This is a genomic window from Nocardia mikamii NBRC 108933 (assembly GCF_001613505.1).
Classification (GTDB): domain Bacteria; phylum Actinomycetota; class Actinomycetes; order Mycobacteriales; family Mycobacteriaceae; genus Nocardia; species Nocardia mikamii.
Genome location: NZ_BDCM01000006.1, coordinates 1 through 57671, shown reverse-complemented (window position 1 = coordinate 57671; position 57671 = coordinate 1). Strand labels below are relative to the sequence as shown.

At 65.5% G+C, this 57671-nt stretch carries 39 protein-coding genes and 1 tRNA gene (1 of these 40 running past the window's edge); 9 read left to right on the top strand and 31 right to left on the bottom strand.

Annotated features, from left to right (window positions below; genetic code table 11):
- On the top strand, positions 1 to 1264 hold the final stretch of the coding sequence (locus NMI01S_RS07060; RefSeq protein WP_062995192.1) for a type I restriction endonuclease subunit R. 1862 nt of this gene lie to the left of the window's left edge; the window shows 1264 of its 3126 coding nt (coding positions 1863-3126); its start codon lies off the left edge, out of view; it ends in the stop codon at positions 1262 to 1264.
- 738 nt (positions 1265 to 2002) lie between these two features.
- Here the strand turns inward: NMI01S_RS07060 and NMI01S_RS36235 are convergent.
- The 17 genes from NMI01S_RS36235 to NMI01S_RS06970 form a co-directional block, all read right to left on the bottom strand.
- The gene (locus NMI01S_RS36235) at positions 2003 to 3880 is read right to left on the bottom strand and encodes an AAA family ATPase (protein WP_281186675.1); all 1878 of its coding nucleotides are present in this window, start codon (positions 3878 to 3880) and stop codon (positions 2003 to 2005) included.
- The gene (gene mobF, locus NMI01S_RS36230; protein ID WP_062995190.1) at positions 3768 to 6104 is read right to left on the bottom strand and encodes a MobF family relaxase; all 2337 of its coding nucleotides are present in this window, start codon (positions 6102 to 6104) and stop codon (positions 3768 to 3770) included. The genes NMI01S_RS36235 and mobF overlap by 113 nt, the downstream gene beginning before the upstream one ends.
- A gap of 908 nt (positions 6105 to 7012) precedes the next feature.
- Positions 7013 to 7153 (bottom strand): IS3 family transposase, encoded by a 141-nt coding sequence (locus NMI01S_RS34715; protein WP_245716751.1) that lies wholly within the window; start codon positions 7151 to 7153, stop codon positions 7013 to 7015.
- The gene (locus NMI01S_RS07040) at positions 7144 to 7869 is read right to left on the bottom strand and encodes an IS3 family transposase (RefSeq protein WP_245716786.1); all 726 of its coding nucleotides are present in this window, start codon (positions 7867 to 7869) and stop codon (positions 7144 to 7146) included. The genes NMI01S_RS34715 and NMI01S_RS07040 overlap by 10 nt, the downstream gene beginning before the upstream one ends.
- The gene (locus NMI01S_RS07035) at positions 7869 to 8300 is read right to left on the bottom strand and encodes a transposase (protein WP_245716750.1); all 432 of its coding nucleotides are present in this window, start codon (positions 8298 to 8300) and stop codon (positions 7869 to 7871) included. Before NMI01S_RS07035 ends, NMI01S_RS07040 begins: the two co-directional genes overlap by 1 nt.
- Before the next feature lie 196 nt (positions 8301 to 8496).
- Entirely contained in the window at positions 8497 to 9525 is a 1029-nt protein-coding gene (locus NMI01S_RS34710; RefSeq protein WP_157126069.1) for a hypothetical protein, read from the bottom strand.
- An 884-nt stretch (positions 9526 to 10409) separates the two neighbouring features.
- Positions 10410 to 11243 carry a phospholipase D-like domain-containing protein gene (locus NMI01S_RS07025; protein WP_157126068.1) on the bottom strand — a complete coding sequence of 278 codons (834 nt, stop codon included), beginning with the start codon at positions 11241 to 11243 and terminating at the stop codon, positions 10410 to 10412.
- Positions 11240 to 13060 (bottom strand): hypothetical protein, encoded by a 1821-nt coding sequence (locus NMI01S_RS34705; protein ID WP_157126067.1) that lies wholly within the window; start codon positions 13058 to 13060, stop codon positions 11240 to 11242. The genes NMI01S_RS07025 and NMI01S_RS34705 overlap by 4 nt, the downstream gene beginning before the upstream one ends.
- Positions 13061 to 13073: 13 nt before the next feature.
- Positions 13074 to 16529 (bottom strand): DEAD/DEAH box helicase family protein, encoded by a 3456-nt coding sequence (locus tag NMI01S_RS07010; protein ID WP_084512597.1) that lies wholly within the window; start codon positions 16527 to 16529, stop codon positions 13074 to 13076.
- 148 nt (positions 16530 to 16677) lie between these two features.
- Positions 16678 to 19056, bottom strand: a complete 2379-nt coding sequence (locus tag NMI01S_RS07000) for a DISARM anti-phage system protein DrmE domain-containing protein (RefSeq protein ID WP_157126066.1) — start codon at positions 19054 to 19056, stop codon at positions 16678 to 16680.
- A gap of 139 nt (positions 19057 to 19195) precedes the next feature.
- Positions 19196 to 21397, bottom strand: coding sequence for an MBL fold metallo-hydrolase (locus NMI01S_RS06995; protein WP_062995181.1), 2202 nt, complete (start codon positions 21395 to 21397; stop codon positions 19196 to 19198).
- A complete protein-coding gene (locus tag NMI01S_RS06990) occupies positions 21394 to 27666 on the bottom strand; it encodes a hypothetical protein (RefSeq protein ID WP_157126065.1) in 6273 nt (2090 codons plus the stop codon). Before NMI01S_RS06990 ends, NMI01S_RS06995 begins: the two co-directional genes overlap by 4 nt.
- 571 nt (positions 27667 to 28237) lie before the next feature.
- Positions 28238 to 28381 carry a hypothetical protein gene (locus NMI01S_RS34700; RefSeq protein ID WP_157126064.1) on the bottom strand — a complete coding sequence of 48 codons (144 nt, stop codon included), beginning with the start codon at positions 28379 to 28381 and terminating at the stop codon, positions 28238 to 28240.
- 1287 nt (positions 28382 to 29668) lie between these two features.
- Complete coding sequence (locus NMI01S_RS06985; RefSeq protein WP_062995179.1) at positions 29669 to 30463, bottom strand: DUF2637 domain-containing protein; 795 nt, start codon at positions 30461 to 30463, stop codon at positions 29669 to 29671.
- A gap of 50 nt (positions 30464 to 30513) precedes the next feature.
- Positions 30514 to 31551 carry a tyrosine-type recombinase/integrase gene (locus NMI01S_RS06980; RefSeq protein WP_062995543.1) on the bottom strand — a complete coding sequence of 346 codons (1038 nt, stop codon included), beginning with the start codon at positions 31549 to 31551 and terminating at the stop codon, positions 30514 to 30516.
- Positions 31552 to 31556: 5 nt separating this feature from the next.
- Positions 31557 to 32027 carry a hypothetical protein gene (locus tag NMI01S_RS06975; RefSeq protein WP_157126063.1) on the bottom strand — a complete coding sequence of 157 codons (471 nt, stop codon included), beginning with the start codon at positions 32025 to 32027 and terminating at the stop codon, positions 31557 to 31559.
- Between the two features lie 122 nt (positions 32028 to 32149).
- Positions 32150 to 32231, bottom strand: a tRNA-Leu gene (locus NMI01S_RS06970).
- Positions 32232 to 32613: 382 nt separating this feature from the next.
- Here NMI01S_RS06970 and NMI01S_RS06965 point away from each other — a divergent pair.
- Positions 32614 to 41973, top strand: coding sequence for a type I polyketide synthase (locus NMI01S_RS06965; protein WP_062995177.1), 9360 nt, complete (start codon positions 32614 to 32616; stop codon positions 41971 to 41973).
- Between the two features lie 86 nt (positions 41974 to 42059).
- Complete coding sequence (acpS, locus tag NMI01S_RS06960) at positions 42060 to 42485, top strand: holo-ACP synthase AcpS (protein ID WP_030517926.1); 426 nt, start codon at positions 42060 to 42062, stop codon at positions 42483 to 42485.
- Between the two features lie 144 nt (positions 42486 to 42629).
- Here the strand turns inward: acpS and NMI01S_RS06955 are convergent, their stop codons facing one another.
- A complete protein-coding gene (locus NMI01S_RS06955) occupies positions 42630 to 43259 on the bottom strand; it encodes a TetR/AcrR family transcriptional regulator (protein WP_228533674.1) in 630 nt (209 codons plus the stop codon).
- A 328-nt stretch (positions 43260 to 43587) separates the two neighbouring features.
- Between NMI01S_RS06955 and NMI01S_RS06950 the strand changes: the two genes are divergently transcribed.
- On the top strand, positions 43588 to 44865 hold the full coding sequence (locus NMI01S_RS06950) for a DUF7159 family protein (protein WP_157126062.1): 1278 nt from the start codon (positions 43588 to 43590) through the stop codon (positions 44863 to 44865).
- 73 nt (positions 44866 to 44938) lie between these two features.
- On the opposite strand, the gene bcp is transcribed toward NMI01S_RS06950, so the two are convergent.
- On the bottom strand, positions 44939 to 45412 hold the full coding sequence (gene bcp / locus NMI01S_RS06945) for a thioredoxin-dependent thiol peroxidase (RefSeq protein WP_062995175.1): 474 nt from the start codon (positions 45410 to 45412) through the stop codon (positions 44939 to 44941).
- 99 nt (positions 45413 to 45511) lie between these two features.
- Here bcp and NMI01S_RS06940 point away from each other — a divergent pair, with 99 nt between their 5' ends.
- Positions 45512 to 45736 (top strand): DUF3618 domain-containing protein, encoded by a 225-nt coding sequence (locus NMI01S_RS06940; RefSeq protein ID WP_062995174.1) that lies wholly within the window; start codon positions 45512 to 45514, stop codon positions 45734 to 45736.
- A 78-nt stretch (positions 45737 to 45814) separates the two neighbouring features.
- Here the strand turns inward: NMI01S_RS06940 and NMI01S_RS06935 are convergent, their stop codons facing one another.
- Positions 45815 to 46129 carry an excalibur calcium-binding domain-containing protein gene (locus NMI01S_RS06935; protein ID WP_062995173.1) on the bottom strand — a complete coding sequence of 105 codons (315 nt, stop codon included), beginning with the start codon at positions 46127 to 46129 and terminating at the stop codon, positions 45815 to 45817.
- Between the two features lie 127 nt (positions 46130 to 46256).
- The gene (locus tag NMI01S_RS06930; protein WP_062995172.1) at positions 46257 to 47234 is read right to left on the bottom strand and encodes a pirin family protein; all 978 of its coding nucleotides are present in this window, start codon (positions 47232 to 47234) and stop codon (positions 46257 to 46259) included.
- 59 nt (positions 47235 to 47293) lie between these two features.
- On the opposite strand from NMI01S_RS06930, the gene NMI01S_RS06925 reads away from it, so the two are divergent.
- Complete coding sequence (locus NMI01S_RS06925; protein ID WP_062995171.1) at positions 47294 to 47785, top strand: MarR family winged helix-turn-helix transcriptional regulator; 492 nt, start codon at positions 47294 to 47296, stop codon at positions 47783 to 47785.
- Between the two features lie 90 nt (positions 47786 to 47875).
- Here NMI01S_RS06925 and NMI01S_RS06920 read toward each other — a convergent pair whose 3' ends face one another.
- From NMI01S_RS06920 to NMI01S_RS06910, 3 genes are all read right to left on the bottom strand, one after another.
- A complete protein-coding gene (locus NMI01S_RS06920) occupies positions 47876 to 48916 on the bottom strand; it encodes a crotonase/enoyl-CoA hydratase family protein (protein ID WP_062995170.1) in 1041 nt (346 codons plus the stop codon).
- 131 nt (positions 48917 to 49047) lie between these two features.
- Positions 49048 to 49386 carry a hypothetical protein gene (locus tag NMI01S_RS06915; protein ID WP_062995169.1) on the bottom strand — a complete coding sequence of 113 codons (339 nt, stop codon included), beginning with the start codon at positions 49384 to 49386 and terminating at the stop codon, positions 49048 to 49050.
- Positions 49387 to 49447: 61 nt separating this feature from the next.
- On the bottom strand, positions 49448 to 49672 hold the full coding sequence (locus NMI01S_RS06910; RefSeq protein WP_062995168.1) for a DUF6221 family protein: 225 nt from the start codon (positions 49670 to 49672) through the stop codon (positions 49448 to 49450).
- A 290-nt stretch (positions 49673 to 49962) separates the two neighbouring features.
- Here NMI01S_RS06910 and NMI01S_RS06905 point away from each other — a divergent pair, with 290 nt between their 5' ends.
- Genes NMI01S_RS06905 through NMI01S_RS06895 form a run of 3 tightly spaced genes read left to right on the top strand, consistent with a single transcriptional unit; the run spans position 49963 to position 52215 of the window.
- Positions 49963 to 50904: an alpha/beta hydrolase gene (locus tag NMI01S_RS06905; protein WP_218020934.1), complete on the top strand. Its 942-nt coding sequence runs from the start codon at positions 49963 to 49965 to the stop codon at positions 50902 to 50904.
- A gap of 33 nt (positions 50905 to 50937) precedes the next feature.
- A complete protein-coding gene (locus tag NMI01S_RS06900) occupies positions 50938 to 51393 on the top strand; it encodes a GbsR/MarR family transcriptional regulator (RefSeq protein WP_062995167.1) in 456 nt (151 codons plus the stop codon).
- A gap of 9 nt (positions 51394 to 51402) precedes the next feature.
- Positions 51403 to 52215 carry a class I SAM-dependent methyltransferase gene (locus tag NMI01S_RS06895; protein WP_062995166.1) on the top strand — a complete coding sequence of 271 codons (813 nt, stop codon included), beginning with the start codon at positions 51403 to 51405 and terminating at the stop codon, positions 52213 to 52215.
- 148 nt (positions 52216 to 52363) lie between these two features.
- On the opposite strand, the gene NMI01S_RS06890 is transcribed toward NMI01S_RS06895, so the two are convergent.
- The 7 genes from NMI01S_RS06890 to NMI01S_RS35280 all read right to left on the bottom strand — a co-directional run.
- Positions 52364 to 53551 (bottom strand): NAD(P)/FAD-dependent oxidoreductase, encoded by a 1188-nt coding sequence (locus NMI01S_RS06890; RefSeq protein ID WP_062995165.1) that lies wholly within the window; start codon positions 53549 to 53551, stop codon positions 52364 to 52366.
- Positions 53552 to 53633: 82 nt separating this feature from the next.
- The gene (gene sigJ / locus NMI01S_RS06885; protein ID WP_084512785.1) at positions 53634 to 54575 is read right to left on the bottom strand and encodes an RNA polymerase sigma factor SigJ; all 942 of its coding nucleotides are present in this window, start codon (positions 54573 to 54575) and stop codon (positions 53634 to 53636) included.
- Positions 54576 to 55357: 782 nt separating this feature from the next.
- On the bottom strand, positions 55358 to 55648 hold the full coding sequence (locus NMI01S_RS06880) for a hypothetical protein (RefSeq protein WP_062995163.1): 291 nt from the start codon (positions 55646 to 55648) through the stop codon (positions 55358 to 55360).
- 169 nt (positions 55649 to 55817) lie between these two features.
- Positions 55818 to 56087 carry a hypothetical protein gene (locus tag NMI01S_RS06875; protein WP_157126061.1) on the bottom strand — a complete coding sequence of 90 codons (270 nt, stop codon included), beginning with the start codon at positions 56085 to 56087 and terminating at the stop codon, positions 55818 to 55820.
- 330 nt (positions 56088 to 56417) lie between these two features.
- Entirely contained in the window at positions 56418 to 56663 is a 246-nt protein-coding gene (locus tag NMI01S_RS36635) for a hypothetical protein (RefSeq protein ID WP_501193595.1), read from the bottom strand.
- A 168-nt stretch (positions 56664 to 56831) separates the two neighbouring features.
- Positions 56832 to 57245, bottom strand: coding sequence for a hypothetical protein (locus NMI01S_RS06870; RefSeq protein ID WP_062995161.1), 414 nt, complete (start codon positions 57243 to 57245; stop codon positions 56832 to 56834).
- Positions 57246 to 57335: 90 nt separating this feature from the next.
- Positions 57336 to 57671: hypothetical protein (locus tag NMI01S_RS35280; protein WP_167669877.1), on the bottom strand; the 336-nt coding region annotated here is incomplete at its 5' end.

The following is a 57671-nucleotide window of genomic DNA, read 5'->3' as shown; positions in this document are numbered from 1 at the left end:
CAAACGCGCAACCATGGACAACTCCTACACCTACCGCACCCTGGTCGCGTTCTCCGGCTCGGTGACGATGGCCGACGACGAGGAATGGTTGGCCGAGTGGGGTCCTCGGGCGGGTAGGGATGACGAGTTCACCGAGGCCAACATGAACCCCGGCGCCGGCACGGATCTGGCTGCGGCATTCAAGGGCACCTCGTACTCGATCATGCTGGTGGCCAACAAGTTCCAGACCGGCTTCGACCAGCCGCTGCTGACAGCGATGTATATCGACAAGAAACTGTCCGGGGTGACAGCGGTGCAGACGTTGTCGCGACTGAACCGCACCCACCGCACTGCGGGCGGGGAGCGGAAACGTAAGACGTTCGTCATCGACTTCGCCAACAAGGCCGACGACATCCGAAAATCGTTCGAGCCCTACTTCACCAACGCCACCCTCGAAACCGAAACCGACCCGTACGTGGTCGTTCACCTGGTCGACAAGCTTGCCCAGGCCGGGATCTACACCACCGCAGAGGTGCAGGATGTCGCGGCGATGTGGGTGGGCCGCAAGGGCAACAGTGCGTTGTCCGCCGGAATCAGCCCGGCCAAGAACGAGTTCGGGCGCCGGTACGCGGCGGCGAAAGAGGCAGACGACACGCTCACGCTCAACACTCTCGACCTGTTCCGCAAGGACGTCTCCACCTACGTGCGGCTCTACGACTTCATGAGCCAGATCGTCAACTACGCCGACCCGTACATGGAGATGCTGTCGATCTTCCTGCGACTGCTGGAGAAGGTCATCGCCGAATCTTCGTGGGCCGCACCGGTCGACCTGTCGGATGTGGTGCTGGTCGGGGTCAGGCACACCAAGGCCTCCGCGGTGGACATCTCGCTGACCGGTGAGGGTCAGCTAAAGGGCATCAGTGCCGCTGGCTCTGGCACGAAGAAGGAGCCGAAATATGTTGCGCTGCAGGTCGTCATCGACCGGATGAACGACCTGTTCGGTGCTGAGTCGTTTACCGCGTCGCAGGTGCGTGAGTTCGTGCAGGGACTGGTGGAGCGGTTGCTGGCGTATCCGGACCTGGTGAAGCAGACGAGAGTGAACTCCAAGAAGCAGTTCATGGAGTCACAGGACTTCCAGGCGGCGGTCAGCGAGGCGGTGATCGACAACCAGGACGCCCACAACACGATGGCGGACTACTTCTTCAGCGACGGGCCCGGAATCAACGGGGTGATCATGGCGCTCGCGGATGCGTTCTACGAGGCGGCCACCGATCAGCTGTCATAAGGGTGAAGCAGGCATGATCCTGGCACAGCCAGGTTTGTGACTGAGGTTCCTCCGCTTAGCCGGAAAGCGAATGATCGGGTTCCGGCTGGAACCCATTGATGGGTAACCGGCTTCGAACTGACCCGGTGATCGCCAGCTTAGTTTCTTCTGGATGCGCGGGGTGTTTACCAGCCGTCGACTTAGGCGAACAGTGCGTTCTCGGCCTCTTCGTGGGTCCGCCACGCGTGGGAAACCACCGCGACTTCGGAGTTGGTCCTTTTTGCCTGTACGGGCATCGACCGCGATGACTGCGTGCGTTCGGGGTTTGCCGTCCGGTGAACGCGGCAGACAGACGAGGGCAGCTCTTTTGCGTGCGGGCGGAAGATGTTTTGCTTTCGTGATTGATCAGGCCGGCGCCGCATCGTGTCGTCGGTTCTGCGGCGGTCATGGCGGCTGAACTACGTGCGCTTATCGGGCGCGCTCGAAACGCTCGGGCCGATCTGTTGGTCGGGCCGCTGGCAGCTGCGGCGTCGATCGGCTTGCATGGGTTTGCGTGTTCGACCGAGACAGCGTGATGGTCGAGATGATGAGTGCGGAGCTTACGGTAACGCGCTTTCCGAAATCGCTTCCTAAGACGACGCTTTCAGAGCGATGCACGACATTGCGACACACCGGTCTGCGGCAGTCAGCGTCTTCGCTCGTATCGCTGCCGAGGACGAAGAGAATCAGCGGGGTGTCGCCGATTGACGACGTAGGGCTCTAGAGACCGAGATCGTAGCCAGCGTCGGTGTCCGGTCCCGCGTGGTCGAGAAGCTCTGGCTCGAAACCATCGAGTTCGACGCCCTCTGGTTGGGCGATATCGATAGCGTCTTGGGTCGCTTGAGCCTGTGGTGACGGTTCGGTGGTCGTTTCTGCGTGGGTTTCGTTGCTCGGCGCGGCGGGTGGCTCGGTGAGGTCGAGCCGGTGCCAGAGGGCGGCGGCGGGCATGTCGTCGGGGAGTGGGCGTTGGTTGGCCGCGGTGGTGAGGAGGGTTTCGATGTCGTGGCCGGCATTGGCGGCGGTGTCGAGGTGTTGGGCGAGGACCGGCCACCAGGGGTCGGTGGTGAGTCGGATGTCGATGCGTTTGGCGAGTGGCGCCCAGGTGTGGGTGGCGGTGTGCAGGTCGCCAAGGGTATCGATGATGCGGGTGTCGAGATGCTGTTGGTGGTGGCGTTCGACTGCCGGGTAGCGGCGGGGTCCGGTGGGACGGAGGTCGGTGTCGGGGACGTGGTGGGCGGCTCGCCATATCGCGAGTTGTGCTGTGAGGTCGCGGTTTTCGAGCAACGGGTGCGCCCATTTGGGTGCCGTCGCGGGGGTCCATGCCGGGGTATCGGCGTGAATCTGATGGATCAGTGTGGTGATGATGCGGGCCCGGGCGTGAAGCTGTTGGGTTGCCTCGTCGTCGGGGAGTTCGGCGGGGATCGCGCTGGTCCAGGGCAGTGGCCCGGTGCTGGTGGAGTGGGTTCCGGTGGTGTCGAGACGCCAGTCGAGGACGGCGGCCGGGTCATGTGCGGTGTCGAGCTCTCGCGCGTTTGCGACTTGTCGGAGTGCGCGGATCGGGTCGTGTCCGGTGATGGCGAGGGTGGCGAGATGTTGGCGCAGGACGGGGTAGGCGGGGGCGTCGGCGAGGCCGGGCAACAGCTGTTCTGCGGCCTGATCGAGTCGGTCCAGGACTTCTTCGCCGAGGGTATTTTCGACGGCCAGGCCGATCGCGTCGTGATAGGTGTCGATGGCCCGGCCGAGTCGTTTGTGCGGGTTGAGGGTGTCGCGGAGGTCGGCGTGGGCGCTGGTGTGGGTGGCGTCGCGGGCGAGGATGCGATGTAGGACTTCGGTGCTGGTGCGGGGAAGCACGGCGGGTTCGGCCCAGTCGGAGTGTTCGTTGGCGTCGATGGTGGTGGGGATGTAGGCGTGGTTGGCGTGGATGCCGCGGGTCATGGCGACGTAGAACTGGTTGCGTGATTCGTTGCCGGTGAGTGCGGTGTGGCAGGTGTCGACGGTGATGCCTTGGGTGGAGTCGATGGTCATCGCGTAGCCGAGGCGGACGTGTTCGGCGACGTAGTCGGCGGGTAGCACGGTGGTGGCGCCGGATTGGCGGCCGGTGCGTAGGTGGGTGGCAGTGAGGCTGCCGTCGGGGTTGACGGTGTCGATGGTCCATCGGTATCCGTTGCGGACCCAGTCGCTGTCGCCGAGACGCAGGCGCGGGTTGTTGCGTCGGGTGCAGATGACATCTCCGGCCGATGCGTACTGCCCGTCGGCGACAACGACTTCCGGACCGCGTGGTGCAAGGGTGCGGGTGAGGCGGTCGGTGCGGGCGCGGGTGTTGAGTTCGGTGACGAGGTCGTGGGTGGGGGCGAGCATGAGGGTGTCTCGTCCGGTGTGGTGGTCGGCGAACCATGCCATGTAGGTCTTGTCCGTGATGGCGGCCGGGGTGCCGGAGTGGATGCGCTGGTGGTCGAGGTAATAGCCGAGACCGGCGGGGTCGCCGTCACGGAGGGCGAGGCTTGCCGCTGCTTCGTGGGGGTCGGCGAAGCGGACGACGTCGCTCATGGTGACCGTGTGGGTGGCGGTGAGGTCGGTGGCGGTGCCGCCGGGGTCGATGGAGGGCAGTTGTGCGGGTGTCGCCGAGGCAGCGAATGGCGGCGTCGCGGTGGGTGAGGAATTCGAACAGACGCAGCCGTTTGTCGTCGCCGAGTTTGACGTGCTCGTCGACGACGACCAGTGTGCGCGCGTCGACTTGGTGCAGCCATGCCGGTAGGTGTGGCGGGTAGGTGGAGTCGGTGATCGGCTGTCGGGTGGCTGTGTGTTGGTCGAGAATGTGCAGGAGGCGGTCGACGGTTTCGACTCGGATACCGGTGGTTTCAGCGAGCACCGCGGCCGCGGCGGCGGTGGGGGCGAGGCCGAGAACGGTGCCGCCGGAGGCGTGCCAGGCGTGGACGAGCACGCGCATGGCAGTGGTCTTTCCGGTGCCGGCGGGCGCGTTCGCGACCGCGATCCGTAAGGGCGAGCATGCGAATTCGGTGACGACCGCGACTTGTCCGGGGTTCAAAGGCTTGCCGAAGTTGGCGGGATCGGTGTTGTAGGAGTCGAGCGCCGAGGCGACCACATCGGCGGGGAGAGTGCGTGCGCCGGGTTGTACCGAGAGGTCGACGAGGCGTTGTTCGGTGCCGAGCCGGCGCGCGGAAGTGTAGGTCTGAGTGCCAGGAACGGTGTAGACACTGGTCCCGTCGCGACGCTGAAAGCCCGTCCGCGGATGCTGGAGAACAGCTTCGGCGGTGACGTCCGGATCGCCGCGGGCGAGCGATCTTGTTGGCGAGAGTGCTTCGCGGACTACGGTGTCCACCACGTTCGGCCACTGGGTCGGGTGGCGGTGGCCGCGGGTTCGGCGTTCGGCTTCCGCGCGAATGTGGTGGTGTTGCCACACCGAACGTTGCCCGGAAACGACGGCGACAACCTCGTCGGCCGTGCGAGAAATCCACGCCCCATCGACTGTCGGGCGAGAGTGTTCGCTGCGATTGAGCGCCGAAGTGACAGTGGCTTCGACTGCCTTCGGCCCGCCCAGCAGTGCCGCGGCTTCGCTGTGCCAGTCGTGGCGTTGTTCGGCGTAGGAGCGGGAGAGATGTTTGGCGGGGCGAGTTTCCAGGGTGGCGCGCTCGGCGAGAGCGAACAGTTCTTTCGGTGTCGGTTCGCGCCCGAGCTGTTGTTGGAACGACACCGCGAGCGAATCGAGCCGGTGGGTGATGGCGGCGTCGCGGCGTGACCAGTGGCGGATCAATTCGGCTGGTATGCCGGTGATTTCGCGGATGGGTCGTTTGGTGGGTGTGGGTGCGGGGCGTTCGGTGAATTGGATGCCGAGGCTGATTTCGAGGTGGTGTTCGAGGCGAGTGTTGTAGATCTCGCTGACCACGACGAGGTTGCGATAGAAGTGGGTCGCATCCAGGGTCCGCCATTTCCCGTCGAGGGTGCATACCCGGTTGGCGATGAGCATATGGGTATGCAGATCGGGGTCACCGGAGCGTGATTCGCGGTGGGTGAACCGTGCGGCGATGAGGCCTTCGACGTCGACTTGCCGCACACCGCGAGTGCCCAAACGGGTGTAGGTGGCGTTGTTTTCCAGCCAGGCGATGGCGTCGTCGACGGCGGCGTTGTGGGCGGCGTGGATGGCGTCGGCGATGGGTTTGGGGGCGATGGCCCACAGTGCGGAGACGCTTTTGACGGGGGAGAAGGTGATGTCGAACCCGGCCACCGCTGCCGATTGGGGCCGCGAGATGCGTGCGACAAACCCGGAGAGTTCGCGATCGTCGAGCGGTGCGCGGTCGTAGTTTTCGACGAACATGGCAGTGGCGATCTCAGTCCGGATCCGAGCGCGAATGTCTTCATCGATCGCGGCGTTTGCGTCGAGACCCCGGGAGAGGTTGTGCTCTCTGTATGCCTGGGCGCATCGGATGCGGAAGGTGTTGTCGCCGTGGCGTGCCGGGAAGGCCTTCCCGAGTCGGCTGACCTGTTTGGCCGCGTGGACCGCTTCTTTGGGTTTGGCGCCTTTCGCGATCGCTTCGGTGACGATCTCGTATTCGATGGCGGTCGCGTTGGGGTGTCGGCCGAGGCCGAACAACGAACGCATTTGGTCCTCGGTGACCTGTTTGCCGGCTGAAATACCGAGGGCGGCAAGGCCGGTGCCGTGCCAGGTGCCTGGGGCTTCGCCGCGGGTGGAGTAGTAGTTGGCCAGGCTGGAATTGCCCAGGTCGGTGGCATCGGCGGCGGCTACCTGGCGTTGGTAGTACAGGTAGCTGGTGCCGGCGAGGATCTTGTGCAGCGTCGCTGTCACGTATCCATCAGACACCCAACAGTATTCGGATCGCGAGGGCCGGAAGGGAGGTAGTTTGTATCAATTCTCGCCGTTTCGCCACGTCGTAAGGAAATTCTCAGCCGGAGTGCAGGAGGTCTGCATGTGGTGAGTGGATATGGGGTGAGGGATTAGGGGAGTAGGGCTGTGGGGGTTATGTGTATGAGTGGAATGTGGGTGTGTGAATGTGTGCGGTGTGATGATGTGGTGAGTTGGTGATGGGGAGAGTGATGGTGGGGGTTGCGGGGGCGATTGCCATGGGGCTCTCGCTTTGATATCGATCCCGGATCGCCGGCTCAAAGCGTCCTGTGCTCAACCTCAGAGCGACGTACCGGTCTGGATCGGTCCTTGCTCGTTCTGGCGTTGCTGCGCCCCCTCATGCCCAGATTGGAGATCCTCATGTCCAAGTCCAGCCCTATGGACCGCGAGGCTGCCGACCGTATCAGCGCGGCAGCCGACCGAACGCGATCCCACTTCCGACACTACGCAGTCAGGGTTCTGACCAAACGCGCAGACGCGGCTGCCGGCCGCAACAAACATGATGATTAAGACGACGATTACGAGTAATAACCATCGGCTTTCACGAGGAACGTTGACGATCGAAACGAGATCCGGTTGTCCGAAGTCGAGGTGAATGCGCGCGCTGTGAGGACTTGAGCCCCCAACCCGCGTTACGGGTTCGGGGTTTTCCCGCGTTCATGGTCAATCACCGGTAGTCCTTGCATCATCTGTTGACCAGCGAACCGTACGCGTTCGAACGCAACCCCCAGCTGATGGAGCAATGATCAAAACCGGTGGATGAAGGTGTCGGCTGCCAGGAGGCTGGTAGGCGATGACCTGACCCCGTGATTTCGGTCCGGGTGATCTGGCCCCCGGTTGTCGGTCCGGACTTACGAGAGTTGAGGGCTTGGTTGGATGTCGAACCACAGCGTCTCATACTCGCTGGGGCTGAGGTGGCCGAGGTAGGAGTGCCGGCGTTCGGTGTTGTAGAAGTTGTCGATCCAGTCGGCCATCGCGAGCGTCAATTCCAAAGTCGTCGGCCACTTTCTGGTATTGAGTAGTTCAGTCTGCATGCGCCCCCAAACGATTCCATCGCTGCATTATCGAAACAATCGCCGACTGTTCCGAAGGACGGCAGGAGACGGTGCCGTCGCAGGTTCTCACCGAACGACCACGACGTAAATTGCGTTCCGTGATCGGCATGTAGTATCAGGCCGCTGTTGGTGGTGCGTTCTGCCATCGCCATGTTGACCGCGTTGTTCACCAGGACGGTGTCGGCAATGGTGGAGAATGCTCGCCCGACGATCTTCTTGCTGAAGCAGTCCAAAATGGCGCAGCAATAGACTTTTCCGTCTCTCGCAGGGTGTTCGGTGATGTCGGTGCACCACAACTGGTTGGGGCGAGCAGCGGTGAAGGACCGGTTCACCAGATCCGCGGGAGTGCTCACCCCGAGCATCGGGTGACCGCGACGCTTGCGTCTGGGCAGGCCGAACAGCCCGTGCTCAGCCATGATCGAGGCGACCAACTTGTGGTTGACGATCATCTCGCACTCGGCCAGCAACGCGGCCTTGATCCGGCGTTTGCCGTAGGTGCCCCGCGACTGGGCATGAATCCGGGATATCTCGTCCGCGACCACGATCCTGCGAATCGTTCTGGTGGACAACGGCTGCCGCCGCTGCCGGAGAAATGTGGATCTATGGACACCGGCAATACGGCAGGCGGACCGCCCTGAATGTCCGAGTGCGATCAGCCCTTCGACGACCGCGATCCGTCTTTTGGGGACACCACCGCCTGCGCATCGAACAATTCGCAGGCGTCGCGGGTGAGTTTCAATTCGACCTCCAACGCAGCGATCCGTTTCTTCGCCGAGGCCAATTCATCCGCTTCCACGCTCGGGACGCCTTCTCGGACACCCACATCGATGAGGACCTGCGCCTTCCAACGGAACAAGGTAGCGGGCGAGATCCCTGTCTCGGCCGCGATCTCGGCGACGGGCTCGCCGGCTCGCAGGCGAGCGCACACCTGTCGACGCATAGCCGGCGGAAAGGATTTCGGCATCGTGACCTCCTGCGGGTCAGTCTGCCTCAACTCTCGCAACCACGGCCTCCTCAGCGGGGACCAGATCAGCTGGACCGAATCGTGGGGTCCCGTCAGCGACACGAAGGTACCCCCGGTCATCCACAGGTTTTGATCATTGCTCACTATCCAGACCTAGGCCAAACTCGCCGACACTCCCGCCGCCGAACTCGCGACCATCCATATCGCCTGAGCATCAACGGATTTCACGGAATCTGCGCCAGAGCCACTATGTGAGCGAAAACCGGCTCAACCTGGGGATTTCCGTGAACGCCGACAGTTCGCGGGGGTCGCTTTTTCACGTTGTGGCCTTGCCCCTTGTTACAAATGGGTGTGTGACAACGGTGCGCTGCAGATTCTCGCGCCATTGCCCCACGAGGCTGCCGATCTGCAGAGCGATCTTTCCCACCGTGCGGCAGAAATCGTCCTCCTCTGTTCGTATCTGCGGACCGAGGGCGGCGAACTTTTCCAAGGGGCGATCGGACGCGACCACGAGGTCAAGTATCAGGTCGAGATTGCAGGCGCGGCGGTTCACCTTCGCGTGGTCGACATCGTTCTCGGCGTGGACGACCTGGAAGCCGATTGCCGTGAACCCGGCAGCTTGTAGTGCGCTGAAGAGCGCCACCCACGCTGCTGGGTCGCGGTTCGCGTAGGAAAGAACGAGGTGACCATCGGGTTTCAAGGCCCTTCGCATTTCGCGGAAAGCTTGGGTAAGAGTGATCTCGTAGGTGTCTGTATCGATGGTGTCTGCGGATACGACTGCCTCGCCATTGACCCGCGAGGCGTCCAAACCAGCCCATGCTCGGAAGATTTCAGACAGTTCACCATACTTCACATCATCGTGATACGGCGGATCTGTGCACACCAGGTCGATTGAGTTGCTCGCGGCAAGGAGCCTTGTACTCGACCCAACGACAACTCTGACATCAATGGTGCGGGATCCGTTGGAACGCCGCTGTCCAGCGGGTAGCGGCCCGACCACAGAGGGAGTACGTCCGAGGCGTTCTGCATACCAGTTGCCTGCTTTTGCGAGATGGGCCAACCGGCGTCCGACAGTACCTCGCCCAGACTGCGGAGCACCCCACACATTCGGTTCTGCGGACAGGGTAGTGACGTTGTAGCGATGATTGGCCATTGCCTCGTACGCCTTGAGATAGCGGGCGTCCCACCGGGACAGGTAGCCAGCCATTTCGACCGAACCGAGTACTGCCGCATGAAGTGCGGAAGCGACAGCTTCGTCCCCAGCGGCGGCGGCGTCGATTGTGTCGACGAGTGCGTTGACTACCGCATGCTGGCGGCGTGGCATGACGTGGTCCCAACGTGTCATGCCGTAACGGCGGAGCACAGTGGTCTCAGTGCCGCCCTTTGCAATTGATGGGAGGCAGGGCTGGAGCGGCCACGAAGTGTCTGCGGCCGCGACGAGTTCATGCTTGCTCGGAGGTCCGAACTCGCGGCGGCCGGAGGCGGTGCGCTCGACAAGGACCGGCATCCAGCGCATTTCTCCAGCCTCCCAAATTCGGCCTGAGTATCCGCATTGGCAATGGAACCTACGGCCCGTGGTGTACCTCGCGCCCGGGTCGATGGCCCGCTTGCAGGTCCGGCACCGGGTGCACCGGTCTGCCGGGCCGAACTGGAGGTGACCGGACGGACATGCAAGCCAGCCGACCCTCCCGCCCAGGTCGACGCGTTCAATGAGACTTACGATTCCTGATGGAAAGAGCCGTACGGCATAGTCGCACTTCGGGCAGGCAACCACCGCGACTCTGAGAGTATGCGCCACTATCGCCGGCCCCCCGTCCTCGAATGATGTGGAATATGCGGTCTTGAGAAGATGCGCTACCGCTGCCCGGAGCCGACTGGCCGCTGGCTCCAGTCGATCGGCTGCAGGGAGTGAGAGCATCGTAGTGAGGTTTTGGGCAGCCCACGGATTGATATCTTGGGCATAGACGCGGTGACCGCGCATCAAGGCGGCCAAGGCGATGACACCGCCACCTGTGAACGGATCGGCGACGACGAGTCGACCTGGTTGGTCGATATTGGCGGCGTCGATGAGTGCTCCGGTCACGGCCTCGGTGCGCCGGGCCCACCATCGGTAGGTTGTGAGGGGCGGTAGCACATTCTGCCGAGACCGGGCTTCGGCACGGGCCCTGGTGTTGACGTCGGCCACGTCGAGGTGGCGGAGCACACTGCGCCGAGCATCGGTTGAAGCCATTACCGATTTCTACTATGCCGGACGTCAGTTGTCTGAACAGTCGGGTGGGCAGGCGGTGTATTCGTGAAATGGCCGGCCGCTTCGAGCTCACCGAGGAACTTGACGAACCGCTCCGCTTGACCTGCAGTCAACTCGACGCCTGCCTCGATATGACCACGGAGTCCCCAAGATGTCAGATTTGCGCTGCCGAGGTAGCCCATCCGGCGGTCGGCGATCACGAACTTGGCATGCAACATGGTGCGTGAGGGGCCGGTGAACCAGCGTAGAGAAACCGGCCCTGTGCGGGCGAGACGATTGAGGTGGCGGTACAGCGTTGCTTCGTGAAGCTCCTCGATGGGACTGTTCGCGTAGATTAGCGCGGCGACGGCGCGGACCTCCAGTGCCGGAATCAGTACCTCATCGAGACGTTCGAAGCCGCCGTGGTTCCAGAAGGCGCCTCCCAGATGCAGGGTGCTGGTCGCACGGCGAATGACGTCGAGTACCAGGCTGTCAAGGCGTTCAGCATCGCCTATCGACACAGTCTCCGCTGGCGCGGAGAGTACGAGCCGCTGCTCATTCGGCGACTCCAAATCGGGCAGCGTACTGGCTGCCAGCACCTCGCTGACGATCACCAGTTCGGCTGCCCGGTAGGGCACGGGGAAGCCGTTGGCGGTAACCACCCCGGTGCGGACCAGTTCGTGGCGCACGGTGTACCCGATGTCGCCGGTATCCCTCGGGAGTGCCTGTAATCCGCTGTCGAGTATCCGAGCCGCGAGACGAGTGGCATCCCCGCGGCTGCCAACCAAACTGGCGAGCAATTCGGCAAGGGGCACCAGGTCGACAATCCCGGTCATCGCGCCGCAGCTCGTTGCCGCGTCCACAACCAGAAGCGGCGCAGTAACTTACGGTCGAGTTCGGCGTTCCATACTCTGCATCCGTACGACATGTACAGGCAACGGTCGCAGGCGGCATGGGGTCGTAAAGTCGACGTCTGCGAGCACAACGGATCATTATCACAGTGGTCGATCCCATCGGCGGCTCGCTCGAGCCACGGTCCGATACGGCGGCGTTGCACAGTGTCGAATGCTCCGAGAGTGAAGTCGGCATACGACACTACGTAGATGGCCGAAGTCAGTGCATTGGGGACGATCCATTCGGCGAGGCTCGACTCGCCGAAGCCAGCTTGGCCGTCATCCAGCGCACGTAGCAACGCATGCGAAGCGGAGTGCACCAGGCGGCGGATAACGCGGGCGCTACCGTCTTCACTATCGCGGTCGGCCAGGATCTCGGCGATTTTCAGCTTCGCGTCACGCAGTGTGGCCGGACTCGTGCCTGCCCACAGGCCGGCGTGCTGCAAGAAGCCGAGCATCGCTTGCGCGTCGAAGGTGATTAGCAATGCCTCTGTGTTCGCAGGTACGGCGAAGATCGGGGTCTTGTTGCCGTACTGACGTAACGCTGCGTAAGTCCGCAGATGTGCCTGACCGGGCTCTCGGGAAGCTCGGCTAAATCCGTAGCTGGCGGTCACGATCGGGAAGCTCTGAGTGACGGAGATGTCCTGGATGCCGAGCCCTCTGATTGCCTTGGAAACCGCGGATGCTGTCGCGACCGCCACTGTTCCGGAGGCGTCCGCCACGACATCGGCGAAGCTCCGGCGGTCGGTGATGATGTTGCGGTCGAACAGCCCCGCACGCTCTACCATCGACCGTTCACCGGCCATCGCTATCACGTCGGTGTTGACACCGGCCACGATTGCGGGTGTTCCGATATCGGCCGGTGCCTGCAGCACGCGGATAGCATCGATGGTGCGCTCATCGACACCATTTTGCCGCAGTTTGGCCTCGGTCTCGGCCCATTGCTCCGCCGACATGCGCGGGCCGGTGGCGGGCTGGTCCAGCTCGGCGAGGGATGCGGCTAGGTTTTCCTGGTCTCCTAGCCAGGAGGCCAGTGCGACGACCCCGCGGCTGCTATTGCGTTGAAGATTGTCGTATGTCTGGTTCGAGGAGATGTTGAGGATGGTGAGGCCATGGGGATACCAAAGACGTTGATCGCGCGCCGTGTAGCCCTGCCGGTAAGGCTGTTTGTTTCCGTCGGCGTATTGGCCACAGTCGCATGGGGTAAAGCGGGTGTTCCGGGTACTACCGCAAGTGTGGCACCGCCACGATGAGGCCCGGAATGAACCGAGATCCTCCAGGTATATATTCGCCGGGCTGTTGCAAGTCGCGCAGGTTGGCGAATGGAGAGGCTCCATGGTTCCGCAATTATGGGCTGTGAGGTATCGGAGCTGTCGCATCTTCGAGTGGCAGTGCCGACACCGGAGTCGACCGGTCTCTTTGGTATCGGCAATGAGTTTGTCCTGGCGCCACCAGCGCCGGACTCGACCGCATGCGGAGTTCACGCATTCGAAGGTGAGCGGGAAGACGTCCCAGACCACCTCTTCGGGTCTGATAAAAACGAATTCGTCACGATTCGTCTGTGGGTTCGGAAGACCTATCTGGTCGCGATGCCAACGGCTGATTTCGCCTGTCAACTCGTCCAGCAAGACCGTCTGGTTGATTTCACCGCTTACCCGGCGTCCGTCGATGCGTTGGACACGCGCATAGAAGCCGTCATCGTGAGCAAAAACTGCACCGGGTAGGTAACGGTAAAGAACCTGGGTGGTCGAGCGCTTCATCGTCGGATCCTCATCAGGCGGTTATGCGGGAAATGACCTGTTGGGCCTGGTTGCCTCCGCGGAATTCGGCTGGCTGTTCCACATCACGGAGGCTGGTCATGGCGGGCCCGGTGAACAGCTCGGTGAGCCATTCAGACTGCCACTGGTGGACACGTGGAAGTTCGATCTCGCGCCAGCGGCGCTGGGCGTCGTCTACGAGCCGTTGCTCGTCCGCATGCATGACGACGTCCGGGACCGGGCAGCGATAGGCTTTTGCAATACGCTCGGAAATGTGAGGTAGGAGGTCCGCAGCTCTGGCGTTCCACCATTCACGAAACCGGTTTGTCTTGCCGATATTTTCTATTGTCCCCCAGCTGGGATCTCGGGTCTCGTCCCACAACAGAGCGCAGACGATGCCCGGTAGGGTCCGCTCGATTGCCCGGCTCGCGAACCGGTTGACAGGAACCGGTTCGACCATCCGTTCCAGGGCTGCGTGGGTGGTGAGGAAGCTCTGATACATCGATGTCTCGCGACGGTTGTTCCGGTCGAAGATATCGATAACGAGCCCCACATGCTGTCGGCCGGCTCTAGCGGTTGCCTGGATGTAATGAGCGTAGGTGGGCGGCATCCCGGCGAGGATCTCGAAGTTCAACCGGTCGAGGTCCACACCATGGGACACGACAGAGGTGCCCACGATGCCGCGGATACGCTCTGCTCGACTTGCAGCTGGATCGGATGCCTCGATCTCTGCGATGATCGCGGCGAGCTCGCCCAATGATGACTCGCCGGTGAGGTACTCGGACCGCACTCGATCAGCACCGGAGCTGATAAGGCGTTCCGACAAACGGTTGAGGTCGTCGATGATGTTTGCCCCGTGCGCTTTGGAGTTTACGTAGGCGAGCGCGAGCTCGTATGTGAACAGCATCGATCTCGCATCGGCAGTGGTAAGCGTTATTCCAGCGTCGGCCATCACGGTGAGCAGCGGAGCTGGGTCGTCCGTGAGACGGTGGATGTGTTCGACAAGGCGGACAGTCACCTCGCCAGCGAGATCGACTTTGATGGTGCCACCGCCCGAGGGCAAAACCCCGAGATAGATACGGCGAACATTATTAGTCACCGTCGTATAGAAGGAACGGTCCAGAGTGCCTCCACCGGTGGGGAACATACGGGGTCGGCGGCCGTATACTTGGGAAAGCTGGTCCTCGAACTGCTCGATGGTGGCGGTGGCGGCGATCACCTTGGAGGGTTCGTTCTTTGCACCACGCGCGAGCTCAGCCAGCAAGGTGTGGTAGTGCGCGGCAAATACTCCGAGTTCTTCTCGGACGAGATGTAGCTCGTCTTGGATCCACAAAGCCGGTGTTGGATCCTTGAAACCGGTTGGCGCCGTGTGCGTCGACGGTGAGGTCGAACAGTTCTCGGCAATACATTTCTGGTGTGTGTACCAGCCGTGCTGTGGGCACCGCGCGCGAGGGCCGTGGTTGATAGCGGTCAACTGGCCATTGCGGGAGAATGCACACACCTTGTCGACGGTCGAAACGATGACCGAAGACTGGTAGCGGGTGGTCTCATCGTCACTAGCGTGGACCGACAGCACATGCTTGCAGGCACGGCATACGTGTAATAGGCGCTGATCAGTAAGGTCGCAGTCCAGTCCGACGCTGTTGTCGCTCCCGCAGGCGGGACAAGCGCCCACGAGTCGTTTCTTGTCCCGCTCCGGCTGGGACTTTCTCGCAAAGTCCGCCAGACCGGGCCACCAACCGTGGATGTCGGGGTACGCCAAGCGATTCGGGGTATTGCCCGCACCGACGAAGTAGCCGAGTGTGAACGGGTCTCCAGGGAGGTTCTGTGCAGTACGTACGATTTCCGCGTGATGCAGTATCGCATTGACGCGGGAAAGTTGTTGTACCGACAACATTCGCAGCGGGAACAGCAACCATGCGCTGGTACCTCGTTCTTTGCCGCGAAAGCGGTCATAGAACAGAGCAATGACGATCAGGCCGAGATATGCCTCGGTCTTGCCGCCACCCGTGGGAAACCAGAGGACGTCAACCGCGTCGAGCTCCTTACGTAGGCGCGGGTCGGCAGGTTTTTCGCGGCCGACCAGGGCCGCGAGTTCGGACACTATAAAGACCAGCTGGAATAGTCGCCATCGCGCGGTCGAGCCGCGGGCCGCTGCGAACGAATCGTTGGCTAGCTCGAAGGCGCGGGCAAGGTGGGGGTCGGTACGTAAAAGGTCCAATCCGAGCTCGAAACGTTCGACTTCGGCCTCGAACTGCGTTTGGAGGACTTGAATCTGATGCTGCTCGTCGATGGTCTGAGCCGCGCTGAAGTCCCAGCCGCGGTGGAAGCTTCGCATCTCCGTGCTCAGCGAACGCAACGCGGCAGCCCAATTGCCGACGAGATTCCCGAACGAAATGTCCGTCGGGTCAGCTGAACTGGTTTGGTGCTGGGTGTGGATCGGGAGAGTGTCGGCAATCAGCACATTCGGCTTGTCTCCCGCCCGAGCGACGCAACCACGGCCCCGGCCGACAACTGTTGCGCGGGAGGCGTAGCGGCAGTCATCGTTGGCAAACCCGAGTCGACGAGGTCGCAACTCGGGCGCGTCGACGGTGACCGAGAGGGTGGTGTCGTAGATGGCCAAGTCTTGCAACCCGCGTGCCTCGATCGCCAATGCGTTGGTAATCGAGACCGATACCGCAGTGTCACCGTCCACGGTGGGCATTGTCGAGACGGTCACGCGGGGTATCGGAGCGATTGGCGTCCAGCGTGGATCACGGCGCGAGTCGACTGCCTGACGGAATGCCGTCTCAGTGCCCATGACCGCGGCCACCGGCAGGGTCTGGTTTTTCGTCAGCTTCCGAAGCGCGGCATTACCGGCGTAGTGGTTGGTCACCGCAGTCTGTGCATCGGCTGCCAAGGGACAGCCCCCAGGTAGTTCGCTGCTGATGCGTGTGTACTCGTCCCCGGTCACGGGGATGGACATGGACAGGCTGACGCGACGTTGATCGCGGTACCAGGTCGGGTTGAGCGTGACCGTGGGGCGGTGACGGGAGTTGTTCGGAGCCGAAGCGGTCAACCGCGCAGCTTCCTCTGACAAGTCGGTGAAGGCCGGTAAGAGTTGCTGGTAAATGGCGTAGCCGACATCGATGGTGAGATCGACGGTGACCGGAGTTCCCTTCACCACGAAATCCAACCCGATCACTCCGCGGTTTTCGACCGGGGGCGTGGTGGCTGGAGACTTGGCGCCGCCACCTCCGTCGACGTTGAGATTGGCCAAAGGTGCGATCGTGGCGCTGAGTACTCCGATGCGTACTCGCTGCTCAGGTGACCAGGGGAAAGGGTGCTCGCCACCGGACCGGTCGGTCAGCGCGTCCACCAGTTCCGCAAGGACATGATGGACGAGGATCTCCTCGGCCCGATTCTGCCGATCTCGGTCGATGCCAGCAGGCGGGATCGAGGTACCGGTGTCGTGCGGAGTGACTACGGTCATGTTGTCCTCGAAGAGTATGTGGTTGAACCCCAGTCGACATCTCTGTCAGCGACCGAACCCCCGTGAGTTGAGAAAGGCTGTCTTCGGTTGTGCGCCAAGGGGTTCGGCACAGAGAGTTTACGCTTTTGCGCCGCTGGCCAGCGGCGGTTCACTGGATCCGCCCTGATAGGCCGCCGGGTACGTCCGTGGGCCTGCCCACACGGATGACCGTGACGACGAGGAACTCGTCCAAGAGCTCATCGGCCCCGTCACCAATGAGGCGGCGGAGCTTTCTCACGGCATCATCGGCGCGGCCCGAGGCCAGTGCTTTTACGAAATAGCCAAGCGAGCGGTGCAGGGTGCGGAGCCGTCCGGCAACGAGGTGTAGCAGCCACTGGTCAGGAGCGGTTTGCTGTGCGGCTCGAAACACAGCAACGATATCCGCGGGTACCCGAGGTGCGATGGTGCGGCCGCTAGCCCACATAGCCAGCTCGCCTGGTGCTTGCGCGCCCGCATCGCGAACCGCCGCTATTGCCGCCTGCTGTGTGGAATGCATTTCCAATACTGTGCGGGCGGCCCGGCGGAATTGCCCGAGTATTGCGTCGAACGAAGCGACATCGTCGTTGGTGTGGCTGAGTGCTACCAGACGAGCGTGAAGCGAATCCGTGCCGTCACCGGCTGGAACGATAATCGCATCGCCCGGTCGGACGTCACGCACAGGCAGGTAGCGCTGGTCGTCGGTAACCACTAGCACGGGCGTGGCCAAGTCGCCGAACTGGTCCGTCTCGTTACGCACCCACCAGGTTCGTCCGTTGTCCAGCAATATTGGTACACAGTTGGTGGTGGTAGCGGGACTGCGCCCGTCGCCAGGTGCCGCGCCGACGAGCGATGGAGAGTCGATTGCACTACTGGCGCTGTCGAGCACATCGAGGATCGATAGTTGAGGTAGATGCAGTTCGGGTGGGGGGTCGGGCGGCGTGCTGTCGATTCCAGTGGCCGATTGTGGGCCGACGACAGGGGGTGGCTCGGGTACACCGAGCGCCCGGAATGTGTTAAGTCGCCATGCATTGGTGATGTCGTTCCAACGACCCAACTGGTGACGCAGGGCAGCGTCTTCGACAGCGTATGCAAGAAGCCATGTTTCGTGGGCTTCACCACTGAAGAGCAGTGAGAAATGCCACGGTGGAGGCTTTCCGGTAAGAATCTGGATATCGGCGTGCCCGGGCGGATAGCGCTTGGCGAACGTGTCGACCTCGACCTTCGCGCCGACACGCGCCCACAGTGCGACCTGCGCGTTGGTCCGATTCTTGCTGCTGAGCGATTGGGTCGTGGCCACGGCCGCTGCCTTACTGTGACATCGGATCAGGATCCGGTCACAGCCGACCCGCTCGGCGCGAGCGAGTAGCTCCCAGAGGGGGCCGAGCTTCGGATTTGTCTCTTCGAGATGCCGCCACAACGTTTCCACAGCGACCTTGAGTTCGCCCCACCGTGCGACCCCCCACGCGTGCCATGGCCCGGGGCCCGTGAATGTCAGTCCGTTGAGCACGCCTAGCAGGGTGCTGGGGCCCTCGCCGGGGCGGACCGCCAGGGCACAGGCGCTGCGGTAGTCGTGCACCGCGGCTGCCAGGCGGGTACCCGAATGGAGCAGCTCGGTCGGGTAATTGAGCGCTGGCGGCATGGGCCCGTTGGGCCGAGTCGCCAAACAGGCGAAAGCACGGGCGATCGCAGCGTTAATCTCGGTGTCGCCGGCACGGTAGATGCTGAGTGGTGGCTGCTTCTCGTGCCACAACATCCACATACTCGACAGCGGACTGGGTTCGGGCTTCTGCCTATTGAGTTCATAGACCAGCGTATTTACCTCCGCATCGGTAACCGGGAGAACTAGCGGTGCGGACCCGGTCGCGGTCACGGCTTTCACGAGGGACTCGTCGCCGATATCGCCGACAACAACTGTCAAAACAGCTGAGTGGTTCGATGCCCACGTGAGCAACCGCGCTCGGCTGTCCGCGTTGGTGATCGAAGCTGCATCGAGAATGACGAGCGGTGGGTTACATTGCGGCAGTACAGGATTGCCGACCCGAGTATTGAAATAAACGAGGGAGCTGTCTGCCGGGCGGAGCGTATTGCCGACCACTGGAGCGAGTTTTCCAAGACCGGTAAGCCGCTGAGCCGATAGCGGATTGTCTCGGTCCAGCGCCATATTTCGGTAATTGCGTATCCTGAGTTGCTGCAGCTGCGCGGTCAAGTCGACATCGAGTGCGGCAAGCACAACCGGCCCGGCAACCAATGGTTGCTGCAACCGCAGCAAGTGCATACAGACTGCGAGCGTCAGCGCGATCCTGTGGTGGGCACGCGGTAGTTGCACGACCGCCACGCTGCGGGGCATCCGGTCGATCAGATGACGACTGAACGCAACCAGCAACTGGTCGACCGGGGATACAGGTACAGCGATCCCGCTGTCGACAAAGGTGCTGAATGCAAGGCCATCCAATCCGGGATCCGTTGTCCCGGGCAGCAATACGCTGATCAGGGATGCATCTTCGGTCATCCGGGAGCCTTTCATGCCGAGAGAAAATCAGTGTGCCTGACCTTCGTCGACCGAGATCTCGATAGCGTGACTGGCGGCACATCGGTGTTGATTCCCTTATCTATCCTCCAATGCGGTAGGCATCGGTGGTGGGAACTCCTCAACCGGCGAACTGCCAGTGCCGGGTGGGGGCAACATGGAATCCACGGCGGGTGAGGTTGTCTGCGAAGTCTCGTTGTTTGGACGCAATCCCATGCACCAACATCACCTCTCGCGCACCGACTTCGGTGATGATGGAGGACAGACCACGCCGGTCGGCGTGGGCCGACAGCCCGAACTTCGCGACTCGCGCGTTCACCGCGAGTTCCTCCCGGTCAAGTACGAACATGGCCCGGCTGTTGGTCTTCGCCAGTTCGAGCAGCTCGAACCCAGGAGATTCCTCATCCTGGTAGCCCGCGAGCAGAAGTGCCGCGTCCGGATCTGGGAGGATCGAGCGTGCCCAGGTGACGGCGGGACCTGCCGTCAACATCCCCGATGTGGTTACAACGACCCCACGCCGGAATGTGCGCAAAAGCTGATCACGCTCGCCCGGCTGCACCGCGGACACCTGTTCGCCGTATATCTTCAGCGGTCGTGCGGTTTTGGCGGTCTGCTCCTCGTAGATCTTCGCTATGTCCTTGGCCATCCCATCGATGAGAACCGGCACATCTGGCAGTCGGTGACGCAGCGTCAACGCGACCTCCTGTGCCCTCCCGAGCGCGAAGGCCGGCACGAGCACCCGCCCACCGTTTGCGGGGTCACCGACGGTCTCGGACACAATCCGGACGAACTTTTCTACTTCGGCCTCGCGGTTGGAGCTCTGCGGCCCGCAATACGTCGACTCGATGACCAGGAGATCCGACCCATGTGCCATATCCGGTACGACCAGGCCAGGAACACTGATCTGCGCCAGGTCGGACACGTCCCCGGTGACCGTGACCCGGTTCGGGCCGGCAGACACCACCACACCGGCAGCGCCAAGAATATGACCGGCCGGGAATAGCGTGATCGTGACTCCGGCAGCGATCTCGACAACCCGGCCGCACTGCACCTCCCGGATGCGGCGCTGCGCAGCATAGACCTGCACATCCCCGTACGGCGGCTCGGCCAGCGGTTCGTCACTCCCCACATGACTGCCACGCGCGCGGTCGAACACCCGCACCGAATCGCTCCACATCGTCGGAAGGATCGCCGCGGTCTCTGGGGTGCAGATCACCGGCACAGTCGGGTAATTCGCTATCAGTGCCGGTACGTACCCGGCGTGGTCGTTATGTGCGTGCGTGATGACGATCGCGGCGATTGGCCCGGCAAGGGCCACGTCGATGTGTTCGGGTCCGGCTTGATCGATGCGCTTGTTGGCATGCATCCCGGCGTCTATGAGAATCCGGACGTCGCCGACGGTCACCAGCATGCAGGAGCCACCGATATCGGTCCCCCCGCCGAGCGGCGTCAACGCTATCTCGCGCGGCTCACCGACCCACACCGATTCCTCCGGGGCGGGCGGTTCAAGCAAGGCGTTCAGCACTGACAACAGCACGTCCGGCGATACATCGGCCCGCGTCAGTGCTGCGGCAACTATCGGGTCAGCCAGGGGCGCTGCCTCCGATGTCCGAGTATCGACGGCGGCTTCACGCTCCCGCGGATCGACGTCGATGTCTTCCACCGGAATCTCGGTCGGGGGCGGGAGCATCGCAGCCTTCAGTACTGCCGCCGCCGCCAGCACATCCGTTGCCAGTTCCGCCACGTGGGCATGTTCGGCGGCCAGTTTGGCTCGCAGTCCCTCGATGACTGCCAGCGACTCGTCTCGATCCTCTTTGGCGGTTTCGAGCTCCCGGCGCAATTGGTCCGCCTCGGCACGGGCGTAGTCGCGCTGTACTCTCGCTCGGTCGCGGGCCGTACGGATCTCGGTCAGGCGTTGTTCGTAACGTTCCAGCCGACGCGCCGTCGCCGGACTGCGCTCGTCTGCAACAGACGACTGCTCGCCGTTGCTCCCGGCCTTCGCGGAGAGCCGGGACCGACCACGACGTGCCCGGATCGCCCGCGGATCACGTAGCACTGCCGCTGCGGCTGCACTATCCGTGGCACTGTCGCTCAGCAGCGCCACTAGATGCGGGTGCGTTTCACTCAACTCGTCGCGATAGGTCTGCGCAAGCTCGGCTCGCAACGTAGGCACCCTCGCCACGAGCTCTAGCAGGCTGGCCCGATTGACCTGGGCAAATGCCCGAGGCTCGATCTGCTGCTCGGCATAGACTGGCGACTTCAGGGCGGCATGGGCCGCGTCGAGAACAATCGCTTCGAGCAGCTGCGGTGCGGTCAGGCTCATTCGTGTGCACGCTTGGTCGCGGCGACCATGACGGGTTCGAGCCTGAACCGTCTATCTTCGCCTAGGCCGGTGAGGACACCCAGCGCACGTAGCACCTCGATGACGTCGGCTGTGCTTCTGTATCCGGCAGCGGCTATCGCGGCCGGGGTGAGCGCATTGGATTCGTCGTCGTCCTCGCCGCGCAGCGCGAGGTATTCCGCGAGCGTATCGAGATCGGTCGGGTCGTCCGCGCAATTCTGCACGAGGAAATCCCATGCCTGGCTCAGCGTGGTGTCGCTGCGTACTCCGGATGCCTCGACCAGCTCCCGGCAACGCACGGAGTCCCGTAAGTGAGTTCGGGTCTCGCGCAGTGGGTCCGAACGCAGTCCTGCGCCATGCTTGGTCAGATCCTCTGCGATCTTGTTCAACAGGATAGGCCAGCCGCCCGTCACCGCCAGCAATTCGTCGCGTGCCGCATTGTCCTGGAATGGCAAGGGCGTTTCGGTCAGCCACAGCCGCAGGTCTACGCGGTCGTACCGGCGCAACTCGGTCAATCCTGAGGAGATATCAGCCTCCCGAGCTGCGACCGGCCACATCGGTGCCTGCGCCGGTCCGGATACCAGTACGATCCCGATCGTTCCACCGGAGTGGGTAGCGATCAGCTCTCGTGCCTGCTTCCACGTCGACGATGCGACATCCAGAGAAGCGGTCCTCAAGTTTACGAGCACAATCACATGTCGCCCGGCGGCCCTGTATGTTCCCTGCTGACATGTCTTGGCGAGGGTCGCCGGGCTCGCTTCCCGCATGTGGCTCTCGCGATGGCCTGAAACCGCGCGATTGTTCTCGTCCTGTAGCGTCCTCAGACAGCGTTCGATGGTCAGAGCCGACGAGCCGATGATGCAACGGACCTGGTTTCGGGTCGCGAGCAGATCAGCGATCTGTTGTGAGGTCAACGGCCCTCGGGTCGGGCCGCCGCTGAACTCCGGCCGCATCATGCTGCCGTCGAAGCTTTCGGGCAGTTCGATCGACTCGGCCTGATCGAGGACCGCTTCGACCTCCTCCCTGGCACCCAGCAGATCAAGCACGTTCGGGGTCCGGAGCCGGTATCCATTGGTCGCGTAGGACAGCACACCGAGATCGACACATTCATCCAGCAGCGCCCGAAACTCGCCGGCGCGAACGTCTTCGGCGGAAAACCCGGTCGGCCACCAGGTCTCGCATTCATTGCGCAGCTCGCTCGGTGTCATTGTCGCGTCGATGCCGCTGGCGTGAGCGTGGAGTGCAACGCTGTAGGCGATAATTTTGTAACGCGGATCGAGGTCGAGCGTCCAATCGAACCTCTTGCGGAACGATCTACGCAGACCCGCGTCGGCCCACACCTGTTCGATATCGTCGGTGTACACGGTTTGCGGGGGCGCGTCGTCGGGCATCACCGCAGCCTGCAGACTACGCAGCAAGTGTGCGGCGAATAGCTGGATAAGGGCGGGCTGGTTATTCGCGAGCGCGAGAACCCGCGCGGCATGGTCGGTGTCATCGAAGTGATAGCCCAGCGCACGCAAAGGAGTGGTGAGCAGGTCGTAGGCCGCTTGCGGGGCGAGGGGGCCGACGCAGACGGGTTCCCCGAAGTGCGCCAGCGGATGATTCGCGAGGCGATCGAATCGGGCGGTTTGGTGCAGACCGGCGAATACCACCTTCACTGCGCGCCCGGTCCGCTCCATCAATTCCTTGAAGTGGGTCACATGCGTGAACCGTCCGTTCACCGCTTCCGCATCGCCGTCCAGGAATTTGTCGGACTCGTCCAGTAGCAGGAGTAGCTGCCGTCCCGGACGAGCCGAGATCCACTCCGTAATGTGCTTGGTGAGTGCACTGGCAACATCACCCGCTGGGATATCCGGTGGCACGATATCCCGCCTGGCCAGCAGCGGCCACAACGTTGTCCACACCGCCTCGACCGACACCGCTCGGCCGATCTTGAAGATCGATTCGTAGATCGCGATCCGGTCGTACTCGTCATCGAACTGGCGAGCTGCCTGCAACAGCAACGCCGACTTACCGAGCTGCCGACCGCCGTACACGATGCAGGGGCCCATCATGTCTATGATCTTGGCGCGCTCCTCATTTCGGCCGTAGAACATCTCCTGTCGGATACTCGCACCGGGGATGTCGGGGGCGAACGGCGAGGATACGGTGAATGGCAAGAGGACCGACATAGTGATCTCACGACTCGGTTCCGGCTGGCACGAGAGGTACGCGAACGCGGGGTCATCGACCACGATCGTCGTTGGCAGCCGCCGGTCGCTACGGAACAGGCGAGCCAGCTCGCGACGTGCGCCGGAATCGAGCGTGCCGAAGTAGAACACCACGACGGATTGATCATTCGGTTCGTCGCGCAGCATCTCCACGAGTTCACCGGGTGTCGGACCGCGCCAGATCCCGAGCAGACGCAACGAGTCGCCTGACGGACTCATCGCAGACCCGAATGCTGGCAGCAGGGCTTTGCCGGACGTGGGTCGCACACTGTGCAAATCCAGCCACCGACCACGGCGGCCGGAATGCCCACGCCGCGTAGGCGGGGTGGTCGCCTTGTCGAATTCGAACCCGACCTGCCCGAGAATCGACTTCACGTTACCGATCCGCGCCTCGAACGACCGGGCCTGCGCGAGTTGTAACCACTGGTCGATCCGGACCGCGGCGGTCGTTCCGCGACCGACCTGACCCAGCTCGACCTCCGCGCAGGTCAGTATGTCGGCGAGCTCACCGGCAGGCAGGTCGCCGGTCGATATGCCCGCGTTTAGTGCACTGCTCAGTTGTGTGAGTATTGGGTGGCCGCCAGTCTCGATCCCGGGGCGGGTGGCAGCGAATCTATCTGGGAACGCCCCGAGGAAAAGGGACAGGTGGTCCGTGGCGTCGTGCTGGGTGGGCAGCTGACCGCCCGAGCGGATCGTGACCTCATACTCTGCCGCAGTGGTCAAGTCACCTTTGTCGATGCATTGCTGGATCCTGTCGGCCGTGTCCGTGGGCATCCCGGCGGTATCCAGCGCGGTGCGGGCCGCTGCGATCGCGGACTTCACTGCCTCGGCTCGATCGATCTCTATTTTGCCGAGGCCGTCGAGCACGACATTGAAGTCGCTGCGGGTGCCGCGGTGCGGCGCCTGATAGGCGCGTGCGCGAGTTGTTAGGTCGGTCCATGTGTCCGCGCTCAACCGCCCGAACAACCGGTCGGAGTCGATACGAGCCGCGAGCGCGGCGGCGTTCTGGTCGACCTCGGCGATGGAGGCGTCGATTGCCTCCTCGCGCGCCGTCGACAACTTCTGCGCAAGCCGCGGATTGTGCGGCCGCAGCGTTTCGATGAGCAGCTGGGTACCCAGTTGGTCGTGTCGTTCGGCGCGCGCGTTGAATGCCGCGATCCAGCCGTTGTCTCCGGCCTGCAGAGCGTCGAACGCGGTCTGTATGTCTGTCACTTCGGGCGGACGGCGCGGCGCGATCGATGGGAGGAGTTCGACAGCCGGGGCCAGAGTCAGCAGGCCGCCGAGGGTCCGAGCGGATGGGGTCTCGGGACCGTGGACCACCTCGGTGCCCATGAGCAGATCCAGGGCATTGTTCAGCAGTTTCAGCCCCGCGTCGGTCGCAGCATCACGGGCCACGTCCCCACTGTCGCGCAGCTCTGCTAGTTCGGACAGCGCTGATTCCCGGACCGCGTCCACCTTGGCCTTCAATTCCGCTATCGGATCGGTCATCCACGCCCCACTGCCGGATGACAACATTCTCTCTGTTGCGGTAACCCATCGGGCCAGTAGTTCAGTCACGTCACTCGCCCAGTCGAGCAGCTTGGCCCGTGCGTGGGCTTCGATCCTTTTCGCGTTCCGCTTGCGGCCTCGAGTATGCGCGGCCGCCCAGTCCAGAGCTTGCTCGAGATTGCGAGGCGTGCGTAGCTCGGCAACCCGGGTTCGGACGAATTGCAGGTCCTCCGGCGACGGTGCTTGGGAGGCAACAATATTGAGAGGTGCGCCGAGGTAACCGTCTTCGGGTGCCATCCAGGATTGCCACAGTTCTGTTGCCGGGCCGTACTTGATAGTGCGATTCGGCGCATTCCTGAGCTTGTCGGCTGCCTCCCGGGCGAAGGCGTGATACTCCGACTCGGCTTCGGATGCTTCGATCACCGCGTTGGCGTTACGAGGAGTCAGGTACACCCCGGCGTAGATGGCGGCTTGTAGCAGTTCTGTCAGCTTGCCGACGGCGTCGCCGGAACGCACGACGCTTGTGGCGGACTCGCGCAGCGGATCTGACGCACCCGCGATAGGGGAGAGCAAGCCCGCGCGTACCGACGCCCCATACACGAGCATCTGCAAACCGGGATTGTCCCTGAGGTCGCTTGGTTGGAGGTCCGCGATTGTCGAGGCGAATTCGGCAGCATTGGATCCGGCGGAAGTACTCATTGCGGCGGCGAGCGCGGCGAGCCGGTGGGCGGCTCGGATCGAGGTATCGGCATTTTCCGCGACCGTGAGCCAATACGCCAGGGCCAGTTCACCTGAACGGAGCAGCGCGCAGTACAGCGAGATTGAGTTCGGGGTCTCCGGGCCGACCGTGGCAGGCTCCGGGGGCGGGACCGCTCGAGCCCGCGGCGCGCGCTGGGGCGAACTCGATACCGGGACAACGAGGTCCAGCTCAGCGAGAATATCCTCGAGCGCTGACTCGGCCTGCTGTCCATAGTCGGCCCCAGCCGTGTCGGCTGCTGCGGTGCTGTCGCTGGCAGGCTCGTCGTGGGCCGCAGCGGTGTCGTTACCCGCGGCACTGTCGTCGTGCGGGGCCGCATTGGTGTGGGGTGGTGGCGTGTACGCGTCGGGCGACTCGGCGGAAGCCCTGGGCGCAGTCGTATCACCCAGGACGAATGCGTCGGGGACATTCACGAACGAAAGCAATGGAATCGCGGCAGGTAGTGCGGCTCGGACCACAGGGGCGAGTTCGTGAGCACGCTCAAGGTCCCGGCCGGCTAGTTCGATGAGCTCCAGCAACGCCAGGAGAGCGCGGATAGTCTCCGCATCGCTGTCGATGGTCACTTCACCGGCCAGAGCCCGAATCTGTGCGATGTCATCGGCAAGAAACTCTTGCCCGGCCAATGCCATAAGACGCCGAACTTGTTCGACCCGCTCAGCGGCAGCGTCCGCGTCGGCTACCGCGTGCTGCGCTTGCTGTAGGGCCGCCTGCGCCGTGCCCAGGTCTGCGACCGGTTCGTCGGCGACAGCTGAGGCGGCGGACAGCACCATGCGCAGATTCCCGGAAAACTCTGCGATTCTTGCTATGTCCTTCGTGTCGGCCGGGACTCCGGCCGCGATCGCATCAGCCAGGGCGGGGAGGACCACAGAGGCGATCGCCTGCCGCTCATGCTCCAGTCGGTCACCTGCAGCAATGCACTCTGCCAGCAGTGTCGGGTTCTTCCCGGTACGAAGTTCTCGGGCCGTTTCGGCCGACAGATGTTCGGTCAGCTCGGCCACCGTGGACTTGTAGGTACCTGCCGTAGCTCCACTGAATATCCCGTTTGTCTCCGGTACACCCGTTTCCTCGTCGTTGATGTCGAGAGCCTTCGGATCATCCGTATCGTCGAAATCGCCGATCTCAGAGAGGATCTCGGCAAGCGTCTCCAAGGGGGTAGGCACTTCCGGCAATATTGGACACCGCTTCCGAACCATTTGCCATACCTGCTGGACCGCATCGGTTTGCACAGAGCCCCAGAACGGAGGCGGGTCCGCGAGCAACCAGGCGAGGGCGGCTGTATCGCCGACGTGCCCGCTCACCACCATCGACGACCAGGCCGCCGCCCGCACCGCCGGTGTGGATCCGAAATCCTCGATATCGAACATGTCGGCGTTGTGCCAACTCTGGTTCAGCGAGCCGAACGCCTCTGTCAGCTCGTCGGGGTCGGCCCTGAGAATGGTGGCGAGCTGATGTTCGGTCAGTGCGCTGATCGTGGCGGTCGCCTTGACCGATCCGTGGAGGCAGTCGTGCAGGATATGTGCCGCCCGCTCTTCGTCAGCACGGGCAAGTCTGGTCTGTACGGCCACGGCCATTGCGGCCGGCGGCGCGCCGGTGCGAAGCTTAAGAGTCCTATGCAGGAAGCCGGTGTAGGGATGATCAAGCTTCGGGAATTCTGCAATGAGGTCGGCTCGTCCGAGGGCGCCGGCTGCCGATTTCGCGATCCTTGCTCGTCGTAGAATCTGGCACTCGCCCGCAGTAAGCCTTGTGCGATCGGTGGAATGATGCTGGTCGGTATGGGATTCGGTGTACTGGCTCAAGACGCCCCCTCGTTCGCAAAATGACCCACAACCCCTGCCCTCGAGCGCGTGTCGTGCTGGCTCGGTCCAGCCGGACGACGTGCTTCCGATGGCCTATCTCTATCATGTCGCAGTGAGACTCTCCGGTGTTGCGAGTCTAAAGAAGTCTGAGGGTAACTGCAGGTAGAACTATGTGACCGCACTGTCGCTGGGCCGAACGGCGCCTTTGGGTAAGCGTTGCTGACCGATGCGGATCAGCGCCTGACTCATCGACAGCGCCAGAGCGCGGCCTGCTGTGGCTCCTGAGCCGTGTCCCCCTCGACGATTTCGGTGACGCTCCCGGTCTCCCGTCTCGTCGACCTAGGCGTACACCAGTTGCCATCCCATGCCAGGAATTTAGCAAATCGAAACGAGCACTGTCGATTTCGTGTGTTACGAGGCAAATGGTCGGTTTGTGGCCCGCGTCGGTCAATGGATGCTGGCCCGTCCTGCCATCTTCCAGGTGAAGGCCGGGACCAGCTGTTGTTCGACGAATGTATCGAGCAAGTTTCCGCAACACCGGCACCTCGCTGGACTTGCCGGCGACACCGATCTAGTTCATGATCACGCCGGTAGCCTGGCAGATCCCCGACAGCAGATGTGTCAGGTGACCTGCAGTGTCGCGGGTGCCCTCAAGTGTCTTGCCGTCGAATGAGATCACCGTCAGGCTACCGATAACCTTGGCGGGCAGCCACATCCATGCCCCTGGGTCGCGTCGAGGTCGTCGGCGTCCACGCGTTGCAGCACGCGGCGGATCGTTTTCTCGCTCGGTGCCGACGCGGTGACTCCGAGGCGGCCCAGCACGGTCGGCGGCCGACTCACCGGTCGCTGTGAATCACCGTGATCCGGCCGCGGTGGCCGCAAGCGCGAGCAACAGGATCACCGCCAACCGCCAGGGGAACCTCCGGTCCCGACGTTTCCGGGGATCGGGCACCCGCGCCAGCACCTGCAAGCAAACTATGCGGAATCACCGCGGCTGCGCCGTCGTCCGTCGGCATCCCGACCGGATCGGTGCCCGGTTCGACACGAGCGGCAACAGCAGGCGATGATGACAACGCGAGCACGGCAACAGCTTTCGGCGATCAGGTGTGGTAACCACGATCATCACGGGGTCGTTGCCGAGGCAGTGATGTCTGGGCGCCGTTGGGTTTCGAGTCGGCGATCTCGGGCCGACTGCCGAGCAGCGCATGTGGGCGCACTACGTGACCGCGCGATCGAACGGACCCACACCGACCGGAGCGGAGCTGGACCGGAGCGCGGGCACAAACAACCACGGCCGCAGAGCCCTACGACGGTGGAAGGCAGCGGGCAGATAGACGGCGATGTTCCAAGGAAACTTGAAGATCCGCCGACCGCGGTCAGCGGGGGATCGGCGTGAGGTCGGGAACCGTCGCTCTGAGGGGAGTTCCTAATGGGCACATGGTCTTCGGTGGTCACGCACGCGGCGGAAGGCGTGGCGGTAAGTGTGCCCGTGGTATCGATTCTCATTGCGGTCTACGCGGGCCTGGCAGTAGCGGTAGCCCTGTCCCACCCGGATTGGCGCCGGAGGCGCGACGCTCGCGCGGTCCTCGAGCACCTCACCGAACTACGTCCGAGAAGACGCCGCGGATCGGAATCCCCTACCAACCGATCGTCAAAAATCCTGACCATGTCCGGCGCCCGAGTGACCGAAGAATGTGTGCGGAAGAGTGTCAAGGTCGATCGCATCGGCAAGATCGGCGCCACCAGCACCCGGCCTGAAGACCAAAGCCACCGGCGCGCTGCGCTTACAGAAACAACAACGAGACGACGGCAACACCGAGACTGCCTACGAGACGGACGAGACCAAAACTGCGATCGAACCGATCATGCGTCTCTCATCTGTCCCGACCGGGTCTCACCCGGCCGATTGCCGAGCAGCGCATGTGGACGCACTACCGGTGGAGCTAAGGGAATCGAGCCCGTGACCTTCTCGTCGGCGGGCGGGCTTGTGGCCGATCGAAGATCATGTCGTGGGTGGGTCGAGCGCCTGGGCTCGGGTGAGAATTCTGCTGATGGTCGATCGGCTGCGATGCGTTCGCTCGGCGATCTCGCTGGCTTTTAGTCCTTCGGCGTAATGCAACGCCAGGATGTGTGCGACCTCGTCAGGGTCTCGACGGCGGGCGGGATCACGTGCGCAGATGATCGCCGCGATTTCGCTCCATGAAGTTGTGCCCGCAACGGTCCCTTCCGTCGTGCGCACGGCGACATCGTCGACCGGGGTGCCCGACGATTCCGGCAATGCGTCAAGAACTGTCGTCGGTCCGGCGGACGCTGTGGCTTCTGTTGTGGCGCTGGTGTCATGGGGTGGTTGTGTGATCGAGATGAGGGCGACGGTGGCTTGGGTCATCGAGCCTTCGATGATCAGCGGCCACAGCCATGCCTGATTGTGTGGGATGCCGGCCAGTTCGGCGAGGGACCGCAACGCGGTGAACGACAGCCAGAACGCGCCCGCCGCGATGAGGACGGTCAGCACGACCGCGAGCCGGTGAGCGGCGGTGCTGCGCACCTGCTTTCGCTGCAGCACGGTGACACCGTGCACAGCGGTCAGCAACGCGATCGGTGGCACTACCGCGACCGCACCGGCGATCGGCGGAGCCGGTGCGTGGAGCACGGCGTGCACAGCGTTGCCGGTCACGCTCACCGTCGCTGAGGCGACGAGCACGCACCAGAAGAAGGCGTGCGCACGGTCGGGACCGTGCGCACGGTCCCGACCGCTCAAGGACGCGTGCGTGCGCACGACGGTGTCGGGTGCGGACATGTGGTGTGGTCCTTCGGGCGAGCGGGGATCCGGTGTGCAGGCGACAGTGTTCATGTGGCCGTGGCTCCTCCGGCTGTGGCCAACGGATGCGGCTCGCCGGTGAGTACGGCGAGGGCGGCGGCGACTTCGAGGAGGTTGGCTTTGACGTAGGTGGCCGTGGTGCCCGCGGTCTTGCCGTGGTGGCCGGCGTAGGCGCGGGCCACGGCGTAGCCGAAGGTGCGCTCCACCCACGTCAGGGTGGTATGGCGAAGCCAGTGCATGGTCACGCCTTGCACGGCCACCCACGGCAGCTCTTCGCCGATGCGTGCCCAGATGTGGTCGTAGCGCCGCGAGGTAATGGGTGTGCCGTTGCGGTAGCGCAGCAGCTGCCCCGACACTGGCGCGTTGCGAGCGGCGGCGTGCGCGCGCAGATGGCGCATGAGTGTGGGGGAGACCGGCTGCCAGCGGTCGGTGCCGTCTTTCTCCCGCAGCCACACCAGGCATTGGTCGGCGTCGAGGTCGTGCGGTCGCAGAGCCAGCGCGCCGCTGCGCCGGCACGCGGTCTCGATGTGCAGGCGCAGGATCAGCGAGTCCAGCTCTGCGTCGTTGCCGGTCTCGGCGGCCACCGCGCAGATCTCGGCCAGTTGCCCGGACGGAATCGCGTAGCGGTGTGAGGGTTTTCGTGTGGGCTTGGCGACCTTGCGGGCGGGGTTGTCGCTGGGGCGGATCCAGCCTGTGCTCTCGGCGTAGCGGTACACGCAGCGCACCGCGCTGACGAAATGCTCGACCGCGCTGCCTCCGCCGCGTGAGGCCCGGTTGGCGCGGGCGCGCTGTTGGACGGCGCGGGCCATGGTCTCGAGGTCGGCTTGGGTCGGCTCGTCGAGGCGCCGTGTCGCCCACTGTGTTTCCAGCCGCCGCAGATGCGCGTCGTAGGTGCGCATCGTGCCGGGACGCAGCGTGGCCCGCACCTGCGGGACCACCTCGGCGAAGGTCGGGACGAGCGCGGTGGTGCCGACGAGATCGGCGGGGCTGATCCCCATCTGCGCCAGCAGGATCCGCGCGGCCGCGACCGCCTCGGCCGACGCCGCGGGTGTTGTGTTGGTGGTCATCGGTGTCATCGCTCCAGCAGTGCCAGGCCGGGAGCGAACACCGTCTCCATCGCGGCCGGCGCGACGATCGCCAAGCGCCCGCGGGTGCGTCTGCCGAGAAGGAGGGCGCGGTCGCCGATGACCAGCTGCACGCGGCGCCGTTGCCGTAGCGGGATATGAATGGTCCCGTCGCGCATCAGGATCGGGCCCTCGGGGTCGGGGGAGGCGACGAGGATTCCGTGCTCGGCGCAGCGCAGAGCCAGCCGGTCGCCGGTGTCCCAGCCCAGCGCGGCGAAGACCTTGCGATCCACGACCCGCCCGCCTCGCCCGACCGTGGACATCCCGACGAGGTCGGCGTCCGGTGCGGGAACAGGCAGCGGGGCAAGCGAATGCGGGCCGTGGATCAGTTGCTGCAGCGGGGTCTGCGGTGGGATCACCGGTGCGATCACGCGCGCCACCCCCGCACGCCGCGGGGCAAGGAGGTCCAACGAACGCACGTAAATATCGCATTCGTGCTACCAAAGTGGTCGAGTCACAGACTGTTGTCACTGGTCGTCCTTCGTGGTTGAGTGCGCTCAGACACGCGGACGCCGAATGTGTCACCAGTGACACGAAATCGTGCGCGAGGGGGGACTTGAACCCCCACGTCCGAGGACACTGGAACCTAAATCCAGCGCGTCTGCCAATTCCGCCACTCGCGCGTGATGGTACGACCGTCCAAACTCTACCGGCCCGGAGGCGGATCACGAAGCCGTGCGGGGTGTCGTGTACCCACGGGTAACACGAACTGGGATTATAACGATTTGGCAACTCTCAATATGAGGAACCCTCAACTTTCTGACTTCCAAGTAACCCTGCCACCTGGGGGTTCAAACATGAGGGAGGGTCATGTTTGCAGGTGTTCTTGTACGCACGTACCGAAATACTCGACGGTAGGAGTGTGGGGGCCAGGGAAACGTGAGGCTTTCCTCATGATTTTGTGCGAACCTGGGGCTTCGTCAGGTCCTCAGGGGTGAGGGACGCCTGTGCACGCAAGAGCGGGCCCCGCGGGGTGAGCCGCCACGAGAAGGAAGTCGATACGTCTTGACGATCAACGAACGCACCGGGACCGGAACGAACGCGAAGGTCGTTGGGGGAGTTTCGGATACGGGTATCAAGTCGTCGCTGCTGGATCGCCTGCTCGGTGGTGAGAAGTACGCGCTGGCCTTCGGGGGGCAGGGTGCGCAGTGGCTGCGGGAGCTCGAGGAGATCGGCCGCGACAGCGCGCTCGAGCCCGAGCTGACCGCGCTCGTGCGCGAGGCGGACGCGCGGCTGGAACCGGTGGCGGCGCAGCTGCTGGTGGTCCGGCCCGTCGGCTTCGACCCCGTCGCGTGGATGCTCGAGGACGAGCTTGCCGACGGCGAGGAAGGGGAGGAGTCGGCGGCGCCGTCCGCGCAGGCGCTGCGCTCCGCCGCGGTGTCCATGCCGGGCGTCTTCCTCGCGCAGGTCGCCGCGCTGCGGGCGCTGCGGCTGCAGGGGCTCGATCCTGCCGAGCACGCGCCGACCGGCATCATCGGTCACTCCCAGGGCCTGCTGGCCGCCGAGGCCGCGAGCGCGCAGGGTGCGCGCGACGCGGAACTGCTCGCGCTGGCCCAGTTGATCGGCGCCGCGGCCACATTGGTGGCGCGTCGCCGCGGTCTCATCCCGGTCGGCGACAAATCGCCGATGGTCGCGGTGTCCAACGTGGACCCCGACGAGCTGCGCGCGGTCGTCGCCGAGGTCTCGGAGGGCGTGGATCCGAATGTCGCCGCGGTGGTGTCGATTCGCAACGGCCGCCGGCGCGCGGTCCTGTCCGGCACCGTGGCGCAACTGGAGCGGGTGCGGCAGCGCTGCGCCGAGATCCACGCCGAACAGAGCCGCGATCGCGATGCCAAGAAGCGCGGTGGCGCGGTGTTCGCCCCGGTCTTCGAGGACGTTCAGGTCGAGGTCGCGTTCCATCACCCCGCGCTGACCGAGACCGTCGAGCTGGTGTCGACGTGGGCCGCGCAGTGTGAGATCGACACCGAACTCGCCGCGCAGCTCGCCCGCAGCATTCTGGTCGACCCGGTGGACTGGGTGCAGGCGGTCGACGACACCGTTTCCGGTGGCGCCCAATGGATTCTGGATATCGGCCCCGGTGATCTGCTGAGCCGCCTGACCCAGGGTTCGCTCAAGGGCACCGGCGTCGGCATCGTCGCGGCCGCCACCCGGCCCGGACAGCGCAGCCTCTTCACTCCCGGCGCGGCCCCGCAGGTCGCACCGGCGTGGGATTCCTTCGCGCCCAAGCCGATTCGGCTTCCCAACGGCCGCATCGTGGTCGAAACCTCGTTCACCCGCCTGACCGGCCGGTCGCCGATCCTGCTGGCCGGTATGACCCCGACCACGGTCGATGCGAAAATCGTTGCCGCCGCGGCGAATGCGGGCCACTGGGCCGAGCTGGCCGGTGGCGGTCAGGTGACCGAGCAGATCTTCGCCGATCGGGTCGCCGAGCTGAAGACCCTGCTGCAGCCCGGCCGGGCCGTGCAGTTCAACTCGCTGTTCCTCGACCCGTACCTGTGGAAGTTGCAGCTGGGCGGTAAGCGACTGGTGCAGCGCTCGCGCACGGCCGGTGCCCCGTTCGACGGCGTGGTCGTGACCGCCGGCATTCCCGAACTCGACGAGGCCGTGGCGCTGATCTCCGAGCTGACCGAGGCCGGTATCAGCCACGTCGCGTTCAAGCCCGGCACCGTCGCGCAGATCCGCGCGGTGCTGCGCATCGCCGACGAGGTGCCGGACTACCCGGTGATCATGCACATCGAGGGCGGCCGCGCGGGTGGTCACCACTCCTGGGAGGACCTCGACGACCTGCTGCTCGAGACCTACGCCGAACTGCGCGGCCGCGACAACGTCGTGGTCTGCGTCGGCGGCGGCATCGGCACCCCGGAGCGGGCCACCGAATACCTGACCGGCGAATGGTCGGTCTCCCATGGCTACCCGAAGATGCCGCTGGACGGCGTGCTGGTCGGCACCGCGGCCATGGCCACCCTGGAGGCCACCACCGCACCCGAGGTCAAGCAGTTGCTGGTCGACACCCCCGGCACCCCCGACTGGGTCGCCGCCGGGACCGCGACCGGCGGAATGGCTTCCGGCCGTAGCCAACTGGGCGCCGACATCCACGAGATCGACAACTCCGCCTCGCGCACCGGCCGCCTGCTCGACGAGGTCGCCGGCGACGCCGAGGCCGTGGCCGCGCGCCGCGACGAGATCATCGAGGCGCTCGACAGCACTGCCAAGCCCTACTTCGGCGACGTCGCGACCATGACCTACCTGCGCTGGCTGGAACGCTACGTGGAGCTGGCCGCACTGCTGCCGGAACATCAGCGCGCCGGTCGCGACGGCTTCGACTGCGGCACCGACCTCGGTGACGCCATCGCCGACGCCACTCGCTCGGTGTGGGCCGACATCACCTGGCGGGATCGGTTCGCCGAGATGGTGCGCCGCGTCGAGGGCCGCCTCAACCCCGCCGACCGCGGCCGCATTCCGACCCTGTTCGACGACGACAGCATCTTCGAGCGCCCGGTCCACGTGATCTGCACGCTGAAGGAGCAGTATCCGGCCGCCGCCGAGACCGTCCTGCATCCGGCCGATGTGCCGTTCTTCGTCTCGCTGTGCAAGACCCCCGGCAAGCCGGTCAACTTCGTGCCGGTCGTCGACGCCGACGTGCGCCGTTGGTGGCGCTCGGACTCGCTGTGGCAGGCCCACGACCCGCGCTACACCGCGGACCAGGTGTGCGTGATCCCGGGAACCGTGTCGGTCGCCGGCATCACCCGCGTCGACGAGCCGGTGGGTGAGCTGCTCGACCGCTTCGAACAGGACACCGCCTACACGCTGATCCGCGGCGGCGTCACCCCCGCCGCCGTCGACGGCCGCCGCCGGGCCGAGATCGGTTCGGGCGCCATCGATATCGTGCTGGCCGCACCCGACGTGCAGTGGGCCGGACGCACCACCGCGAACCCGGTGCACCGGCTCGGCGAGCTGCGCGAGTGGACCGTCGACCCCCAGGGTGCGGTGCACCGCCCGACCGGCGCCACGCTGGTTCCCGCGACCGGTCCGGACGCCGACAACGCCTACGTCGAACTGGCCGTCCCGCTGTCGCCCGCGAACGAGGTCCGGATCCGCATCACCGTGCCCAGTTCGGTCTACAACGGTGGCGCCCCGGTGGTGACCGAAGCCGATGCCGAGACCGCGATGTCGGCCCTGCTGGCCGTTGCCGCCGGGCAGGCGCTGCCGGAGATCAAGTCCGCCAACGGAACTCATGTCGCGCATGTGAATCTGGCGTGGACGCCCGATATGGTCGCCGACCACGCCGGTGTGACCGGCTCGGGTCTGCCGGAGGGCCTCAGCACCATCGGCCGCCGGGTTCCCGACGTGCTGGTCGGTGCCTGCTGGCCGGCCGTCTTCGCCGTGCTCGGCGCGAGCCGTGCCGAGGGCGAAAACGGAAGCGTCAGCAGTGTTATCGAGGGCATGCTGGATCTGGTGCACCTGGACCACCAGGTCCACCTGGTGCGCGAGCTGCCCAGCGATCCGGCGGTGCTCAGCGTGCGTGCGGAATCCGCGTCGGTGATGGACACCGATCTGGGCCGCGTCGTCGAGGTGCGAGTCACCGTCGGCGTCATGCGCGATCACGGACTGGAGACCCCGACCGTCGCAACACTGGTGGAGCGCTTCGCGATTCGTGGCCGCAACGGCAGTCATGAGCTCACCGATCCGCCGCGTGCGGCCGGGACGGTGTCCGAGGAGGCGACCGAAACCCCGCGCCGCCGTCGTCGCGACGTCACGCTGACCGCACCGCGGGCCATGGCCGCCTTCGCCGAGGTGTCCGGCGACCACAACCCGATCCACACCAGCAACGCGGCCGCGAAACTCGCGGGCCTGGGCAGCCCGATCGTGCACGGCATGTGGCTGTCGGCCGCGGCCCAGCACGCGGTCTCGGCGGTGGATCCCGAATCTCCGCTGCCCGCACGTACTGTCACCGCCTGGACCACCCGATTCCTCGGCATGGTCCGGCCGGGCGCGCAGATCGATGTGCGCGTCGAGCGGATCGCCGTCGACCGCGGCTGCGAGATCGTCGAGGTGTCCTGCCGGACCGGCGGTGATCTGGTGATGACCGCGACCGCCCGGCTCGCGGCCCCCAAGACCGTCTACGCCTTCCCCGGTCAGGGCATCCAGACCAAGGGGATGGGACTGGACGCCCGGTCGCGGTCGAAGGCGGCCAAGCAGGTGTGGGATCGCGCCGACAAGCACACCCGGGAAGCCCTGGGCTTCTCGATCCTCGCCGTGGTGCGCGACAACCCGACCTATCTCAAGGCCCGCGGCGTGGAATACCGCCACCCGCAGGGTGTTCTGCATCTGACCCAGTTCACTCAGGTCGCGATGGCCACCCTCGGTGTGGCACAGGTCGCCGAACTGCGTGAGGCCGGCGCGTTCGTCGAGGGCGCGATGCTCGCGGGTCACTCCGTCGGTGAGTACAACGCGCTGGCAGCCGTGGCCGGTGTGCTTCCGCTGGAAGCCGTGCTCGAGGTCGTGTTCCAGCGCGGCTCGGCCATGCACGAGCTGGTGCCCCGGGATGCGCAGGGCCGCAGCGACTATCGGATGGCCGCCATCCGTCCGTCGCAGATCGGTCTGCCCGACGCCGAGGTGATCGACTTCGTCGCCGGCGTCGGCGAGCGCGTCGGGGAATTCCTCGAGGTGGTGAACCTGAACCTGCGCGGTTCGCAGTACGCGATCGCCGGTACGGTCGCCGGGCTCGAGGAGCTCGAAGCCGAAATCGAGCGTCGCCGTGCCGAATTCGGCGGCAAGCGCGCCTTCGTCTTGGTGCCGGGCATCGACGTGCCGTTCCACTCGACGGTGCTGCGCAAGGGTGTGCCCGAGTTCCGCAACAAGCTCGAGGAGCTGCTGCCGGAGAATCTGCATCCGGAAGTCCTTGCCGGACGCTACGTTCCGAACCTGGTGCCGCGGCCGTTCTCGCTGGAGCGCGACTTCATCGCCGAGATCGCCGACTACGTGCCGTCGGAGCCGCTGCGCGCGGTGCTCGACGACTTCGAGTCGTGGGCCGCGCGTCCGGAAGAACTGTGCCGGGTGGTGCTGATCGAGCTGCTGGCCTGGCAGTTCGCCAGCCCGGTGCGCTGGATCGAGACCCAGGATCTGCTGTTCACCGATACCGGACGCGGTGGCCTCGGTGTGGAGCGGTTCGTCGAGATCGGCCTGGCGGCGACGCCGACCGTGGCGAATCTTGCCGGTAACACCCTGAAGCTGCCGCAGTACGCCGCCACCAAGGTCGAGGTGCTCAACATCGAGCGCGAGGCCGGCGTGGTGTACTCCACCGATACCGATCCGGCGCCGGTCGACGAGCCGGAAGAGGTTGTGGCCGAAGCGGTTCCGGCCGAGACGGGCGCCGCGGCCGCCCCGGCTCCGGCTCCGGTCGCCGCCTCCGGTGGTCCTCGCCCCGACGACATCACCTTCACCGCCGCCGATGCCACCCGCGTGCTGATCGCGTTGTGGACCAAGCTGCGGCTGGACCAGATCGGTCCCGTGGACACCATCGAGGCGCTGTGCGACGGTGTGTCCTCGCGACGCAACCAGCTGCTGGTCGACCTCGGCTCCGAGCTGTCGCTGGGCGCGATCGACGGCGCCGCCGATGCCGATATGGGCGCCCTGTCGGCCACCGTCGACCGGCTGGCCCGCACCTACAAGCCGTTCGGCTCGGTGCTGTCCGACGCCATCGGCGACCACCTGCGCAAGGTGTTCGGTCCCTCGGGTAAGCGCCCGGCGGCGATCACCGATCGGGTGAAGAAGGTGTGGCAGCTCGGCGACGGCTGGGCCCACCACGTCACCGCCGAGGTGTCGCTGGGCACCCGTGAGGGCGCCAGCGTGCGCGGCGGGGATCTCGGTGGCCTGGTCTCCGGTGCGTTGAGCGACGGCGCTTCGGTAGATGCCGCGATCGACGCCGCCGTGCAGGCCGTGGCCGCGCGTCGCGGAATCAGCGTCGCACTGCCGGCCGCCGGTGGTGGCGGTGGTGCGACGGTCGACGCGGCCGCCCTCGGTGAATTCACCGAGCAGATCACCGGCCGCGACGGCGTGCTGGCGACAGCCGCCCGGGTGGTGCTCGAGCAGCTGGGTCTCACCGACCAGGTGTCGGCGCCGGAGGCGAGCGACGAATCGCTGGTCGACCTGGTCTCGGCCGAATTGGGTTCGGACTGGCCGCGTTTGGTGGCCCCGGCCTTCGACGCGCGCAAGGCCGTGCTGATCGACGACCGCTGGGCCACCGCCCGCGAGGATCTGGCCACGCTGTGGCTCGACACCGACGCGGAGGTCGACGAGGACCGGATCGCCGGATTCGCCGGCACCGGCGCGGCCGTTGCGGCCCAGGCGAATTGGTGGCGTCAGCAGGCGATGAAGCAGGCCCGGTCCGTCCTGGCCGGCGCCTACGAGCACATCGCCCGGACGGCCACCGCGACCGACGAGGGTGTCTGGTCCTCCGACACCGCGGTGATCACGGGCGCGAGCAAGGGGTCCATCGCGGCCTCGATTGCGGGCCGGCTGCTCGCCGGGGGTGCGACCGTCATCCTCACCACGTCCAAGCTCGACGACGACCGCCTCGCCTTCTACAAGCAGCTCTACCGCGAGCACGCTCGCGCGGGCGCCGCGCTGTGGGTGGTCCCGGCGAATATGGCCTCCTACTCCGATATCGATGCGCTGATCGACTGGGTCGGCAACGAGCAGACCGACAACGCCGGTGGCGCGAAGGTGCTCGTGAAGCCCGCGATGACCCCGACGCTGCTGCTGCCGTTCGCCGCCCCGCGGGTGGCCGGCGATCTGGCCGATGCCGGGGCGCGCGCCGAAATGGAGATGCGGGTCCTGCTGTGGTCGGTGGAGCGGCTGATCGGCGGTCTGTCCGCCCTCGGCGCCGACCACGACGTGGACGCGAAACTGCATGTGGTGCTTCCGGGTTCGCCCAACCGCGGCATGTTCGGCGGCGACGGCGCCTACGGCGAGTCGAAGGCCGCGCTGGACGCGGTGATCGCCAAGTGGCGGGTGGAGAAGTCGTGGGCGCAGCGGGTCACCATGGTGCACGCGATGATCGGCTGGGTGCGCGGCACCGGCCTGATGGGTCATAACGATCCGCTGGTCGCGGCCGTGGAGAAGGCCGGCGTGCACACCTGGTCCACGCAGGAGATGGCCGACGAACTGCTCAAGTGGTGCACGTCGCGGGCTCGCGCCGTCACCGCCACCGGTCCGCAGCAGATCGACCTCACCGGCGGGCTGGCCGGGGCGAAGCTGGATCTGTCCGCGCTGGCCGACGATGTCGAGCGCGAGCCGGAGGCGGTCGCCGACGACGAGCGCGCGACGGTCCCGGCGCTGCCGGTGCCGCCGACACTCACCTCGGCGCTGCCGACTCCCGATTGGGGCGCCGTCACCGCCGATCTCGCCGATATGGTCGTGATCATCGGCGCCGGTGAGCTCGGACCCTACGGTTCCGCGCGCACGCGCTTCGAGATGGAGGTCGCCGACGAACTGTCCGCGGCCGGCGTCCTGGAACTGGCGTGGACCACCGGTCTGGTGACCTGGGAGAACGACCCGAAGCCGGGCTGGTACGACGTCGAAAGCGGCGAATACGTCGAGGAATCGGAGTTGGCCGAGCGTTACCACGACGCCGTGGTGCAGCGCTGCGGTATCCGCCGCTACGGCGACGACGGCTCCATGATCGACAACGCCGCGCCGCTGCTCACCTCGGTCTTCCTCGACCGGGATCTGAGCTTCGTGGTCAACAGCGAGGCCGAGGCGCGCGCGTTCTACGCCGCCGACCCCGAGCACACCGTGATCAGCCCCGTCGCCGATTCGAGCGACTGGCAGGTGATTCGCCAGGCGGGCACCGAGATTCGGGTGCCGCGCAAGGCGAAGCTGTCGCGCACCGTCGGCGGTCAGATCCCCGAGGGCTGGGACCCGACCCGCTGGGGCATCTCGCCGGATATGGCGAGTTCGGTGGACCGGGTGGCGCTGTGGAACATCGTCTGCACCGTGGACGCGTTCCTGTCCAGCGGTTTCAGTCCCGCCGAGCTGATGAGCTGGGTGCACCCGGCGATGGTGACCAACACCCAGGGCACCGGTATGGGCGGCATGTCCTCGATGCGCTCGCTCTACATCGACAACCTGCTCGGTGAGCCGCGGGCCAACGACATCCTGCAGGAGGCGTTGCCGAACGTCGCACTGGCGCATGTGGTTCAGTCCTACGTCGGCAGCTACGGCGGCATGATCCACCCGGTCGCGGCGTGTGCGACCGCGGCGGTGTCGGTCGAGGAGGGTGTCGACAAGATCCGTCTCGGCAAGGCCGAGGTCGTGGTCGCCGGCGGTTACGACGATCTCGGCATCGAGGGCATCGTCGGCTTCGGTGACATGTCGGCGACCGCGGATTCGGCGGCCATGAGCGCCAAGGGCATCAGCGACCGCTACTTCTCCCGGGCCAACGACCGGCGCCGCGGCGGATTCGTCGAATCCCAGGGTGGCGGAACGGTTCTGCTGGCCCGCGGTGACATCGCCGCGGAGTTCGGCCTGCCGGTCCTCGGTGTGGTCGCGTTCGCGCAGTCCTTCGCCGACGGCGTGCACACCTCGATTCCGGCTCCCGGACTGGGCGCGCTGGGCGCGGGCCGTGGCGGTGCCGAATCGCGGCTGGCCGCCGAACTGCGCAAGCTCGGCGTGACCCCGGACGAGATCGCGGTGATCTCCAAGCACGACACCTCCACCGCCGCCAACGATCCCAACGAATCGGAGCTGCACGAGCGGCTGGCCGGCGCGCTGGGGCGGTCCGAAGGCGCACCGATGTTCGTGATTTCGCAGAAGTCGCTGACCGGTCACGCCAAGGGCGGTGCGGCCGCGTTCCAGCTGATCGGCCTGTGCCAGGTGCTGGAGCAGGGCGTGATTCCGCCGAACCGCAGCCTCGACTGCGTCGACGAGAAGATGGCCGAGTATCCGCACCTGGTGTGGCCGCGGCAGCCGCTGCGGTTCGGGGATCGGTTCGCGCTCAAGGCCGGTCTGGTGACCTCGCTCGGGTTCGGGCACGTCTCCGGCCTGCTGGCGGTCGTGCATCCGCAGGCCTTCGTCGAGGCCCTCGATCCGCAGCGTCGTGACGACTATCTGCGTCGCGCCGAGGAACGCCGGCTCGCCGGTCGTCAGCGTCTGGTCGAGGCGATGTGCGGTGGTGAACCGCTCTACGAGCGGCCCGCCGACCGCCGTCTCGGTGGCGACGGCACTCCTGCCAAGCAGATTCGTCAGCTCGAGGCCGACGTGCTGCTCTCGGCGGAGGCGCGCCTGGGCGCCGAGGGGCTGTATCTGGCCCACGGTTCCTGCGGCACAGGCGAACTGGCCGGTAACCGGGAGGCCGAGAAGTAGGGAGATCGGGCCCGGGAAGTAACAACTCCCGGGTAACGATCCGCCGATACCGTGGATGGCTCGCCGAATCCGTAGGCTGCGGATTCATGACCATCCTCGGTATCGGCCTGGATCTGGTGACCATCTCCGATTTCGCCGAACAGCTCGAACGGGCCGGAACCACCATGCTCCGGGAGAGTTTCACCGCGGGTGAGCGGCGTTACTGTCAGAGCAAGGGCACCGATCCGGCCCGCAGTTTCGCGGCGCGGTGGGCGGCCAAGGAGGCCGTGCTCAAAGCATGGGCCACCTCCCGGTTCGCCCGCCGTCCGCAGATCGGTGACAATCCGTATCCGCTCATCGAAGTGGTGAACGACGCCTGGGGCCGGCCCAGCATCAAACTGCACGGACTGGCGGCGGAATTCCTGCCGCGGGTGCGGGTGCACCTGTCGATCACGCACGACGGCGATACGGCCGCCGCGATGGTCGTCCTCGAGGATCCGGGCGAACTGGCCGACCTGATCGAAAACCCCTGAGGCGGTGCGGGCTTCGGTAGCCCGAGTCGGCCCGTCGCTCCTGCGAAGGCCGGAACCGGCGACGTCTCGCTCACACGTCCCCGGTTCCGCCCTTCGTCGGAGCGACGGAAAGTCCTGTCGGCGACAGGTGCGGGTCGCGCGCGATCAGGCCGTCGTATCGCGTTGCCCGGTGCGCGATTCCTTCTCCGCGATCAACAGGTACGCGACCATGAGGCGCTTGAGTTCGGCCACGGCCGCCTCGTGGCTGAGGCCGTCCTGTACCGAGAAGTTCAGCATCGAATACACCACGTGCACCAGCACCTGCGCCATCATCGAGCGGCGCCCGCGCGGCGTGCGCGGCATCAGCGGCCGCAGCATCTGCTGAACCGCCTCGGCGAATTCCTTCTCGTGGATGGCGCCGGTGGCGCGGGTCGACGGGGTCGACTGCATGGCCAGCCACACCTCGCGCCGCGACGGGTCGGTCATCCACAGTTCCGCGAGGTGGTCGACGAGCTTGTTCATGTGCCGCAGCCAGTCCATCGACGGAATTTCGCCGTGGAAATCGGCGAGCTCCTGGGAAACGGCCACCAGGTCTTGGCGATTGAGTTCGCAGACGATCACGTATTTGTTGGCGAAGAACTGATACAGCGTGCCGATCGGCACCTCGGCGCGGGCGGCGACCTCCTCGCAGGTGAACGATTCGAATCCGACCTCGACCAGTAGTTCGCGCGACGATTGCAGCAGCGCATCGAATTTGCGCTTGCTGCGTTCCTGGGTGGGCCGACGGCGCGGCATCAACTCCTGTGGGTCGTCCTGCAGCTCCAACGCCGGATCAGGACGTCGGTTCGACCTCGATGCCGTGCGCGCTTCCACCACATACACCAGGCTAGCGGTAGCGACACGCGGATGACACACGGTGCCGACTTCCGTACCCGTGATTCGGTCCGATTCATAACCCATCCACGCCGAATGTGGTGACGAACACATACCGAGTAGATCTACATCAGCGGGGGTGTGGCGATTGTCGGTCGTTCCCGCTGCGGCGTTGAACCGCTGCTCGGCGCAGCTTCTCCGGCGCGGTTCCTGCACACGGAAGGCTTGATCTGTGGTGGTTCGACCTGTGGTGACTCTCGGAGCTTCGATCGCGCGCGACTGCGTGGACGCGGTGGCCCTGCGCGAAGGAAGCGCAAAACTGACCGACCGGGTGCTCGCGCACCACGTGGCCGAACTCGGCGCCGCGGCGCCGGCCGGACTGCCCGGACTGATCGAATCGCTGCTGGACGGACTCGCCGCGGAGGTCGGGGCGGAGTACGAGATCGCGGGGGCGGCGGTCACCTATCGCGATGCGGCGGGCCGGCGGGCGGTCGTCACCGGATTGGCGTCCGGGCCGTGGTACGAGGCCTCGCTGGTCTCGGCCAAGTCGGCGCATCTGGCGCTGGCCCGCGCGATGACCTGGGCGAGCGAATTCGACCATCTGCTGATCTGCGAGCTGACGCCGGGATATCAAGGCTTCTCGCTGATTTCACCGCATCGCGACCGGGTGGTCGCAGCGACGGCGACCGCCGCCGGTTTCGTCTCCGAGGATTCGGTGCGGATGGGCATCGTGGCCGCCTGGGATCAGCTGGATGCGGCGGGCGTGCGGCCCAGCGCGGTCGTCGCGATCGGTTCGGCCGCGGAGCATCCGGGAGTCGCCGCGGTGTTGTCGGCGGGCTTCAACGCGCCGGTGATCCCCTGCGCCGTCGCGACGGCCGGGTCGGCGATCGGTGCGGCGCTCGTGGTGCAGCCGGAGGCTTTCGTCGTCGGCGCCGGGGAACGCGCACGGGTGTCGCGCAATTCGGTCGCGGTGGTCGCCGCGGCGAGCGTGCTGGCCGGCGGCCTGACCATCGGCGGCGTGCACGAGCTCACCGACCATCCGCGTTCGGATGCGACCACCCGCCTCGCCGACGCCCGCAACGCGCAGCCGAACCGGGGTCCGCGCCATGCCCGTCCGGAACCCGGTCTGCCCGCGGTGGATTCGATTCCGGAATTGCCGGTCGACGGGACCGCCGACCAGCCGTCGACGGGGCCTCGGCATGCGGCGCCGGATCCGTCGAACGCCGATCCGGCCTCCGCCGGCTGGGGTCCGGACGGATCGTCCTGGCTGGGCGTGCGAGGTTCGGATCCGGCGAGTGAGCCGAAGCGACTGGCGAAGGAGGCGCCGCAGCCGGATTCGCCGGAACCGCAGGCGAAGTCGGTGATTCCCGCCCCCACCGAACCTGTCGGCGCGCCCAACGGCTCACTGCTGTTCCCGGGCGAGTCGGCGCCGCCGCAGCTCGGCACCGAGGAATTCACCGAGTGGTGGGACAACCACTGGCGGCTGACACTGCGGTGGATGGTCGCGATGATGCCGCAGCGCGACTGAACGCCGCGAAGCGCCGACGAGGGGCCCGGGACTATCGTCCCGGGCCCCTCGTCTCGTCCGTCACCTGTCCGCGCTAGACCGAGAGGTCGCGGCGCAACTTCGCCACATGCCCGGTCGCGCGCACGTTGTACTGCGCCACCTCGATGATGCCGTGCTCGTCGACCAGGAAGGTGGAGCGGATGACGCCGGTGATGCGCTTTCCGTACATCGTCTTCTCACCGTAGGCGCCCCATTCCTGGAGCACTTCGCGCTCGGGATCGGACAGCAGCGGGAAGGTCAGCTTCTCGTTGTCGCGGAATTTCGCCAGTTTCGCGGGTTTGTCGGGCGAAATGCCGAGGACGTCGAGGCCGGCCTCGTTCAACTCGGCCAGGTTGTCGCGGAAGTCGCACGCCTGCTTGGTGCAGCCGGGTGTACTGGCGGCCGGGTAGAAGTAGACGATCACCTTGCGGCCGCGGTAGTCCGCCAGCGACACCGGCTTACCGTCGGCGTCGGGAAGCGTGAAATCCGGCGCCGGATCGCCGGGGCCGAGTTTTTTGGTATCGGTCATGCCAGCACGGTAGCCCACCGATGTGACAACGGACGCGACATCGGGGCGGCGGATAGACTCGACGGCCAGCGACCTACCGGAACGACAACAGGAGACAATGTGGCGAGGGATACCGAGCACATCGAGCGGGAGATCGAAGCCGCGCGCAATCGGCTCGCGGGCACACTCGACGAGCTCGCGGTGCGGGCGGACCCGCAGCGGATCGCCGGCAACACCAAGAAGGCCGTCGTGGCGAAACTGAACGAGCCGAAGGTGAAGTACAGCCTGATCGGCGCGGGCGCTCTGGTCGGCGTGCTGGTGCTGGTCAAGATCTTCCGCCGCTGACGCCGCAGAAACGACGGAACCCGGTGTGACACTGTGTCACACCGGGTTCTTTGTCGTCTGCGGCGATTACCGCGCGGATCAGACGGTCGGGCAGGCCATACCGGTGCCGTCGGGATCCAGGTGCGGCGAATAGCCGGGCTCACCACGGAACAGCGGGGCGCGACCCGCCGCCCGGGCCTCGTCACAGTTCTTGAACGTGCCTCCCGCCGAACCCGTCTGGGTCAGCCCCGCCGAGCCGGTGGCACCGATGGCGTCGTCGATACCCGACGATCCGGTACCGGCGGAACCGGTGGGAATGAAACCGTCTGCCATGGCGGACGGGGCGGTGACGACGATCGGGGCGGCGAGGGTGATCAAGCCCGCGCCGGTCACGATTAGCCTGCGAACGTTCATGTATTCCTCGATGTCAGCTGCGGTTGATACGACGGACCGGCCGCACTCCCCGCGGTGGCGGGCCGGAAACGCCGAGTCTACTGTTCTGATGGCGACCGTCGTTGTCAACCGCACGGCCGAGAGCCGCTTATTCACCGAGGCGGCGGCCGGTCATATGTTCCGCCGGAATATGTCCCATACGCCCCGCCTCGAAATCCGTTATGGCGTCGATGATTTCCTGTTTGGAATTCATCACGAACGGCCCGTATTGCACGACCGGTTCACGAATGGGCGCGCCGCCCAGTAGGAGTACCTCGAATTGACCGGTGGGTCCCTCCTGGCGATCGTCCGCGGTCAGCGCGACGGCCTCGCCGTGGCCGAGCACCGCCAGCTGCCCCTCGGTGAGGGTGCGGCCCTCGTCGCCGACGGTGCCGCTGCCCGCCAGCACGTAGGCCATAGCGGTGAACTCCTGCGGCCACGGCGTTTCCAGCCGTGCGCCGGGACTGATCGAGGCATGCGCGTAGGCGATCGGCGTATAGGTCGAGCCGGGGCCCTCGTAGCCGCCGACATTTCCGGCGATGATGCGCACGAGCGCACCGCCGTCGTGGGAGGTGACCAGCGTCAATTCGCTCGCGCGCAGATCCTGGTAGCGCGGGTCCGCCATCTTCAGCGACCGCGGCAGATTGACCCACAGCTGCACGCCGTGGAAGACGCCGCCCGAGATCACCAGTTCCTCGGCGGGAAGTTCGTCGTGCAGGATGCCCGAGCCGGCGGTCATCCACTGGGTGTCGCCCTCGGCGATCGTTCCGCCGCCGCCGTTGGAATCGTGGTGAACCATGGTTCCGTCGATCATGTACGTGACGGTTTCGAAACCGCGGTGCGGATGCCATGGGGCGCCCTTGGCCTGGTAGGGCTCGTAGGCGACCGGGCCCATGTGATCGAGCAGGATGAACGGGTCGGCGGTGCGCACATCGAGGCTCGGGAACGGCCGGCGCACCTCGAATCCGGCGCCCTCGAGCTGTTTGTGGGCGGTGGTCACGGTCCGGACCGGCCGCTGTCGCATGCTCTGCTCCGGGCGGGGCAGTCGCGGCAGCACCAGGATGTCGTCGACGGTGATCGCGGGCATGATGTCCTCCTAGGCCGGTTGGTGTCCATGTCAACCAACAACTCGGTAGGATCATTCCCATGGTGCGGTGGCTGGACGAACAGGAGCAGCAGACCTGGTCTGCCTACATCCGGCTGCGTCAGCGGCTCGACGCCGCGATGGCCGCCGGGCTCGCCCGCGACGGACTGTCGGTCTCCGATTACGAAATTCTGGTGGCGCTGTCCGACGCGCGCGAGGGGAGTGTGCGCGCCCGCGACCTCGCCGCGCAGATCTGCTGGGACAAGAGCCGGTTGTCGAAGCATCTGGCGCGGATGGACAAGCGGGGGCTGGTGGTGCGCAGTCCGGCCGCCGACGATGCGCGCGGCCGGCTGATCTGCCTCACCGAGTCCGGTCGCCGGGCGCTCGACCAGGCCGCGCCCCGGCATGTCGAATTGGTGCGGCGGCTGTTCGTCGATCAGTTGAGCGATGCGGAGGCGCGGGCGTTGCGGTCCCTGTCGGACAAGGTGAGTGCGCGGACCGAGAGCGACGCGGATATGTCGTCGGCGATGGATGGCGCTGTGCAACCGGACTGAGGCGCGCACCGGATCGTCGTCCGTTCTACCGCGGCTTCGAGTCGTCGCGGCCGGTTCGAGTTCACGGTGTGTTCCGTCCCGGGTGCGGGCTCATCTGTCTTCGGTGCCATCCGGCCGGTCGAATTGCGCCCGCTTCCAATCACCGAACGGTTCGTCGCGTTCCCGCACTGCCTCCCGGAAACCGGTAGTGGCCGAACGCAATTGGAAGGCATACCCTTCTCGGGTGTGCCGGGAGATACCGTCGAAGACGGTGCCGACCATTCCCGAATTCGCGACGCCCTGAGCCAGCAATGAGCTGTTGAGCGCGAGTTTCGCCATGATCAACTGATTGATCGGCATACGCGAAATGCGTTGCAGCAGTTGTTCGGTACGTTCGTCGAGCTCGTCCGCCGGACAGGACTCCACGGCCAGGCCCCACTCCTCGGCCTGCGTGCCGCTGAGGCAGTCGCCGGTGAACAGCAACCGCTTGGCGCGCTGATCGCCGAGCCGGTGCGCCCACATCCCCGCGGCCGGGATGCCCCACACTCGGGTGGGGGGATAGCCGATCTTGGTGTCGTCGGCGCAGATGATCTGATCGCAGAACAGGGCGATGTCGGTGCCGCCCGCGACGGCGAAGCCGTGCAGCTTGGCGACTGTCGGCTTGTTCGCGTGCAACAGGCTGGAGAAGCCGCGGTTGAATCGGCTCATCATCTGATAGTCGACCATGGGATCCCATGTGCCCCAAGGATTGTGGTTGCGCGCCTGTACCACCGGGTCGAGGACGGTTCCGGTCGTGGGCTGGGCCGACACGGTGGGGGACAGGCCGTTCTCGGCGAAGATCGAGAGGTCGTAGCCGCCACAGAAGCCCTTGCCGCGCCCCGACACCACCATCACGTGCACGCGCGGATCGAGGTCGGCGCGTTCGACCGCGTGCGCGAGTTCGATCGGGGTGTCGGCGGTGATGGCGTTGCCGTGCTCGGGCCGGTCGAACGTGATGCGGGCGATGCGGCCGGTCACCTCGTAGGTGAGGGTGCGGTAGGCCGGGCCCGGCTCCGGTTCCGGACGGTCGGCGAACAGCGAGTCCTCGCCGCTGGTCAGGTCCTCGCGCCAGGCCGCGGGCCGGGTGCCGGGGTGGTGCGGGTCGTCGGTCACCCAAGAAGTGAACTCCAGTTCACTTCTTGATGTCAAGGGTGACGCGCAGCCGGCTGCCGATCTTCGCGTATGCGGTCGACCCGTGGCCGGGGAGGAGTGCCGGCGTTTTCGGCGCAGCGCGCCGGCAGGGTTCAGGGGAGCGGGTTTTCCTCGCCCGCGAGCCAGGGTGTCACCGGGGGCTTGATCCACAGAATCTTCTCGTCCGTGTGATCGCGTTGTGCGGCAGGATGATTCGGGTTGCGCGTGGCCCACGCATCCTTCTCGTCGAGAAGTTGTGCGACCAGTGTCCAGGTCTCGTCGGTACTCGGCGGGTTGGTGCCGGCTGCGCGCGCCAGTTTTCGGCGAGTGGCCGCCGGGACGGTCGCGAGTTCGGCGCCGGAGACCCCGCGCTGCCACAGATAAGCCGCGAGCCGTCGCGCTTTCTCGGCGCGGCCCTTACTGGCGTGGTCGGTATGTGCGTAGTCGGCCATATCGGTTCCCGATCGCGAAAACGTGTGCCGTCGAGCCTAACCACGTACCCGCCGCGCGGAACTAGAGGATCCACTCCGGTCGATAGTCGACGTGGTCGGCCCAGCACAGCGCGACGCACCGCAACAGCTGATCCTCCCGGCCGCCCCCGTCCGGCAGCTGTGCCAGCGTGACGATGAGCCGCTTGGCCAGCACCTCCCGCCACGCCCGCTGTTCCCCCTCGACGGCCCGCGCCGCATGTTCGTCCTCGCGCAACCGCGCATCGATGAACTCGATAATGCTCCCCACGGTTGTTTGGACGCCCCGGGCCGGTCACCGGTTCCGGTCGGCGGCCGATCGGGGTCGAGCAGACCGCACACTGGCCCGCCGCCGCGTTCCTGCCCCAGCCGCCGGCCACCGTCGCGGCTCGCCAGCTGAAAGAAGTTCTGCGCCGATAGTTTTACCGCGTCGCCGCCGGATCGTGCGGCGAGGTACCGGCGGTCCGATAGCGCGGAGTTACCGAGGGCACGGTTGACTTAGCTAGTCATTTCAGTCAACACTGAAATGGCTAGCTTCGTTACGAAGGAAAGGTGGCGGTGATGACTCCGCATCCGCAGCAGGTGAAGTTCAACAGTCTCGGTACCTCGTGTGCCGGTGACCTGTATGTGCCGGAGGCGGACGCCCCGGTTCCCGGTCTGGTGCTGGGGCACAGCGGGGTGATGGTCAAGGAGGCGTTGGCCGTGTTCGCGGCGCATTTCGTGCGCGCCGGGTTCGCGGTATTGGCGATCGACTACCGCACGGTCGGCGCCAGCGAGGGTGAACCTCGGGGCCAGGACTATCCGCAGCGGCAGGTGGAGGACTTCCGCAGTGCGATTTCCTATCTGCAGAGCCGACCGGAGGTGGATACGGCGCGGATCGGGTTGTGGGGCGTCAGCGTCGGTGGTTCGGTCGCGGTGCAGGCCGCGGTGCTCGACCGGCGCGTGAAGTGTGTTGTGGTGCAGAGCCCCAGCGTGTGGAACGGGTGGCGCTATCTGGAGCGGTTGGCCGGCCGCGCCGGTGTACAGGCGCTGCGGGATCGGCTGGACGAGGACTGGCAGCGTCGCTACGAGGGCGGGGCCGGTGCGCGGGTCCCGCATCTGAGTCTCGACGGAGAGACTGTGCGGGACACGCCGCAGCTGGCTACGGAGATGTTCCCCAGTTACCGCAACGAGAAGACACTCGACTCCACCGAGCACCTGCTCACCTTCGCACCGGAAGATCTGATTCAGCGACTGGCGCCGACCCCGCTTTTGATGATCGCCAACGGAGGGTGGGACCCGTACCACATGCTCGAGGAGGCGCAGAGCGCGTTCGCCAGAGCGGGCGAGCCGAAACGTCTGGCGGTGCTGCCCTACGACGTCCTCGGCCTCTACACCGGGCCGGGCCTCGAGGAAGCGATGGCGCTGGCCGTGGAGTGGTTCGATCGCTACCTGCGCAAGACCCGCCTCGCCACCGCCACTCCGACGCCCACCCGCGAGTCGATTGCCGCTATGACACAGTGACGGCTCCGAGCACGTAAGCCGAGGAGGAGCGCTATGCCCGATCAGGACAACCAGGACGAGGTGCTGCGGTGGGTCGAGCGGGTAGCCACGTTCTGTGTGGACGAATGGGCGCTCGCACCGATCACCGGTCGCATCCTCGGTCTGCTGATGATCTGCGACCCGCCCGAGCGCTCCGCCGGCCAGATCGCCGAGACGATCCAGGCCAGCCGCGCTTCGCTGACCTCGAACCTGCGTTTCCTCGCCGCCATCGGTCTGGTCCGCAAGGTTCGCGTGCCAGGTGACCGCACCACCTACTACCGCATCGAAGATGACGCCTGGCACAAGGTGATTCAGCGCAAGCTCGACAGCCTCGGCGCTTTCGGCGACATCGCCGATGAAGGCATGAAACTCGCGGGCGGCGGTGGGGCTCACACCGAGCGCATCCGCGCCGCCCAGCAGTCGCTGACCTGGCTCCGCGACATCGCCGCCCGCAATCCCCCCACAACGTAAGGACTTCTTGTGCAACGCCTGCGACTGGACCTGGACCCGCTCCGGGAAACCTCGCTGCTCACCCTCTACGCGAGGGCTCTGGACACCAAGCTTGCCCACCCGATCCTCGGCGACACTCGCTCCGCCGACATCGCCGACATGATCGACTACGACTTCGCCAAGCTCGAACTGAAGCCCAGCCTCGTCTGCGGCACCGCGCTGCGCGCCAAGCAACTCGACGAGGCGGTCCGGACGTTCGTCGCGAACCATCCGGACGCCGTCGTGCTGGATCTCGGCTGCGGACTCGATACCCGCGCCCTCCGCTGCAATCCGCCCGCCGGCGTCGACTGGTACGACGTCGACTTCCCCGACATGGTCGAGCTTCGGTCCCGATTCCTTCCGGACCGGTTCCTGCGCATCGGCGCCGACCTGACCACGCCGGGCTGGCTCGACCCGCTGCCTCGCGATCGGCCGGCCATGATCGTCGCCGAGGGGCTGCTGCCGTTCCTGCCCGGCGACTCCTTCCAGCGGATGACCCGGGAGTTGACCGCGCACTTCGACACCGGCGAACTCGCCATCAACGGATACACTCGCTTCGCCGCCTGGTCGATGAAGTACCACCCCACGATCAAGGCCATCGGCATCACGGCCGCCCAAGGATTCGACGATCCACACGACCCCGAGACCTGGCACGCCGGCCTGACCACGGCCGAGGAGCAATTACTCACTCGTGCCCCGGAAGTCGCCGATTTTCCCCAGCCGCTGCGCGCGGCCACCCGGCTCATGAGCCACAGCACCGCACTGTCCCGGCAAGGCACCCGCATACTTCGCTACCGGTTCTGACCACTACATCGGTACTCGGGGTTTCGGCGAAAAATGTTGTGGCAGTTCGGATTTCGGGAGGTGTAGACGGGTCTGTCCCCGGCATCGCCTGCTGTCGCGGTCCGCCCCACCCGTCCGAGTGGGGCGGACCGCGACGTTTCGGGCACGCTCAGGCAGCCGCGACCGGAGCCTGGATGCCGGTCGCGACGACCCGGCGCCGCCGGCTCGGCGCCAGCAGGGTGGGGTGCTTGACACACCACGCCGCGATCGAGCAGATCAGCTCCTTCACGCGGGCGGCCTTGCGGCCCACGTCGACCTTGGACGTCGGCTGATCTTCCTTGGTCACCTTCTGCACGATGGCATCGCGGCGACCGAGGCTGATGCACTGGCTGTTGTAGCCGATGGGGGCATCGGGAACCGTACGTCCGCTCAGCCGCGCGGCAATGGCATCGGCACCCAGCCAGGCCATCGGGGAAGCGGTGGCGCAGCCCATGCGCAACGTGGCGCCGCCCACTCCCGCGGCGTGTGCGGCATCGCCGACGGCGTACACATCCGGATGCGAGATCGAGCGCTGGGTAGCGTCCACGACGATCCGTCCCGACTCGGAAACAGCGAGTGTGCTGGCGGCCGCGATCGGGTGCACGGCGAATCCCGCTGTCCAGACGGTCGTTTGCGCACGGATCTCCGCTCCCGATCGGGTAGCCACGCCATCTTCGGTGACCCTGATGACGTCCGCGTGCTCGTGGACGGTGATCCCGAAACGTTCGAACGCGAGGTGTAGGTGGCGCTGCGCCTTGTCGTCGAGCCAGTCGCCGACGCCACCGCGCGCGGCGATCGCGACCTTCAAATCCGGGCGCGCCTCGGCGATCTCGGTGGCAACCTCGATGCTGGTCAGGCCACCTCCCACGATCAGCACGGTCTCGCCCGCACGCAGTTGGTTCAGGCGTTCTCGCAGCCGCAGCGCGGCCTGCTTGCTTGCCACATGGTGAGCGTGCTCGACAACACCAGGTACGCCGAAATCGGCGACGGTGCTGCCCAGTGCGTAGACGAGGGTGTCGTAGCCGAGGGTCTCCGCCCCCTGGTCGCCGATCAGTTCGATCGTTTTGCGGTCCGCGTCGATCGAATCGACCCGTGCGATGCGCACCTCGACCCCGGTGCCGGCGAACATCTTGCGCAGTGGGCGAACCGGCAGGTCCTGCCCCACGGCGAGCTGGTGCAGGCGCACCCGTTCGACGAAGTCGGGGTCGGCGTTGACCAGGGTGATCTCGACGTCGTCGCGGCGCAGTCGCTTGGCCAGGCGGCCGGCGGCGGTGGCTCCGGCGTACCCGGCTCCGAGGACGACGATGCGGTGCTTCATGGTGTTGCCTCCTGTCTCGGTGGGTTCGGAACTTGAACCGGACAGCCGCACGAATGCTGACAGGAGAGAGGTGTGATGTGGGTCACCACAAATCGGGCAGGGGTGCTCCCGGTGCGTATGTGGCCCACTGGCGATTGGCGAACGCCAGCTTGTCGGGATTGACGTGGGCGTGCACGGCGGCGATGCCGTCGGCGGTGACCTCCAGCACCACGACGCCGACGATGCGATCGTGGGCCACCAGGATCAGGGCGGGCCTGCCGTTGACGATCGCGGCGAAGGGCGTGGGCTTGCCGCCGAGCTTCTCCCACTTGGCGCCTGTGGGTTTGATGGCGAGCCGCACGAACGTCGCGATGCGTTCGGCGCCGACGAGCGGCCTGTTCAAGGAGGCGAAGAAGGCGCCGCCGTCACCGATGATGGTGGCGTCATCGGTGAGTAACCGCACCAGCTCCTCGGTTCGGCCGCTGACCGCCGCGGCCAGAAATTCCTCCACGATCCGGCGGGCTGCGGCGCCGTCCACCTCGATGCGCGCCCGTTCCACGGCCAAGTGCTGTTTGGCGCGGCGATAGATCTGCTGGCAGTTGGCTTCGGTGATGTCGAGCAGCTCGGCGATTTCGTGGTGCGGGTACCCGAAGGCCTCGCGCAGGACATACACCACGCGTTCCTTGGCGGTGAGCCGCTCCATGAGCGTGAGCATGGCGATCGATACCGATTCCCGTTGTTCCACAGTGTCGCTCGGGCCCAGCATCGAGGCGCCGGCCAGCACCGGTTCCGGCAGCCATTGCCCCACATAGGTTTCCCGGCGCGCGCGAGCAGTGGTGAGCTGGTTGAGGCAGAAATTGGTGAGCACCTTGGTCAGCCACGCCTCGGGCGTCTGCACGTACTCGCGGTCGGCGGCCTGCCAGCGCAGATATGTTTCCTGCACCGCGTCCTCGGCATCGCTGGCCGAGCCCAGCAAGCGATAGGCGATCGCTTCCAGGCGGGGCCTGGAACTTTCGAACAGATCGGCCTCGCGCGTGGGCAACATGCGAACATCGTGGGCCATGCGCACCGGCGTGTCCAGCCGTCCGAAACACGGTCGCCATCGTGAACGCGGAGACTGTATGGCTGGTGACGTTCCGATCCAGCCGGTGGAATGAAGAAAAGCCCCTGAGCCGAATGGCGTGATCAGAGGCTTCGTTGTTGTGCGCCATCAGGGACTCGAACCCCGAACCCGCTGTTACGGGTTCGGGGCTTCCCCGCATTCACGGCCAATCACCGGGATTCGCTAATGTGCGCCCTACCTGCGGTTATGCTGTCATGGTTTTCATGGCAGGTCACCGATGATCACGGGCAGTCACGCCGTAAGTTTGGGGAAATTTTGGGATGGGTCAATTCTGATAGGTCGCAGGTTCGTGCCCTCGGCAGGACACACAAAACATGGGCAACCGAAAAACGTCTGGTCATCGCGGATTTCTATTCGATCTAGCGGTGCCGGTCTGTTGATCCCATCGTGTTCCCAGTCTCCGTTGTGGCCACGGCGGGGGACATCGTGAAGGGGACGGCGACGACTTGCGGTTTGACGGTCAGCCGAGAATCGAAGTTGACTATCGGTTGTAGACAGGTCCGCCGATGATCCTGAGATGCCGGAATTGCTGAGCGGGGGTCAGGGGTTCGAGTCCCCTTAGCTCCACTGAAATAGCAGGTCAGGCCCGGTCTTCGACCGGGCCTGACCTATTTTATTTAATTCAGCCCCACGGAAACCCCGCGATTTCGGCACCTAATTCTGATTCGCTTGAGTTCAAACCCGTAACGATGCGGTGCCGTGGTCTAGCTCTGGGACTCGGGCGGAAAGGCCAGAGTATTCAGGGCTCCTTCGAACCAGGCGTGTACGGCCAGCCAGATGTACGGGGGATGTCCTTCTTCATCCTCAAGTTCCTTCGCTTTACGGACGAGGTATTCGAGCATCGGGTTGTCACGCTCGGGGAACGGGTACGGGAAGGTGCCGTCCGGCTCGGAGATGCTGTCGGCTCTGTAGTCCTGGTAGCCGTTGGCGATGATCCGGGTCGACTGCCGGGTGACATAATTCGTTGGGATCGCTGGCGGTCCGTCTGGCTGCATTGGCTGTGGCCCCGGGGTGAATGAGTTGTGGCGTCGATTACTCCATCAGTCTGACACGGCTCCCGCTTGATCGGTGCAAGGCGGGTTGCATGGGAGTAGCCAGGGCTCGCTGCGGTCGGCGCGGTGATCACGTTGGCTGACCGGTGAGGCAACCACCGTCTCGCCGGGCTCACTGGGGGAGCGGTAGCGGATCTTTCACGCGGGCCAGCGACGCAACCGGAGAGCCGGTGTGAGCCGCGGTGTCGTTGCGCGGCGCCAGGATGTTGCTGGCGACGACGGCCCAGAAGGTTTGCCGGTCGATGATGTCGAAGTCCCAGTCCTCGACCAGGTGGTGCAGGGTGTTCACGATGGCGGGGATGTCGAAGTCGGTCGCTCGAGCGGCGCCGGTGGACTCGACGAGGCCGGTGACGTATGTGGTGGCGGTTTCCATCGTGAACATTCGTTCTCCAGATCTGCGCGGCGTGACCACTCCTGCGTGGACGCGTCTGTGTGCCCCGACCTGGCGAGCAGACCGCACACTGGCCCGCCGCCGCATCCCCTGCTCCCGGTCTCTGGCCACGGTCGCGGCCCGACAGCTGAAAGAAGGTCTGCGCGAATAGTTTTACCGCATCGCCGCCACAGTTGATGACACCTGATGTCAAAAATGTGTTCTTCGCCGCCAGGTTGTGCGCGGCGGGCGGTGACCGGCCTTGCGGTCCACCTCGGCGGGCTGTGGGCGTCAGTCCTGAGACCCGGCCGCTGAGCAGAGCTTGAGAGCGGTCGCGCGACTCTATCGGTGATGATCACCTGGTCGCTTGCGGATGTCCGTACTCAGCGATCGAACCGACCTGGTGGTCGCCCGACGAGGCCTTGATCGATCCGTACCCCGCCGCCAAGATTCACTGCTCCCCGTGTCGGCTTTCGCTGCCGCGAGTTCGTCGTTGGTTTTGCGGATCGCGACCAGCTCGAGCCCGAGATCGTCGATGCGATCGAGAATCGCACGCAACCGGCGGTGATCGGGTACAGGCGCTCGCAGCGTCGAGCGAGCCGGAGACGACCAACGGTGCCGAACTCGGCCAACGCGGTGTGCCCGCGCTCCGACAGCGTCGCGTCGAACAGATCGCGCCGTTGGCGTGCAGGAAATGACGTGATCACCGCCGGTTACGTCGTGCCGCTGATCTTCGCCGAATCGCCGATCTGCCGGTCAGAAGGCGTGGTTCGGGGAGTCGCCGCCGTTGGGAATATCGGTGTCACCGAACAGGCCGCTGTTTCGGTGACCGTCCCGACTACCGCCATCGCTGTCAGCCGTGCCCGTCAGGGCGTCCCCGTAACTGCTGTCGTCGCCGAGAATTCCGGAGCCCGGCGATTGCCCATCGTCCGGGGCGTGGTGGTGGTGGGTCTGGTCGGCCAGCATCGAAAATGCTACCCATTGCCCGGCGCTGAAGGTGTCGGCGCGGCCGGCGCTGCGGGCGTTGCCGGACTGGGCGTTCCACGCGGCGTGATCCAGGGTGGTGTCACCGCGCAGCTGGCGCAGACGTCGAGATTCGGATCGGACGATCATGACCACGAGCAGCGCGACGAGAGCGCCAATCATGATGATCGCGATCGCGGTATCCATGTGGCAAGAATGGTCGCTCAGGCGCGGTTGGGCAACGCACGCGCCGTGGACCGCGCCTGCTTCCTCGGCCCGTCCGGCTTTCGCGTACTCCTACAGAAGGACCTCATCGGTGCAACCGGGGGCCTGCGCGGATTCGTGCAGTGCGATCCATACCGGGAAGTGCGACAGCGCGGTAACAGCGCGCCGGCCTCGGGTGGTGAGTGTGAAGCGTTGACGGGTGCAGTGGTTGTCCCAGCTTCCGGGGTCGTGGCCGATCACCAGTCCGAACGCGGCGACGGCGCGCAGGGCCAGCGATGCCGTGCGCCCGGAGCATCGCAGCGTTTGGGCGAGTTCGGTCACGGTGAGCGACGCCGTGGACAGAGCCTCCAAGGATTCCAGCGCGAACGGTCGTTCGGCGAGTAGCCGCAGCTCGCTGAGCTCCAGCCC

Excerpts from the sequence above, each read along its gene's own strand:
- sigJ (WP_084512785.1), bottom strand. The coding sequence starts at position 54,575 with ATGTTGCCCACGCGCGAGGCCGATCTGTTCGAAAGTTCCAGGCCCCGC.
- NMI01S_RS06890 (WP_062995165.1), bottom strand. The coding sequence starts at position 53,551 with ATGAAGCACCGCATCGTCGTCCTCGGAGCCGGGTACGCCGGAGCCACC.
- NMI01S_RS06905 (WP_218020934.1), top strand. The coding sequence starts at position 49,963 with ATGACTCCGCATCCGCAGCAGGTGAAGTTCAACAGTCTCGGTACCTCG.
- NMI01S_RS06935 (WP_062995173.1), bottom strand. The coding sequence starts at position 46,129 with ATGAACGTTCGCAGGCTAATCGTGACCGGCGCGGGCTTGATCACCCTC.
- NMI01S_RS07025 (WP_157126068.1), bottom strand. The coding sequence starts at position 11,243 with ATGACCGGGATTGTCGACCTGGTGCCCCTTGCCGAATTGCTCGCCAGT.
- NMI01S_RS07000 (WP_157126066.1), bottom strand. The coding sequence starts at position 19,056 with ATGACCGAAGATGCATCCCTGATCAGCGTATTGCTGCCCGGGACAACG.
- NMI01S_RS06955 (WP_228533674.1), bottom strand. The coding sequence starts at position 43,259 with ATGCCGCGCCGTCGGCCCACCCAGGAACGCAGCAAGCGCAAATTCGAT.
- NMI01S_RS34710 (WP_157126069.1), bottom strand. The coding sequence starts at position 9,525 with ATGACACGTTGGGACCACGTCATGCCACGCCGCCAGCATGCGGTAGTC.
- NMI01S_RS06925 (WP_062995171.1), top strand. The coding sequence starts at position 47,294 with ATGGTGCGGTGGCTGGACGAACAGGAGCAGCAGACCTGGTCTGCCTAC.
- NMI01S_RS06930 (WP_062995172.1), bottom strand. The coding sequence starts at position 47,234 with ATGCCCGCGATCACCGTCGACGACATCCTGGTGCTGCCGCGACTGCCC.
- NMI01S_RS06875 (WP_157126061.1), bottom strand. The coding sequence starts at position 56,087 with ATGTTCACGATGGAAACCGCCACCACATACGTCACCGGCCTCGTCGAG.
- NMI01S_RS07035 (WP_245716750.1), bottom strand. The coding sequence starts at position 8,300 with ATGACCGGGGGTACCTTCGTGTCGCTGACGGGACCCCACGATTCGGTC.
- NMI01S_RS06880 (WP_062995163.1), bottom strand. The coding sequence starts at position 55,648 with ATGCAGCCAGACGGACCGCCAGCGATCCCAACGAATTATGTCACCCGG.
- NMI01S_RS06985 (WP_062995179.1), bottom strand. The coding sequence starts at position 30,463 with ATGTCCGCACCCGACACCGTCGTGCGCACGCACGCGTCCTTGAGCGGT.
- NMI01S_RS06900 (WP_062995167.1), top strand. The coding sequence starts at position 50,938 with ATGCCCGATCAGGACAACCAGGACGAGGTGCTGCGGTGGGTCGAGCGG.
- NMI01S_RS06995 (WP_062995181.1), bottom strand. The coding sequence starts at position 21,397 with ATGAGCCTGACCGCACCGCAGCTGCTCGAAGCGATTGTTCTCGACGCG.
- bcp (WP_062995175.1), bottom strand. The coding sequence starts at position 45,412 with ATGACCGATACCAAAAAACTCGGCCCCGGCGATCCGGCGCCGGATTTC.
- NMI01S_RS06980 (WP_062995543.1), bottom strand. The coding sequence starts at position 31,551 with ATGACCACCAACACAACACCCGCGGCGTCGGCCGAGGCGGTCGCGGCC.
- NMI01S_RS06915 (WP_062995169.1), bottom strand. The coding sequence starts at position 49,386 with ATGGCCGACTACGCACATACCGACCACGCCAGTAAGGGCCGCGCCGAG.
- NMI01S_RS34700 (WP_157126064.1), bottom strand. The coding sequence starts at position 28,381 with ATGTGGCTGCCCGCCAAGGTTATCGGTAGCCTGACGGTGATCTCATTC.
- NMI01S_RS07010 (WP_084512597.1), bottom strand. The coding sequence starts at position 16,529 with ATGACCGTAGTCACTCCGCACGACACCGGTACCTCGATCCCGCCTGCT.
- acpS (WP_030517926.1), top strand. The coding sequence starts at position 42,060 with ATGACCATCCTCGGTATCGGCCTGGATCTGGTGACCATCTCCGATTTC.
- NMI01S_RS06870 (WP_062995161.1), bottom strand. The coding sequence starts at position 57,245 with ATGGATACCGCGATCGCGATCATCATGATTGGCGCTCTCGTCGCGCTG.
- NMI01S_RS34705 (WP_157126067.1), bottom strand. The coding sequence starts at position 13,060 with ATGAAGCGCTCGACCACCCAGGTTCTTTACCGTTACCTACCCGGTGCA.